The organism is Xanthobacter albus (assembly GCF_043194895.2).
Lineage (GTDB): Bacteria > Pseudomonadota > Alphaproteobacteria > Rhizobiales > Xanthobacteraceae > Xanthobacter.
The window spans coordinates 685,001-742,671 of record NZ_CM195532.1 but is presented as its reverse complement, the minus strand read 5'-3'; the positions used below and the strand labels follow the sequence as shown (position 1 = coordinate 742,671).

Annotated in this window: 42 protein-coding genes (2 of these 42 running past the window's edge); 17 read left to right on the top strand and 25 right to left on the bottom strand. The window is 70.4% G+C overall.

Features of this window, described 5'->3' with window-relative positions:
- A protein-coding gene (dnaA, locus tag V5F75_RS03300; RefSeq protein ID WP_394033072.1) for a chromosomal replication initiator protein DnaA crosses the window boundary here: on the bottom strand, positions 1 to 1,272 show its 5' portion. It extends 165 nt beyond the left edge of the window; the window shows 1,272 of its 1,437 coding nt (coding positions 1–1,272); its start codon is at positions 1,270 to 1,272; its stop codon lies off the left edge, out of view.
- Between the two features lie 1,108 nt (positions 1,273 to 2,380).
- Positions 2,381 to 2,647, bottom strand: a complete 267-nt coding sequence (gene rpsT, locus V5F75_RS03295) for a 30S ribosomal protein S20 (RefSeq protein ID WP_394033071.1) — start codon at positions 2,645 to 2,647, stop codon at positions 2,381 to 2,383.
- Between the two features lie 331 nt (positions 2,648 to 2,978).
- Here rpsT and V5F75_RS03290 point away from each other — a divergent pair, with 331 nt between their 5' ends.
- The 14 genes from V5F75_RS03290 (at position 2,979) to trxA (ending at position 22,178) form a co-directional block, all read left to right on the top strand.
- The gene (locus V5F75_RS03290; protein WP_394033070.1) at positions 2,979 to 3,980 is read left to right on the top strand and encodes a complex I NDUFA9 subunit family protein; all 1,002 of its coding nucleotides are present in this window, start codon (positions 2,979 to 2,981) and stop codon (positions 3,978 to 3,980) included.
- 80 nt (positions 3,981 to 4,060) lie between these two features.
- Entirely contained in the window at positions 4,061 to 4,753 is a 693-nt protein-coding gene (locus tag V5F75_RS03285) for a phosphoribosylanthranilate isomerase (RefSeq protein WP_394033069.1), read from the top strand.
- Positions 4,750 to 5,961: a tryptophan synthase subunit beta gene (gene trpB / locus V5F75_RS03280; RefSeq protein ID WP_394033068.1), complete on the top strand. Its 1,212-nt coding sequence runs from the start codon at positions 4,750 to 4,752 to the stop codon at positions 5,959 to 5,961. Before V5F75_RS03285 ends, trpB begins: the two co-directional genes overlap by 4 nt.
- Positions 5,958 to 6,302 carry a hypothetical protein gene (locus tag V5F75_RS03275; protein WP_394033067.1) on the top strand — a complete coding sequence of 115 codons (345 nt, stop codon included), beginning with the start codon at positions 5,958 to 5,960 and terminating at the stop codon, positions 6,300 to 6,302. The genes trpB and V5F75_RS03275 overlap by 4 nt, the downstream gene beginning before the upstream one ends.
- Before the next feature lie 49 nt (positions 6,303 to 6,351).
- The gene (gene trpA / locus V5F75_RS03270) at positions 6,352 to 7,179 is read left to right on the top strand and encodes a tryptophan synthase subunit alpha (RefSeq protein ID WP_394033632.1); all 828 of its coding nucleotides are present in this window, start codon (positions 6,352 to 6,354) and stop codon (positions 7,177 to 7,179) included.
- 75 nt (positions 7,180 to 7,254) lie between these two features.
- Positions 7,255 to 7,728 carry an HXXEE domain-containing protein gene (locus tag V5F75_RS03265; RefSeq protein WP_394033066.1) on the top strand — a complete coding sequence of 158 codons (474 nt, stop codon included), beginning with the start codon at positions 7,255 to 7,257 and terminating at the stop codon, positions 7,726 to 7,728.
- Positions 7,729 to 7,851: 123 nt separating this feature from the next.
- On the top strand, positions 7,852 to 8,745 hold the full coding sequence (gene accD, locus V5F75_RS03260; protein ID WP_394033065.1) for an acetyl-CoA carboxylase, carboxyltransferase subunit beta: 894 nt from the start codon (positions 7,852 to 7,854) through the stop codon (positions 8,743 to 8,745).
- 24 nt (positions 8,746 to 8,769) lie between these two features.
- Positions 8,770 to 10,098 (top strand): bifunctional folylpolyglutamate synthase/dihydrofolate synthase, encoded by a 1,329-nt coding sequence (locus V5F75_RS03255; protein WP_394033064.1) that lies wholly within the window; start codon positions 8,770 to 8,772, stop codon positions 10,096 to 10,098.
- A gap of 340 nt (positions 10,099 to 10,438) precedes the next feature.
- The gene (locus V5F75_RS03250; protein ID WP_394033063.1) at positions 10,439 to 12,916 is read left to right on the top strand and encodes a sensor histidine kinase; all 2,478 of its coding nucleotides are present in this window, start codon (positions 10,439 to 10,441) and stop codon (positions 12,914 to 12,916) included.
- Complete coding sequence (tsaE, locus tag V5F75_RS03245; protein WP_394033062.1) at positions 12,916 to 14,469, top strand: tRNA (adenosine(37)-N6)-threonylcarbamoyltransferase complex ATPase subunit type 1 TsaE; 1,554 nt, start codon at positions 12,916 to 12,918, stop codon at positions 14,467 to 14,469. The genes V5F75_RS03250 and tsaE overlap by 1 nt, the downstream gene beginning before the upstream one ends.
- Before the next feature lie 17 nt (positions 14,470 to 14,486).
- Entirely contained in the window at positions 14,487 to 15,200 is a 714-nt protein-coding gene (locus tag V5F75_RS03240; protein ID WP_394033631.1) for a nucleotidyltransferase family protein, read from the top strand.
- A 47-nt stretch (positions 15,201 to 15,247) separates the two neighbouring features.
- Positions 15,248 to 18,280, top strand: coding sequence for a double-strand break repair protein AddB (gene addB, locus V5F75_RS03235; RefSeq protein WP_394033630.1), 3,033 nt, complete (start codon positions 15,248 to 15,250; stop codon positions 18,278 to 18,280).
- The gene (addA, locus tag V5F75_RS03230; protein WP_394033061.1) at positions 18,277 to 21,771 is read left to right on the top strand and encodes a double-strand break repair helicase AddA; all 3,495 of its coding nucleotides are present in this window, start codon (positions 18,277 to 18,279) and stop codon (positions 21,769 to 21,771) included. Before addB ends, addA begins: the two co-directional genes overlap by 4 nt.
- Before the next feature lie 86 nt (positions 21,772 to 21,857).
- Positions 21,858 to 22,178: a thioredoxin gene (gene trxA, locus V5F75_RS03225; protein ID WP_394033060.1), complete on the top strand. Its 321-nt coding sequence runs from the start codon at positions 21,858 to 21,860 to the stop codon at positions 22,176 to 22,178.
- A 57-nt stretch (positions 22,179 to 22,235) separates the two neighbouring features.
- On the opposite strand, the gene V5F75_RS03220 is transcribed toward trxA, so the two are convergent.
- The 10 genes from V5F75_RS03220 to V5F75_RS03175 all read right to left on the bottom strand — a co-directional run bounded on the left by V5F75_RS03220 (position 22,236) and on the right by V5F75_RS03175 (position 37,401).
- Positions 22,236 to 25,280, bottom strand: coding sequence for a helicase HerA domain-containing protein (locus V5F75_RS03220; protein WP_394033059.1), 3,045 nt, complete (start codon positions 25,278 to 25,280; stop codon positions 22,236 to 22,238).
- Between the two features lie 4 nt (positions 25,281 to 25,284).
- Positions 25,285 to 26,334: a hypothetical protein gene (locus V5F75_RS03215; RefSeq protein WP_394033058.1), complete on the bottom strand. Its 1,050-nt coding sequence runs from the start codon at positions 26,332 to 26,334 to the stop codon at positions 25,285 to 25,287.
- A 15-nt stretch (positions 26,335 to 26,349) separates the two neighbouring features.
- The gene (locus tag V5F75_RS03210; protein ID WP_394033057.1) at positions 26,350 to 27,162 is read right to left on the bottom strand and encodes an endonuclease domain-containing protein; all 813 of its coding nucleotides are present in this window, start codon (positions 27,160 to 27,162) and stop codon (positions 26,350 to 26,352) included.
- A 251-nt stretch (positions 27,163 to 27,413) separates the two neighbouring features.
- A complete protein-coding gene (gene rfbA / locus V5F75_RS03205) occupies positions 27,414 to 28,286 on the bottom strand; it encodes a glucose-1-phosphate thymidylyltransferase RfbA (RefSeq protein WP_394033056.1) in 873 nt (290 codons plus the stop codon).
- Positions 28,287 to 28,390: 104 nt separating this feature from the next.
- The gene (locus V5F75_RS03200) at positions 28,391 to 29,557 is read right to left on the bottom strand and encodes a nucleotide sugar dehydrogenase (protein WP_394033055.1); all 1,167 of its coding nucleotides are present in this window, start codon (positions 29,555 to 29,557) and stop codon (positions 28,391 to 28,393) included.
- Positions 29,558 to 29,697: 140 nt separating this feature from the next.
- Positions 29,698 to 30,576 (bottom strand): phosphotransferase, encoded by an 879-nt coding sequence (locus V5F75_RS03195; RefSeq protein ID WP_394033054.1) that lies wholly within the window; start codon positions 30,574 to 30,576, stop codon positions 29,698 to 29,700.
- A gap of 19 nt (positions 30,577 to 30,595) precedes the next feature.
- Positions 30,596 to 32,617, bottom strand: coding sequence for an ABC transporter permease (locus V5F75_RS03190; RefSeq protein WP_394033053.1), 2,022 nt, complete (start codon positions 32,615 to 32,617; stop codon positions 30,596 to 30,598).
- A complete protein-coding gene (locus V5F75_RS03185) occupies positions 32,614 to 33,648 on the bottom strand; it encodes a quaternary amine ABC transporter ATP-binding protein (RefSeq protein WP_394033052.1) in 1,035 nt (344 codons plus the stop codon). Before V5F75_RS03185 ends, V5F75_RS03190 begins: the two co-directional genes overlap by 4 nt.
- Positions 33,649 to 33,746: 98 nt before the next feature.
- Positions 33,747 to 34,694: an ABC transporter substrate-binding protein gene (locus tag V5F75_RS03180; RefSeq protein ID WP_394033051.1), complete on the bottom strand. Its 948-nt coding sequence runs from the start codon at positions 34,692 to 34,694 to the stop codon at positions 33,747 to 33,749.
- Positions 34,695 to 34,953: 259 nt separating this feature from the next.
- Positions 34,954 to 37,401, bottom strand: a complete 2,448-nt coding sequence (locus tag V5F75_RS03175; protein ID WP_394033050.1) for a GcvT family protein — start codon at positions 37,399 to 37,401, stop codon at positions 34,954 to 34,956.
- 338 nt (positions 37,402 to 37,739) lie between these two features.
- Between V5F75_RS03175 and hisN the strand changes: the two genes are divergently transcribed.
- The gene (hisN, locus tag V5F75_RS03170) at positions 37,740 to 38,513 is read left to right on the top strand and encodes a histidinol-phosphatase (RefSeq protein WP_394033049.1); all 774 of its coding nucleotides are present in this window, start codon (positions 37,740 to 37,742) and stop codon (positions 38,511 to 38,513) included.
- Positions 38,514 to 38,810: 297 nt separating this feature from the next.
- On the opposite strand, the gene V5F75_RS03165 is transcribed toward hisN, so the two are convergent.
- From V5F75_RS03165 to V5F75_RS03120, 10 genes are all read right to left on the bottom strand, one after another.
- Positions 38,811 to 39,893, bottom strand: a complete 1,083-nt coding sequence (locus V5F75_RS03165) for a methyl-accepting chemotaxis protein (protein ID WP_394033048.1) — start codon at positions 39,891 to 39,893, stop codon at positions 38,811 to 38,813.
- Between the two features lie 453 nt (positions 39,894 to 40,346).
- Positions 40,347 to 41,066 carry an alpha/beta hydrolase family protein gene (locus V5F75_RS03160; protein ID WP_394033047.1) on the bottom strand — a complete coding sequence of 240 codons (720 nt, stop codon included), beginning with the start codon at positions 41,064 to 41,066 and terminating at the stop codon, positions 40,347 to 40,349.
- A 143-nt stretch (positions 41,067 to 41,209) separates the two neighbouring features.
- Positions 41,210 to 41,893 (bottom strand): LutC/YkgG family protein, encoded by a 684-nt coding sequence (locus V5F75_RS03155; RefSeq protein ID WP_394033046.1) that lies wholly within the window; start codon positions 41,891 to 41,893, stop codon positions 41,210 to 41,212.
- Positions 41,890 to 43,332, bottom strand: a complete 1,443-nt coding sequence (locus tag V5F75_RS03150; protein ID WP_394033045.1) for a LutB/LldF family L-lactate oxidation iron-sulfur protein — start codon at positions 43,330 to 43,332, stop codon at positions 41,890 to 41,892. Before V5F75_RS03150 ends, V5F75_RS03155 begins: the two co-directional genes overlap by 4 nt.
- A 17-nt stretch (positions 43,333 to 43,349) precedes the next feature.
- Positions 43,350 to 44,156, bottom strand: a complete 807-nt coding sequence (locus V5F75_RS03145) for a (Fe-S)-binding protein (RefSeq protein WP_394033044.1) — start codon at positions 44,154 to 44,156, stop codon at positions 43,350 to 43,352.
- A gap of 176 nt (positions 44,157 to 44,332) precedes the next feature.
- Complete coding sequence (gene ligA, locus V5F75_RS03140; protein ID WP_394033043.1) at positions 44,333 to 46,486, bottom strand: NAD-dependent DNA ligase LigA; 2,154 nt, start codon at positions 46,484 to 46,486, stop codon at positions 44,333 to 44,335.
- Positions 46,487 to 46,615: 129 nt separating this feature from the next.
- The gene (gyrB, locus tag V5F75_RS03135) at positions 46,616 to 49,042 is read right to left on the bottom strand and encodes a DNA topoisomerase (ATP-hydrolyzing) subunit B (protein WP_394033042.1); all 2,427 of its coding nucleotides are present in this window, start codon (positions 49,040 to 49,042) and stop codon (positions 46,616 to 46,618) included.
- 65 nt (positions 49,043 to 49,107) lie between these two features.
- On the bottom strand, positions 49,108 to 49,689 hold the full coding sequence (locus V5F75_RS03130) for a LysE family transporter (protein ID WP_509212138.1): 582 nt from the start codon (positions 49,687 to 49,689) through the stop codon (positions 49,108 to 49,110).
- Positions 49,690 to 49,803: 114 nt separating this feature from the next.
- Entirely contained in the window at positions 49,804 to 50,340 is a 537-nt protein-coding gene (locus tag V5F75_RS03125; RefSeq protein WP_394033040.1) for an arsenate reductase ArsC, read from the bottom strand.
- 131 nt (positions 50,341 to 50,471) lie between these two features.
- Positions 50,472 to 51,278: an MOSC domain-containing protein gene (locus V5F75_RS03120; RefSeq protein ID WP_394033039.1), complete on the bottom strand. Its 807-nt coding sequence runs from the start codon at positions 51,276 to 51,278 to the stop codon at positions 50,472 to 50,474.
- A 261-nt stretch (positions 51,279 to 51,539) separates the two neighbouring features.
- On the opposite strand from V5F75_RS03120, the gene clpB reads away from it, so the two are divergent.
- Together clpB and V5F75_RS03110 are read left to right on the top strand one after the other, a co-directional pair.
- Positions 51,540 to 54,179, top strand: a complete 2,640-nt coding sequence (gene clpB / locus V5F75_RS03115) for an ATP-dependent chaperone ClpB (protein WP_394033038.1) — start codon at positions 51,540 to 51,542, stop codon at positions 54,177 to 54,179.
- Positions 54,180 to 54,283: 104 nt separating this feature from the next.
- Positions 54,284 to 54,703: a DUF2267 domain-containing protein gene (locus V5F75_RS03110; protein WP_394033037.1), complete on the top strand. Its 420-nt coding sequence runs from the start codon at positions 54,284 to 54,286 to the stop codon at positions 54,701 to 54,703.
- A 21-nt stretch (positions 54,704 to 54,724) separates the two neighbouring features.
- On the opposite strand, the gene V5F75_RS03105 is transcribed toward V5F75_RS03110, so the two are convergent.
- The 3 genes from V5F75_RS03105 to V5F75_RS03095 all read right to left on the bottom strand — a co-directional run.
- Entirely contained in the window at positions 54,725 to 55,702 is a 978-nt protein-coding gene (locus V5F75_RS03105; RefSeq protein ID WP_394033036.1) for a hypothetical protein, read from the bottom strand.
- Positions 55,703 to 56,011: 309 nt separating this feature from the next.
- Positions 56,012 to 56,923, bottom strand: coding sequence for a hypothetical protein (locus V5F75_RS03100; protein ID WP_394033035.1), 912 nt, complete (start codon positions 56,921 to 56,923; stop codon positions 56,012 to 56,014).
- Between the two features lie 126 nt (positions 56,924 to 57,049).
- On the bottom strand, positions 57,050 to 57,671 hold the end of the coding sequence (locus tag V5F75_RS03095; RefSeq protein WP_394033034.1) for a M23 family metallopeptidase. The gene runs 1,373 nt beyond the window's last position; 622 of the gene's 1,995 nt are visible here — the last part of the coding sequence; its start codon lies beyond the right edge, outside the window; its stop codon occupies positions 57,050 to 57,052.

Sequence of the window (57,671 nt, the reverse complement as noted above, 5' to 3'; positions counted from 1 at the left end):
GGCGAGGTACATGGCCACCTGGCGCGGCTTCACCACGTTGGCGGTGCGGCGCTGGGACAGGAGATCGGCGCGCGAGACGTTGTAGTGCTTGGCCACGATGCGCAGGATGTCGTCCACCCGCACCCGCTTCGGGTCGCAGGGGCGGATGATGTCCTTGATGGCGTTCTCGGCCATCTCCAGGGTCACCGGCTCGCCGGTGAGCTGGTTGAAGGCGAGCAGCTTGTTGAGCGCGCCGTCGAGGTCGCGGCCGCTCTGGCCCAAGGAGCGGGCGAGGAATTCCAGCACCGGCGCCGGCACGGTGAAGCCCTTGTGCTGCTCGGCCAGGGTCTGGTAGCGCGCCTTCAGGATCTCGAGGCGCAGGTCCTCCTCCAGCGGCGCCAGCTCCACCACGAGCCCGCCGGCGAGGCGCGAGCGGACCCGCTCGTCGAGATGCTCCAGCTCGGCCGGCACGCAGTCCGCCGCCACCACCACCTGCCGCCCGCCGTCGAGCAGGGCGTTGAGGGTGTGGCAGAATTCCTGCTGCAAATTGTTGCCCTTGAGGAACTGCAGGTCGTCGATCACCAGGGTGTCGATGGTGCGCAGCGCATCCTTGAAGGCGATGGCCGAATGGGTCTTCAGCGCGGCGACGAAGCCGTACATGAAGCGTTCGGCGGTGAGGTAGATGGCGCGCCGGCCCTTCTTCTCGGCCGCCCACACCACCGCCTGCAGCAGGTGAGTCTTGCCGAGGCCCACGGCCGCGTGGAGGTAGAGCGGGTTGAACACCGGGTTGGCGCCGCTCGCGGCCTCGGCCACCTGGCGGGCGGCCGCATGGGCGAGGGAGTTGGACTTGCCCACCACGAAGGTGTCGAAGGTCAGGCGCGCGTCGAGCGGCGAGCCCGAGGACATGTCGGAGGCGATGGAATTGACGGTGGCGCTGGCCTGGACCGGGGCAGGCGCTGCCAAGGGCGTCGCGGGGGCGGTGGGGCGCGCCTCGGGGCTGCGCTCGCTCACCACTTCGCGCCGGCCGGTGGCCTTCAGCGGCATGGGACGGGCCACGGCGCTGCGCACGGCCACATCCACGCGCCGGCGCGCGCCGCTCTCCTCCGCGAACAGCTCGCAGATTCGCGGCAGGTAGTTCTCCTGGATCCAGGACTTCAGGAATCGCGTGGGCACCGAGAGGTGCACGGCGTCGCCGGTGAGGCCGTCGAGCTCCATGCGGGCGAACCAGCTGGAGAACTTCTCTTCACCGATCTCTTCGTGCAGGCGCTGGCGGACGCGCTCCCAGGGGGTCATTTCGGCATCGGTCCCAACATTGGCGGCAAGGCCGGCCGCGATGGCGGCTCTGCCGGGTTGTGAGTCATCGGTCGTGTGCGGTTTGAGCATAGAAAGCCTTCCGCGCCGCGAGGCGCGGTCCCGATTGAAGCGCAGATCTCCCTCGCGCCCCGGTGGGCGGCGCGGTCCTCATGCGCGGGTTGGATCAGACGATGTGGCCTTTACCCGTCGGACGTCACGCTAACGCGGCATCATGTGCTCGCCGTCGCGGGGGCCACGGGGCGGGGCGCGGCGGCGCGCCCCGGAATCGAAGATGCGATGGGAACGGGCCGCATGGCGCTCCGGAGGACCGGGGAGGAAGCAAGAGCTGCCGCATTCGATGCGCCATGTGTGCGTGAAGTCATAGCCGCTCCCTCTACCGTCGGCGGGTACGCCCCGGCTGCCGCTTCAATGAACCAGATTTCTTGCTGCTTTTAAATCACCCGAGAGTGGAACTGATGCCCACTCCCGGCATGGCTGCCGCAGTCCGAAGTGCATCTGCGTGGCAGGTGCGGTGGAACCGCAGGGTGTCATGTATAGTTAAAGTCACGACCTCCCCCTCCTCTGCCACGAAGAGTCTTTAAATCTTCAATCTGTCGGTGAAAACTCGGCGTCGCCCCCGAGGTGAATTTGACCATACACAGCCCCTCCCGGGGGTGCAACGCCTTTCCCCGCCACTGTGGGATAGCGGGTAAAAAGGTCGCTCCGGGGCCTTTTCACAGGCGCGCGGAGCAGTCGGCAAACCTCTGGCGAAGCTGCGAGAATCCAAGGGTTCCGTAAGATCGTGCCGACTCTGCGGAAGGCCCCTCCTTAGGTGTCGAAGTACCCGGGGTGGGAAGGGGGCAGAGCGGGCTTCCGCCTTTGCCCTGTAAGTCGCTAAGCCGCATATCGATTTTCTGCGCGATCGGGGAGGAGAGGAAAAACGGCCGCGTGACCGCCGAACCGGGGCTGGCTTGACGCGCCGGAGAGATTGCGCAAGCCCGGCGATTCTCTGCCGCGAGACGGTACGCAGGCACAAAAAAGGCCCGGCTCAGCCGGGCCTTCGGGAACCTGCGGGCAGGTGAAGCGCGCGGGGCGCGCGGCGCCGCGATCAGGCGCTGAGCTTGCGCACCCGGGCCGCGAGGCGGGACACCTTGCGGGAGGCGGTGTTCTTGTGCAGCACGCCCTTGGTGACGGCCCGCATGATCTCGGGCTCGGCAACCTTGAAGGCGGCGGAGGCGGCAGCGGCGTCGCCGGTGCTGATGGCATCCTCGAGCTTGCGCAGATAGGTGCGCACGCGCGAGCGACGCGAACGGTTCACTTCGGTCCGGCGCTCGATCTTGCGCGCCGCTTTCTTGGCGGAAGGCGTATTGGCCATCGGCCGTCCTTGCTGGTTAGCGCAATGCGGATCAAAGCCTCGCGGCCAACCCGTCCTGCGTTGGAATGGCTGAAAACGCTTGCGGCTCGCGCCGCCTGCGAAGTGCCGGGCTTATAGTGGGGACCGGCGCCGCCGTCAAGACGGACTCGGAGCCGCCGAACGATGCCGTTCCGTGCCCGCGCGGGGCGCCGCGGCCGTCTGGCCGCTGGACGGAAACCGTCTCCATCGCGTATGTCGTGCCGGCGTTCTAATATAGTGTGTGCGGCGGCGGCGCGGGGCAAGGCTCCGCGAACGGGCCCGCCGGACAGGCAGACAGCAGCGGGGGTCAGGCATGAGCGACGTGGCCGTGAGCGATTTCGCGGTGACCGATCGTCCGGTGAGCGACAGCCTCGTGACGGTGTTCGGAGGCTCCGGCTTCCTGGGCCGGCACGTGGTGCGCGCGCTGGCGCTCAGGGGCTATCGCGTGCGGGTGGCGGTGCGGCGGCCCGAGCTCGCGGGCTTCCTCCAGCCGCTCGGCTATGTCGGCCAGATCCAGGTGGTGCAGGCCAACGTGCGTTACCCCGAGTCGGTGGAGCGCGCCGTGGCGGGCGCCGACGTGGTGGTGAACCTCGTGGGCGTGCTGGTGGAGAGCGGCCGGCAGCGCTACGACGCGCTGCACGTGGCCGGCGCGCGGGCGGTGGCGAGCGCCGCCGCCAGGGCGTCCGTTCCGCTGGTTCACACCTCCGCCATCGGCGCCGACAAGGCATCCCCCTCGGGCTACGGCCGCAGCAAGGCCGACGGCGAGGAGGCGGTGAAGGCCGCCCACGGCGCCGCCGTGATCCTGCGTCCCTCGCTGCTATTCGGGCCGGAGGACACCTTCTTCAATCGTTTCGCCGCCATGGCGCAGCTTTCTCCGGCGCTGCCGCTGATCGGTGGCGGCGCCACCCGCTTCCAGCCCGTGTTCGTGGGCGATGTGGCCCTCGCCGTCGCCCGCGCGGTGGACGGCAAGGCCAAGGCCGGCGCCACCTATGAGCTGGGCGGGCCCGAGGTGCGCACCTTCAAGGAACTGATGGAACTGATGCTGCGCGAGATCGGCGCCCGCAAGGCGCTCATTTCGCTGCCGTTCGGTCTCGCCGGCCTGATCGCCGCTCTCACCCAGTGGATTCCCGGCGCGCCGCTGACCACCGACCAGGTGGCCATGCTGAAGGCTGACAACGTGGTCTCCGAGGCGGCCAAGAGCGAGGGGCGCACCCTCGACGGCCTCGGCGTCACCTCCACCGCGCTGCGGGTGGAGCTGCCCACTTACCTCTGGCGCTTCCGCAAGGCAGGCCAGTTCACGCAGCTGGAGTTCTGAGGGGCCGCGCCCGTCGGTTCCGCCGGCGGGCGCGCGGGCATGCGCCCGGGGCGGGGCGGATCCATCGGGGGATCTGATCCATGGGTTTCGACATCAAGATCTGCGGCCTCACCACCATGGAGGCCCTCGACGCGGCGCTGGAGGCCGGGGCCGACCTTGTCGGCTTCGTGCATTTTCCGAAGAGCCCGCGCCACCTGCCGCTGGCCGCTGCGCGGGCCCTCGCCGCCCATGTGCGCGGGCGGGCGCTGAAGGTGGCGCTCATGGTGAATGCCGACGACGCGCTCATCGCCGAGGTGATCGCCGCCCTCGATCCCGACATCCTGCAGCTCCACGGCGCCGAGACGCCGGAGCGGACACGCGAGATCCGCGCCCGCTTCGGCCGCCCGGTGATGAAGGCGCTGCCGGTGGCGACGCGGGACGACCTTTCCCGCGTGGGCGCCTACGCCGCCGTTTCCGACCGCCTGCTGTTCGACGCCAAGCCCGCGCCCGGCGCCCTGCTGCCCGGCGGCAACGGGCGGGTGTTCGACTGGGACCTGATCCGCGGCCTTGACGCCGGTCGCCCGCTCATGCTTTCCGGAGGACTTGATGCCGGCAACGTCGTCGAGGCCATCGCGGCGACCGGCGTGGACGGGGTGGACGTCTCCTCGGGGGTCGAAACGGCGCCCGGGGTGAAATCGCCCGAGAAGATCCACGCCTTCGTCGCCGCCGCGCGCCGCGCCAGCGCCGCCGCCGGCCATAGTCCGAACCTCCCATCGAAAGCCCAGGCTTCGTGAACGCGCCCAATTCCTACCGCACCGGCCCCGATGATCGCGGCCACTTCGGCATCCACGGCGGCCGCTTCGTGGCCGAGACCCTGATGCCGCTCATCCTGGAATTGGAGGCGGCCTACAAGGCCGCCCGCGCCGACCCCGCCTTCCAGGCCGAGATGGATTCCTACCTCTCGCACTATGTGGGCCGCCCCTCGCCGCTCTATTTCGCCGAGCGCCTCTCCGAGCACCTCGGCGGCGCCCGGGTGTACCTGAAGCGCGAGGAGCTGAACCACACCGGCTCCCACAAGGTGAACAACGTGCTCGGGCAGATCCTGCTCGCCCGGCGCATGGGCCGCACGCGGATCATCGCCGAGACCGGCGCCGGCCAGCACGGCGTGGCCACCGCCACCCTGTGCGCGCGCTTCGGGCTGAAGTGCGTGGTCTACATGGGCGCGGTGGACGTGGAGCGCCAGGCGCCCAACGTGTTCCGCATGAAGCTGCTCGGCGCCGAGGTGGTGCCGGTGCAGTCCGGCTCGCGCACCCTGAAGGACGCCATGAACGAGGCGCTGCGCGACTGGGTCACCAACGTTTCCGACACCTTCTACTGCATCGGCACGGTCGCCGGCCCGCACCCCTATCCCGCCATGGTGCGTGACTTCCAGTCCATCATCGGCCGCGAGACCCGCGCCCAGATGCTGGAGATGGAGGGCCGCCTGCCGGACAGCCTGGTGGCCGCGGTGGGCGGCGGCTCCAACGCCATGGGCCTGTTCCACGAGTTCCTGGACGAGCCGTCCGTGGAGATCTTCGGGGTCGAGGCCGCCGGGCGCGGCATCTCCACCGGGGAGCATGCCGCGGCCATCGAGGGCGGGCGCCCCGGCGTGCTGCACGGCAACCGCACCTACCTGCTGATGGACGACGACGGCCAGATCCAGGAGGCGCATTCCATCTCCGCCGGGCTCGATTATCCTGGCATCGGCCCGGAGCATTCCTGGCTCAATGACGTGGGGCGGGTGAAGTACATCCCCTGCACCGACCAGGAGGCGCTGGACGCGTTCCAGATCCTGACCAAGCTCGAGGGCATCATCCCGGCGCTGGAAAGCGCCCATGCCGTCGCCAAGGTTCTGGAGCTCGCGCCGCAGCGGCCGAAGGATCATCTGATGGTGGTCAACCTCTCGGGCCGCGGCGACAAGGACGTGCCGCAGGTGGCCGAGATTCTGGGGGCAAGCCTATGATCTCGAAGGGTTTCAAGGTCGCCTGTGCCGTCGCTTTCCCGCTTCTCGCCGTCGGCGCCGCCGACGCGGCGGGCATCCCGGAAGGGCTGAAGCTCTCCTCCGGTCCCGTTCGCACCGATCCTGCCGGGGCGTTCGTCTCGGTGGCGGTGGCCAACGCGACCTCGGGCATATTCGGCCAGGTGGTCGTCACCTGCACCTTCACGGGCGGCGGGCAGACCCTCGGCACCTCGTCCACCACCCTGTTCTCGGTCGTCGGCGGCACCACCGGCAGCGACCAGGTGCGCCTGCTCGGCGCCACCTCCGCCAAGGCCGCCAATTGCGAGATCACCAGCGCCCAGTGAGCGCGACCTCTCCCGCATGGGGAGAGGCAACCATGGCATGTCCCATCCGATGACCACCCGCATCGCCGCCCGCTTCGCCGCGCTCAAGGAGGAGGGCCGTCCCGCCCTCGTCACCTTCATCACCGCCGGCGATCCCGACGCCGAGACCTCCCTCGGCCTCCTGAGGACGCTGCCGGGCGCCGGCGCGGACATCATCGAGCTGGGCATCCCCTTCACCGATCCCATGGCCGACGGCCCGGCCATCCAGGCCGCCGGCCTCCGGGCCCTCAAGGGCGGGCAGACCCTGGCGAAGACCCTCGCCATGGTGAAGGCGTTCCGCGCCGAGGACGACGCGACCCCGATCGTGCTGATGGGCTACTACAACCCCATCTACGTCTACGGCGTGGACCGCTTCCTCGCCGATGCGCGCGCCGCCGGCGTGGATGGCCTCATCATCGTGGATCTGCCGCCGGAGGAGGACGACGAGCTGTGCCTGCCGGCGCTGGCGGCGGGCATCGATTTCATCCGCCTCGCCACCCCCACCACCGACGACGCGCGCCTGCCCACGGTGCTGAAGCACACGGCGGGCTTCGTCTATTACGTCTCCATCACCGGCATCACCGGCTCCGCCACGCCGGATGCGGACGCGGTGGGCCGCGCGGTGGCGCGCATCAAGGGCCACACCGACCTGCCGGTGGCCGTCGGCTTCGGCGTGAAGACGCCCGAGCAGGCAAAGGCGATCGCCGCCGGCGCCGACGGCGTGGTGGTGGGTTCCGCTTTGGTGGAAGCGGTGCGCCGCACCCTCGACGGCGAGGGAAGGGCGACCGCCAACACCGTGCCCGCCGTAGAGGCGCTGGTGGAAAGCCTGGCCGAGGCGGTGCGCGCCGTACGCCGTTGAGCGGCGGGGGCGGCGAGGGTAAAATGCGCTCGGCGCCGGGCTGCGGTGCCTTCGGCATTTCGGCGGAGCCGGGCCATGACGCTGACCGATCTCGCCTGGCTGGCCCTCGCGGCCTATGCCATTCACATGATGGAAGAGTACCAGTTCAACTGGCGGGACTGGGCGCGCGCCGTCATCGGCCTGCCGGTGGAATGGGGCGACTTCTATGTCACCAACGCCATCGTGGTGGTGCTGGGCATCGTGCAGGCGGAGCTTGCGGCCAGCATCCCATTCGCTGCACTTGTTTTCGCCGCGCTGATGCTCATCAATGCCACCTTCTTCCACGTGCTGCCGTTCCTGCTGACCCGCGGGCGCTTCTCGCCGGGGCTCATGACGGCGGTGGTGCTGTTTTATCCTCTGGGCATCGCCATCTTTGTCGCGGCGGCGGACGCGGGCGTGCTGGGCACGGCTGTCGCGGTGGGCGCCTTCGCGGTGGGCGCGCTGCTCATGGCCTCGCCGGTCGTGTTCCTGCGCCTGCGCGGACGCCCCTATTTCCGGCAGGATCGCTGAGCCGAGGCCGGTGGTGCTCACCTTGCCGCACTTTCGCCGCGACCCGCTTGCCATTAAAAGAAGTTGAGCAAATGCTGCACCGCGACGCGCGGCGATGACCGCCCGTCCCCGGAGAAAAGCCCCGTGAACTGGATTTCCAACGTCGTCCGCCCGAAGATCCGCGATTTCCTGGCGCGCCGCGAGGTTCCGGAGAACCTGTGGGTGAAATGCCCCGAAACCGGGCAGATGGTGTTCCACAAGGACCTGGAGGCGAACCTCTATGTGATCCCCGGCTCGGGCTATCACATGCGCATGGACGCCGTGCAGCGCCTCAAGGCCACCTTCGACAACGGCGTGTACGAGGAGGTGCCGCTGCCGGAGGTCGCCATCGACCCCCTGAAGTTCCGCGACGAGCGCCGCTATATCGACCGCCTGAAGGACGCCCGCGCCAAGACCGGCTACCAGGACGCCGTGAAGGTGGCCACCGGCCTGCTGGAGGAGCTGCCGGTGACCATCGCCGTGCAGGATTTCGGCTTCATGGGCGGCTCGCTCGGCATGGCCGCCGGCGAGGCGGTGGTGAAGGGCCTGCAGACCGCGGCCGAGAAGGGCACGCCCTTCATCATGTTCGCCGCCTCGGGCGGGGCCCGCATGCAGGAGGGCATCCTCTCGCTCATGCAGATGCCGCGCACCACCGCCGCCATCCAGGAGCTGCGCGAGGCGAAGAAGCCCTACATCGTGGTGCTCACCAATCCCACCACGGGCGGCGTCACCGCTTCCTACGCCATGCTGGGCGACGTGCAGATCTCCGAGCCCGGCGCGCTGATCGGCTTCGCCGGCCCGCGCGTGATCGAGCAGACCATCCGCGAGAAGCTGCCCGATGGCTTCCAGCGCGCCGAATATCTCGTGGCCCACGGCATGATCGACATGGTGGTGCACCGGCACCAGATGCGCGAGACCCTGGGCCGGCTCTGCCGCCTGCTCGTGAAGGCGCCCGCGCTGCCGCCCCAGGGCCGGCTGCCCGGCCCGGTGGCGGCCTGAGGCATTCGAAGGCACCCGACGACCATGGCCCTGCCGCAGCTGAAGTCCGAGCCCGTGGAGATCCTCGCGCGCCTCTCCGCGCTGCATCCGAAGAAGATCGACCTCTCCCTCTCCCGCATGGAGCGGCTGATGGAGGCGCTCGGCCATCCGGAGCGGCGGCTGCCGCCGGTGATCCACGTGGCGGGCACCAACGGCAAGGGCTCCACCATCGCCTTCATGCGCGCCATGCTGGAGGCCTCGGGCCGGCTGGTGCATGTCTACACCTCGCCGCACCTGGTGCGCTTCAACGAGCGCATCCGCCTCGGCGCGCCGGGCCGGGGCGAGCTGGTGAGCGACACCCTGCTCGCCGATGCCCTCGACCGGGTGGAGGCAGCCAACGGCGGCGCGCCCATCACCTTCTTCGAGATCACCACCGCGGCCGCCTTCGTGCTGTTCTCCGAGCATCCGGCGGACGTGCTGCTGCTGGAGGTGGGCCTGGGCGGCCGGCTCGACGCCACCAATGTGGTGCCCTCGCCGCGCACCAGCGTCATCACTCCCGTCTCCATCGACCACGTGGACTTCCTGGGCGCGACGGTGGAGGCCATCGCCGGCGAGAAGGCGGGCATCATCAAGCCGCGCGTGCCGGTGGTGGCGGGCGCGCAGCAGCCCGGGGCGCTGGCCGTGATCGAGCGCGCGGCGCAGCGGCTCCATGCGCCCCTGTTCGTGCGCGGCGAGCATTGGCACGTGCATGAGGAGGCCGGGCGCCTCGTCTATTCGGACGAGGACGGGCTCGTGGACCTCCCGCGTCCGCGCCTCGTGGGGCCGCACCAGATCGACAATGCGGGGCTCGCGGTGGCGGCCCTGCGCAGCCTGCGCCTTTCCGCCGCGGCGCAGGAGGCGGGCATTCTTTCCGCCGAATGGCCGGCGCGCCTGCAGCGCCTCTCCACCGGCGCCCTGGTGGCGCGCGCCCCCGCCGGCGCCGAGGTGTGGCTCGACGGCGGCCACAATGCCGCCGGCGGCGCCGCCCTCGCCCACGCCTTGTGCGGGCTGGAGGAGCGCTATTCCCGCCCGCTGGTGATGGTCATCGGCATGCTCGGCACCAAGGACGTGACCGGCTTCCTCGCCCCGTTCGCGGGCCTCGTGCGGGAGGCGGTGGCGGTGCCGGTGCCGGACAATCCCGCCGGCCTGAAGCCGGAGGACGTGGCCGCGGCGGCCGCCAGCCTCGGCATCAGGGCGCGGGTGGCACCCGACGTGGCGAGCGCGCTCGACAGCCTCGCGACCGTGCCCACGGTGCCGCCGGCGCGGGTGCTCATCTGCGGCTCGCTCTACCTCGCCGGCGCCGTGCTCGACGCCAACGGCACACCGGTGACCTGAGCCGGGCGGGGCCTTCCTGCCCTGTGGATGGCGGGGGCATCGCGACCGGCGGGCGTGGTCCAGGCGGGCAGTCGTTCCTTCGTGGGCCCGGGCCGGTCCCGGCGCCCCTTCAATGCCCCCCGGCCCTCCGGTAAAGTCCGGTTGACGAAATCGTGCTTGATTCGGGACGCGCAGGTCACCGGCGTGTTGCGCGCGGTCGGTGGTCAGCGCAGGCGTTCGTGCGAGCCCCGTCCGTTCCGGATTTCAGGGGCGCGCTCCGTTCGGATCGGCCGGCGCCATGACCGGATTTCAAGCCGCCGGGTCTGGCCGGCGGGCGGCTTCAGCAAGAGGGCAGGGGCGAATGGTGAAGCGCGGCGCGAAGTGGGGAGCCGAAGGGCTCCTGGGCCGGATGCCCGCCGCCGGGCGTCCCGTCGGCCTGCGCGCTCGCGCCGCGCGCCCGCTCGCGGCCCTGCTGGCCTCCACCGCCCTCGTCGCCTGGAGCGGCCCCGCGGCGGCCGGCGTAGGCACGACGGCGGCGGGCGCCGCGCCCTGGCTCGCGGCATTCGTCTTCGGCGCGGCTGCGGTAGCAGCCTGGGTCCAGGGCCTGCGCCGCGCCGGGGCGGCGCAGGCCGCGTGCGCGGCGGCCGAGGCGCGGGCCGAGGAGGCCGCCACCAGCACCGCGCGGGCCCGGGCGGAAGCGCACAGCCTGCGCCATCTTCTGGGTTCCGGCGCCGATTGCGCGCTGATCTGGCTGCGCGCGGGCGCGCCGGCGGAGAGCTTCGGCGTGCCGGAGGAGGCGCGCGCGGGCTGGCTCGGCGCCGCCGCCGCGCGCGATGTGGAGGCCGCCCTTGCCGTCTTGCGCGGGGGCGAGGCCGAGTTGGAGCGCGCCGTTACGGCGGCGGACGGGCGCGCCTTCCGGCTCTCCGGCCGCAGTCTCAACGGCGCCGGGGTGCTGATGGTGCACCCCGCGGCCGCCGATACGGGTGGCGCCGATGCCGCAGGCCTCGCGGCGGTGCTCGACGCCACCCCCGCGCCGGCGTGGCTGAGGGCGCCGGACGGCACGCTGTCTTATGTGAACCCCGCCTTCGTGACGGCGGTGGGGGCCGCTTCCGCCGAGGAGGCGCGGGCCCAGGGCCTCGACCTGCTCGACAGCAAGGCGCGCGCTGCCGCCGCCAGCGCGGAGGAGGGTTCCGGCGCCTTCCAGGGCCGGGTGCGGGCGGTGACGCGCGGCCAGCGCCGCCAGCTCGATGTGGTGGAGGTGGCGGGCCCCTTTGGCATCGCCGGCCTCGCGGTGGACGTCACCGACCTGGAGGCGGCGCGGGCGGAGACGGCGCGCACGGTGGCCGCCCATCGCCGCACCCTGGACCAGCTCACCACGGCGGTCGCCATCTTCGGCGCCGACGAGCGGCTGGTGTTCCACAATGCCGCCTATGAGCGGCTGTTCGATTTCTCCCCCGCCTTCCTGGACCAGCGCCCTTCCGACGGGCAGATCCTCGACAACCTGCGCACCCGCCGCAAGGTGCCCGAGCAGGCGGACTTCCCGGCCTGGCGCGCGCAGCTGCGCGAGGCCTACCGCGCGCTGGAGCCGGTGAACGACTGGTGGCACCTGCCCGGCGGCGAGATGCTGCGGGTGGTCATCACCCCCAATGCGGAAGGCGGCGTCACCTATCTGTTCGACGACCTCTCCGAGCATGTGGCCCTGGAGAGCCGCTACAACACCCTCATCCGCATCCAGGGCGAGACGCTGGACGCACTGGCGGAGGCGGTGGCGGTGTTCGGCAGCGAAGGCCGGCTCCATCTCTACAACGAGGCGTTCCTCTCCCTCTGGGCGCTGGACGCGCAGGCGCTGGGCGACAAGCCCCACATCGACGCGGTGGCGGCGCTCTGCCGCTCGCGCCACGGGGAGAGCGCGGCCTTCTCGCGCATCCGCTCGGTGGTGACCGCCATGGAGCACCGCGAGAGCGTGACCCTGCGCCTGGAGCGGGCTGACGGGCGGGTGCTGGACGGCACCGCCCAGCCCCTGCCCGATGGCGGCACCCTCGTGACCTTCCGCGATGTCACCGACAGCGTGAAGGTGGAGCGCGCCCTCATCGAGCGCGCCGAGGCGCTGGAAGCTGCGGACAAGCTGAAGAACGCCTTCGTCAGCCATGTCTCCTACCACCTGCGCACGCCCCTCAATACGCTGATGGGCTATGCCGACATGCTGCGCGAGGGGCTCGCCGGGCCGCTCAACACGCGCCAGCGCGACTATCTCGACCACATGCGCCAGTCCTCCGACCAGCTGCGCGCCCTCATCGACGACATCCTGGACCTCGCCAGCATCGACGCCGGCGCCATGGAGCTGGACCTCGCCGAGGTGGACGTGCGCGAAATTCTGGAGAGCGCCGCCGTGGCGGTGCACGACCAGGCGGAGGCGGCGGGCGTGCGCATCGCCGTGGCGCTGCCGGCGGATGCGGGGCGCTTCACCGCTGATCCCAAGCGGGTGCGGCAGATCCTGTTCAACCTCATCGCCAACGCCATCGCCGCCTCGCCCGAGGGCGGCACCGTGACCCTGGGCGCCGAGCGCCGGCCGCAGGCGGTGCTGCTCGCCGTGCGCGACGAGGGCGCCGGGGTGCCGCCGGAGCTGGCGGAGACCCTGTTCGAGCGCTTCGAGAGCCGCAATGCCAGCCCGCGCCATCGCGGCGTGGGGCTCGGGCTCGCCATCGTGCGCTCCTTCATGACGCTCCACGGCGGCTCGGTGAGCGTGGTGCCGGCGGCGACGCGCATTCCCGGCGCCGTGGGCACCCTCGCCACCTGCGTCTTCCCCCTCACCGGAACCTCGCACCAAGAGGCGGCCTGATGAGTGCCTTCATCCAGCGCATGGCCGACGAAGCCGGCGCCTATCAGGTGATCCTGCCGGATCTCGCCGCCACCGAGCGGCTCGGCGTGGAGCTCGCCTCGTGGTTCGGCGCCAATGACGTGATCACCCTTTCGGGCGATCTCGGCGCCGGCAAGACCGAGCTGGCGCGCGCCATCATCCGCGCCGTCGCGGGCAGCGCCGACATCGAGGTGCCGAGCCCCACCTTCCCCATCGTCATCACCTACGATTTCAGCCGCGGGCGGGTGGTGCACGCCGACCTCTACCGCATCGTCGAGGACGAGGAGCTGGACGAGATCGGCTGGGACGAGATCGGCGACGAGGCGCTGGTGCTGGTGGAATGGGCGGACCGGGCCGGCGAGCGCCTCTCCGCGGACCGGGTGGACGTGCTGCTCGCCCTGGCGCCGGAGCTGGGGCCCCAGGCGCGGGTGTGCGTGCTCACCGGCCACGGCGCTCTGGCCGCCCGGCTCGAGCGGCTCTATGTGGCGGAAACCCTGGTGGAGACGGCGGGCTTCGGCACGGCCGAGCGCGTGTTCCTGCAGGGCGACGCCTCCAGCCGCTCCTACACCCGCCTCGTCCTGCCCGGCCGCAGCGCCATCCTCATGAACGCGCCGGCCCGGCCGGACGGGCCCCCCATCCGCGAGGGCAAGTCCTACAGCCGGCTGGTGCACCTGGCGGAGGACGTGAAGCCCTTCGTGGCCATGGACCGGGCGCTGCTGGGGCAGGGCTTCTCGGCCCCGCAGATCTATGCCGCCGACATCGACGCCGGCCTGCTGGTGCTGGAGGACTTGGGCCAGGAGGGGGTGGTGCGCGGCGATCCGCCCGCGCCCGTGCGCGAGCGCTACGAGGCGGCCATCGGCGTGCTGGCGGCGCTGCACGCGCGCCCGCTGCCGCAGACGCTCCACGTGGCGCCGCGGGTGGAGCGTCCGCTGCCGGCCTATGACGTCGGGGCCTACCTCACCGAGGTGGACCTGATGCTGGACTGGTACCTGCCGGCCCGTGGCATCCGCATCGACGGCGTGGTGCGGGAGGAGTTCCACCTGTTCTGGCGCGGCGCGCTGCATCCGGTGCTGGACGAGACGCCCACATGGGTGCTGCGCGACTACCACTCCCCCAACCTCATCTGGCTGCCCGGCCGCGAGGGCCTGCGCCGGGTGGGGCTCATCGACTTCCAGGACGCGGTGATGGGGTCGGCGGCCTATGACGTGGTGTCCCTCACCCAGGACGCGCGGGTGGACGTGCCCGAGGCGCTGGAGCTGCAGCTCGTGGGCCACTACGTGAAGGCGCGGCGCGAGGCGGACCCCGGCTTCGACGTACGCGGCTTCGCGCGCTCCTATGCGGTGCTCGGGGCCCAGCGCGCCACCAAGATCCTCGGCATATTCACCCGGCTGGAGCGACGGGACGGCAAACCGCAATATCTGCGTCACATCCCGCGCGTACGGCGCTATCTGGCCCGCTGCCTCGGCCACCAGGAGCTCGGCTCGCTGCGCGCATGGTACGAGGCGGTGCTGCCTTCGAAGGATCTGAACTCGTGACGCCCATCCACAAGGCGATGGTGCTGGCGGCGGGCCTCGGCACGCGCATGCGCCCGCTCACAGACCGCACGCCCAAGCCCCTCGTTCCCGTCTACGGCCGTCCGCTCCTCGACCATGTGCTCGACGCCCTCGCCGCCGCCGGCATCGCGGAGGCGGTGGTGAACGTCCACCACCTGGCCGACCAGATCGAGGCCCATCTCGCCGCCCGCCCCGCCCCGCCGCGCGTCACCGTCTCGGACGAGCGCGGCCTGCTGCTGGAAACCGGCGGCGGCGTGCGCAAGGCGCTGCCGCTGCTGGCGCCGGGCCCGTCCTTCGCGCCCTTCCTGGCGATCAATTCCGACACCATCTGGATCGAGGGCGCGCGGCCCAATCTGGTCCGGCTGATGGAGGCCTTCGACCCGTCCGAAATGGATGCGCTGCTGCTGCTGGCACCCGCTGCCCTCTCCACCGGCTACGAGGGCGTGGGCGACTTCGTGATGGACACCAACGGCCGCCTGACCCGCCGCGCGGAGCGGCTGGTGGCGCCGTTCGTCTATGCGGGCGCCTGCATCCTGAAGCCGGAGCTGTTCGAGGCGACGCCCGAGGGGCCTTTCTCCCTCAACCGCGTGTTCGACCGCGCCGCCGAGCGCGAGCGCCTGTTCGGCCTGCGCCTCGACGGCGTGTGGATGCATGTGGGCACGCCGGAGGCCATCGCCCTGGCGGAGGAGGCGATCCAGCTTTCCAGCGAGTAGGATCGGGCGCCGGCCCGATTCGCGCCCGGAGGCTGCCCTTGTCCCGCGTGCTCACCATTGCGCCCACCGCGCCCTTCCTCGCCACCCTGGCGCGGGCGCTCCTGGAGGGGCGGCTGATCGCGGGCTACGCGCCGCGCCGCGACCCCATGGCCCTCGCCGAGGCCACGGTATTCCTGCCCACCCGCCGCGCCTGCCGCCTGTTCGCCGAGGCGCTGCTGGAGGAAGCGGGCACCGGCGCCCTGCTGCTGCCCCGCATCGTGCCCCTGGGCGACGTGGACGAGGATGCGCTCGCCTTCTCCGAGGACGCGCCGCTGCTCGCCGCGCCCCATGCCATCGCCCCGGTGCACCGGCGGCTGGTGCTGGCTGCCCTGGTGGCGCGCTGGCGTACGGCGCTGAAGGCCGGGGAGGGGCGGGCCGCGGTGGCCGCCGGCCCGGCCGCGACCCTGGCGCTGGCGGACGAGCTGGCGCGCCTGTTCGACGATCTCTCCACCGCCGGCGTCCCGCTCTCGCGCCTCGCCGGCCTCACCCCGCGCGAGCTCGACCCCTATTTCGAGATCAGCCTCGATTTCGTGCGCATTGCCCGCGCCGGCTTCGACGGCTACCTGGCCGAGCAGGGGCTGGTGGAGCCAGCGGTGCGGCGCGACGTGCTGGTGGATGCCGAGGCGCGCCGGCTCGCGGAGCTGGGCATCGCGGCGGGGCCCGTGATCGCCGCCGGCTCCACCGGCTCCATGCCCGCCACGGCGCGGCTGCTGAAGGCCATCTCGCGCCTGCCCCAGGGCGCGGTGGTGCTGCCGGGGCTCGATCTCGCCATGGAGGACGAGGCGTTCGCGCTCCTCGCCGACCCCGTCCACGGCGCGCCGGACCATCCCCAATACGGCCTCGCCCGGCTGCTGCGTACGCTGGAAACCTCCCGCGCGGGGGTGGAGCCGCTGGCCGCCGCCGGCCCGCGCGAGCTGCTGCTGAGCGAGGCCATGCGGCAGGCGGAGAATTCCGACCTGTGGGCGCGGCTGCCCGAGCGCCTGCCGCCGCAGGCGCGGGCCGAGGCGACGGCGCGCCTCACCGTGGTGGAGGCGGACGACCCGCGCCAGGAGGCGCTCGCCGTCGCGCTGCTGCTGCGCGAGAGCCTGGAGCGGCCGGGTGAGACCGCCGCCCTCGTGACCCCCGACCGCGACCTCGCCCGCCGGGTGGTCTCGGAGATGGCGCGCTTCGGGGTGATGGTGGACGATTCCGCCGGCACGCCCCTGGCCGAGGCGCCCCTGGGCCGGCTGGCGCGGCTGGTGGCCGAGGTGGCGGCGCAGGCGTGGGCGCCGGTGCCGCTGTTCGCTCTCGTGAGCCACCCCCTGGCGCGCCTCGGGCTCGACGACGACCTGAAGGCCGAGGCGCTGGCGGCGCTGGAGCTCGCGGCCCTGCGCGGGCCGCGCCCGAGGGCCGGTGTGGCGGGGCTGCGGGCCGCGCTCGACGCCTGCGATCCCGACCGCTTCCGCAGCGCCGATCCGCGCCGCCGCCTCACCGCCGCCGCCCTCGACCGGGCACAGCTTCTGGTGGACCAGCTCGACGCCGCCATGGCGCCGCTCTCCGCCCTCGCGGAGCGGCGCGGCCCGCTGCCGCTGCCCGAGCTGGTGGCCGCCCACCGCGCCGCCGTGGAGGCCATCGCCGGCCCGCTCGTGGAGGATGACGACGACCCGGCCCTCGCGGCGCTGGCGCGGGCCTTCGCCGCGGTGGCGGCGGCGGCCGGCGACGGGCCTGAGCTCGCTCTTTCGGATTATGCGGATGCCGTCTCCTCCCTCATCGGCGACGCCATGGTGCGCCCGGTGGGCGAGCGCCATGCGCGCCTGCGCATCCTGGGGCCGCTGGAGGCGCGGCTGGTGCGGGTGGACCGGGTGGTGCTGGGCGGCCTGGTGGAGGGGGTGTGGCCCCGCCAGGGGGAGACCGACCCCTGGCTCAGCCGGCCCATGCGGCTCGATCTCGGGCTCGACCTGCCGGAGCGGCGGATCGGCCTTTCCGCCCATGATTTCGTGCAGGCCTTCGGCGCGCCCGAGGTGGTGCTGACCTATGCCGGCAAGGTGGGGGGCACCCAGAGCGTGCCTTCACGCTTCCTGAAGCGGCTGGAGACGGTGCTGGGCCCCGCGCTCTCCGCCGAGGCGCGCGCGCGGGGCGTGCGCTGGCGCGCGGCGGCGGTGGCGCTCGATGTAGCCCCGCCGGTGCCGCGCGCGGCCCGCCCGGCGCCCGCCCCGCCGCTGGCGCTGCGGCCGCGCCGGCTGACGGTGACGGAGATCGAGACCTTCCTGCGCGATCCCTATTCCATCTTCGCCCGCCACGTGCTCGGCCTCACGCCCCTCGATCCGCTGGACGCCGCCCCCGGCGCCGCCGAGCGCGGCTCGGCCCTGCATGAGGCACTGGGCACCTTCACCACCGCCTTCCCCAAGGCGCTGCCGGCGGATGCGCTGGCGCAGCTTCTGGAGCACGGGCGCCGCGCGTTCGCGCCGCTCGCCGTGTTTCCGGCGGAGCATGCGGTGTGGTGGGCGCGGTTCGAGCGTGTGGCGGCCTTCATGGTGGAGTTCGAGCGCCGCCGCCGGGCCGGTTGCGAGGCCATCGTCGCGGAAACGCCGGGCGGGCTCGACCTGCCGCTGGGCGAGCGGAGCTTCCGCCTCGCCGGCCGGGCCGACCGCATCGAGGTGAGGCGCGACGGCACCCTCGCCGTGCTGGACTACAAGACCGGCACGGCGCCGAGCGCCAGGCAGGTGGCCTCCCTCTCCCCCCAGCTCGCGCTGGAGGCGGCCATGGCGGCGAAGGGGGCCTTCCGCCACGTGCCGCCGCTGCCGGTGTCCGAGATCACCTATGTGGAGCTGAAGGGCGGCGCCACGGGCGGCGAGGAGAAGCCCATCCGCTACAAGGACCGCACCCCCACTGATGTGGCCGAGACCGCGTTCGCCGGCCTCCTCTCGCTGCTCGCGGCGTTCGAGGACGAGCGACAGGGCTACCGCTCCCTCGCCGCGCCCCAGTGGCAGGGCGGCTTCGGCGACTATGACCACCTGGCACGGGTGCGCGAATGGGCGCTCGGCGGGGAGGAGGAGCAATGAGCACCGCGTCCGAAGCCGCCGCGGCCACCGGCCCCAAGGCCGAGGCCACGCGCCGCCAGTCGCTGGCGTCCGATCCCGCCCATTCGGCCTGGGTCTCGGCCAATGCCGGCTCGGGCAAGACCCACGTGCTGGCGCGGCGCGTCATCCGCCTGCTGCTGGACGGGGTGGCGCCGGCGCGCATCCTCTGCCTCACCTACACCAAGGCGGCGGCGGCCAACATGTCGAACCGGGTGCTCGGCATCCTCGGCCGCTGGGTGGGGCTGGACGACGCGGGCCTCGACGCGGAGCTGGTGCAGGCCACCGGCGAGCGGGTGACGCCCGCCCTGCGCGCCCGCGCGCGCCGGCTGTTCGCCCTCGCCCTGGAGACGCCCGGCGGGCTCAAGATCCAGACCATCCACGCCTTCTGCGGCGGCCTCCTGCACCGCTTCCCGTTCGAGGCGGGTGTGGCGGCGGGTTTCCGCGAGCTGGACGAGGTGGCCCGTGCCGAGCTGATGGCGCGCATCCGCCAGTCGCTCATCATCGAGGCGGCGGCCACACCCTCCGGCGAGCTGGGCCGGGCGCTCGCCTTGCTGATGGCCGACCTCTCCGACGGCTCCATCACCGCCATGCTCGATGCCGCCATCGCCGAGCGCGAGCGCATCGCGGCCCTGGGGGAGGGCGCCGCCGCCCGCAGCGCCGCTCTGGCGCGGGCGCTGGGGGTGCCGGCCGGCGCCGGCGTCGCCGAGCTGGAGGCGCAGCTCCTGGACAGCCCGCACCTGCCCTGGAGCGAGTGGGAGGCGGCGGCCGCCGCCCTCGCCACCTCCGACAAGAAGACCGACCAGGACCGCGCCGCCGCGCTCCTTGCCGCCTACCATTCGGGTGATCCGGCCGAGGCGCGGGCGGAATATCTCAGCGTCTTCCTCACCGCCGAGCGGGCGCCCCGCGCCGACCGCTCCCTCGCCACCAAGTTCGTGGCGGACAATTATCCCGACCTCCTGGCCCGCATGAAGGCCGAGCGCGAGCGCCTCGCCGGGCTGGAGGACGCCTTGCGTGGCGCCCGCGTGCTGGAGCGCACCGAGGCGGCGCTGGTGCTGGGCGCCGAGGCGTGCCGGCGCTACGAGGCGGAGAAGGCCCAGCGCGGCCTGCTCGATTTCGACGACCTGGTGGCGCGCGCCTCCGGCCTGCTCAATCAGGTGCCCGCCTCCTTCGTGCACTACAAGCTGGACCAGGGCATCGACCACGTGCTGGTGGACGAGGCGCAGGATACGAGCCCGGCGCAATGGCGGGTGGTGCACGGCCTCACCTCGGATTTCTTCTCGGGCGAGGGCGCGCGGCCGGGGGTGAAGCGCACCATCTTCGTCGTGGGCGACGAGAAGCAGTCCATCTTCTCGTTCCAGGGCGCGGACCCGCGCGCGTTCGGCTCCATGCGCGCGGAATTCGCGCAGAAGGCCGGCGGCGCCGCGTTCCGGCAGGTGCAATTGCCCCATTCCTTCCGCTCGGCGCCGGGGGTGCTGGAGGCGGTGGACCGCATCTTTTCCGGTGCCGATGCCCATGCCGGGCTGACGCTGGATTCCTCCGCCCCCGTTCACGCCGCCATCCGCGCCGATGCGCCGGCCCTGGTGGAGCTGTGGCCCACCACGGTGCCGAGCCCGGCGCCCGAGGTGGACGACTGGCGCCGCCCGCTGGACGCGGTGCCGGGCGACGATCCGGTGAACCTCCTGGCGCGGCGCATCGCCGGCTTCGTGCAGGCGGGGGTGCGGGCCGGGCTCGCCATGCCCGCGCGCGGGGGGCGGGCCATGCGGGCCGGCGATGTGCTGGTGCTGGTGCGTCGGCGCGGCCGCGTGTTCGAGGCCGTCATCCGCGCCCTCAAGGAGCTGAACGACCCCGAGGTGGCGGTGGCCGGCGCCGACCGGCTGGTGGTGGCCGAGCACATCGCCGCCCTCGATCTGATGGCGCTGGGCGATGCGCTCCTGTGCCCGGACGACGACCTCGCCCTCGCCAGCGTGCTCAAGAGCCCCCTGTTCGGCCTCACCGACGACGACCTGATGACCCTGTGCCCCGGCCGCCCCGGCCGGCTCGTCGACGCCCTCGCCGCAGCCGGGGACGCGCACGTGCAGGCGGCGGCGCGCCGGCTCGCCGGCTGGCGCGACGAGGCGCTGGCGCTGCGGCCGTTCGATTTCTACGCCCGCGTGCTGGGGCGCGACGGCGGGCGGCGGGCCATGCTGGCGCGGCTCGGGCCCGAGGCGGCGGACGTGCTGGACGAATTCATGGCCCTGGCGCGCGCCTATGAGGGCAGCGAGCCCGCGAGCCTCCCCGGCTTCCTCGCCTTCCTGCGCCGCGGCGGCGCCGAGACCAAGCGCGACATGGAGAGCGGGCGCAACGAGGTGCGGGTGATGACCGTGCACGGCGCCAAGGGCCTGGAGGCGCCGCTGGTGATTCTCGCCGACACGGTGGATTTGCCACGTCCGCGCGCCGCCGGCGGCTTCCTGCGCCTGTCCTCCGGCGGGGTGGAGGTGCCGGTGCTGGCCGCGCGCAAGGCGGAGGATTCGCCCGCCCTCGCCGAGGCCCGCGCGGCCGCCGCCGCCCGCGAGCTCGACGAGTATCGCCGCCTGCTCTACGTGGCCCTCACCCGCGCCGAGGACGCCCTTGTCGTCTGCGGCGCCGAGACCAGCCTGCCGGCCAAGGACAAGGCCCATGCCCGGCCCGAGGGCTGCTGGTATGAGCTGGTGCGCGCCGCCCTCTCGCCGGAGGCGGAGGAGGTGCCGGCCTTCGGCTTCGAGGGCAGCGTGCTGCGCTGGGGCAAGGGGGCGGCCTCCGGCGTGCTCGGCCTCGCGCCGCGGGCCTTGGCTGCCGTCGCCGAGGCGGTGGCGCCCCTCGCCTTCGCCGGGCCTCCGCCCCATGAGGCGCCGCCGCGGGTGCTGCGCCCGTCGCGGGCGGCGCCGCGCGCGACGCTCGAAAACGGGGTGGCTTCCGGCCTCTCGCCGCTGGTGCGGGGCGATCTGGTGCACCGGCTGCTCGCCGGCCTGCCGCCGATCGCGCCGCAGGAGCGGGCGGCGGCGGGGCTGCGCCTGCTGCGCCACGCCGGGGCCACGCTCGACCCCACGGCCCATGACGAGATCCTGGCCGAGGCGCTCGGGGTGCTCGGCCATGCGCCGCTCGCGGATCTGTTCGGCCCGGAAAGCCGGCCGGAGCTGCCGGTGGCGGGGCATCTCGACCTGCCGGGTGGCGGGCGGGTGGCGGTGAACGGGCGCATCGACCGGCTCGCCATCTTGCCCGACCGGCTGCTCCTGGCCGACTTCAAGACCGACCGCGCACCCCCGGAAAGCCTTGAAGGCATCCGGGAGACCCATGTGGCGCAGCTCGCCCTCTATGGGGCGGTGCTGTCGCGCGTATTCGGGGGGCGGGCGGTGGAGGCGCGGCTCGTCTACACCGCCGCGCCGCGTGTGTTCGTGCTCGATGGCGCGCGGCTGGAAGCGGCGCTCTCGCGGCTCTCGGCGCTCACCTCGGCGTGACGCGGCTTGACGGGACGGGGAGGGCATCCCTACGTTCCGGAGCAAGATTCAGTGGGTTCTTCCCTTCTGCCCCTACGAGGTATGCCATGGCCGTCGAAAAGGTGACCGATCAGAATTTCGAAACCGACGTGCTCAAGTCCGGTGCGCCGGTGATCGTCGATTTCTGGGCGGAGTGGTGCGGTCCGTGCCGCATGGTGGCGCCGATCCTCGAGGAAGTTTCCGGCGAGCTCGGCGAAAAGGTCCGCATCGTGAAGCTGAACGTGGACGAGAATCCGCAGACCGCTTCCAAGTACGGCATCATGTCCATTCCCACCCTGCTGATGTTCAAGGACGGCAAGATCGCCTCCCGCCAGGTGGGCGCCGCCCCGAAGGCCAAGCTGGTGCAGTGGATCAACACCGCCGTCTGAAGCGTGTCTCATGCCTTTTGGGTTTCGGGCGGGGCAGCCGGGCTGCCCCGCCCTTTTTCATGACGCAGCCGGCTCCGTCGTCCTCTGGTAATGGGGAACGACATCCACGAACACTGCGCCGTAATGCGGGTTCGAGAACAGGCCCTGCAACGGTCGCATCCGCCCGAGTCGGTCGAGAAGCGCCTTCGCCTTGGGGCTGGAGACGGTGCCGCAGACCTGAAGCGCGATCGCGCGCCGGTGCTGGGCCTGATTGTTCATGAGGAACAATTGAGTCGCGAGGTTGCCCGCCATGTCGGACGGCATGTCGCCGGGGAATTGGGTGCCGATGACGATGCCGACGCCGAATGCCCGGCCTTCCCGCGCCAATTGCTCCAGCCGGCGCGAATCCTTCACCCGGTGAGCTTCGTCGAATACCAAGAGGCGGGTGAGCCGGCGCGGCTGCGCGCCCCTGAGCAGGTGGCCATGCAACTGCACGATGAGGATTTCAGCAATGGCGGTCTTGATGTCGTCGCCGGGGAGGGTGGACAGCTTGAGGCACACCCGGCCCTGAAAGAACTCCGCGGCGCGATTGGGTGAGGGGCCGCCGGTTCCGAACAGGCGGAAATCCTTGAGCGCACCGAGGCGGCTCACCAGTGCGGCGTTGTCGCCGGCCTCGGCCAGGAGATCCACCACGCGATTGAAGCTCGGCCACGCGATGGTGTCCGGCTGGACCCATTCCTGAGGATCTACCCCGCACTCGCGATAGGCCGCGCAGATGGCATCCCGAAGGCGCGCCTCCTGCACCGCGCCGAGGCGGAACACGCGGGCGAGGATGCCTGCGATCTCATAGGCGTGCTCGATGGGCTGGGCCCCCGACGCGCCCCGCGGCGGTGGTTCCAGCGGGTTGAAGGGCAGTCCCTGGGCGCGTACGTCCACCACCTTGAGGCCGAGTGGCCCGGCGAAATCCGGTTCGCAATAGTCGGCTTTGAAATCAAAGATGGTCACGGCAAGGTCGTTGCGGCAGGCGGCATCGATGAGCACGCGGATGGTTTGGGTCTTGCCGGAGCCGGCGTCACCCGTGACCAGGACGGAAAAATTGTTGAGATGCCCCGGCGGCGGCGCATAGGGCGCCCAATAGACCGGCTCCTTGGCCTCGGTGGCGCCGATGAGGACGGGGAAGGATGCGCCGGTGGTCCCGGTCGCCGGGGGTGGCTCGTTCTTGTCCGCCGGGCTCGTTCCCTCGCCTTTCTCCGGCGGCAGGGTCTGCTCATGGTCGCCTTCGCGGGCGATCACGTCGGGCAGCGCAATGAGCGGCAGGAGTGGCGCGACGAGGCGGCGCAGCCACTGGGCATCGCGCCGCCAGGTTATGAGGCCCGTCTCGTGCTGCCAGCGGGCGAGGAAATCGTGGGCCCGCGCCAGCGTGTCCCATTCGGTGTCATTGAGGTAGAGCACATCGCCGCCAATGGCGCGCAGCTTGCGCAGCGCGGGTGCCACCTGGGACGTGGGACTCTTGGCGAAGCCGTTGGTGCGCAAGGCGAACGGAACCGCGCCGTCGCTTGCCTCCAGGAACCGGATGATCTGGTCCGCGAGCTTCTGGTTGCGGTTCGGCGCCTCGCACAGCGCGAGCTCACGGCGCTCGATCACCTGTCCGCCCTGCTTAAGCTGGATGTCGATGACGGGGGTCCGCAGATCGTCGCTGAGGTGGGTAACGCGCACCTCGGCGGGGTCCGCCGTCACATGCTCGCGGCTCGCCTCGTGGGCCCACCATGCCAGAAGCTCGGCCTTCTTGGTGTCGAGCAGGCGGCGGGTGGTGGTGGCACCCTGGTCCTTGAAGTCCTCCCACAGCTTGGCGAAGTCGATCTCCTGCGCGGCTGGCTTGGGCGGGACGATGGTGCCGAAAAATTCCTGCTCCGAGGGCAGGCGCCCGCGCTTCATGGCGTCGGTGCGGAATTCCGACACCCGGCGCAGGGCGGCGCGGATGCTCTGCTTCGCCTCGATGGCTGGCATCAGCCAGGAGGGCAGCGGCTCCAGGGAGCCGGGCGCGGCCGGCAGATGGGCGCGGGTGCGCAGCAGGGACAGTCGCCGGGCCACCACCTCGCGGCGAAAATCCGGGGCTCCGGCGCTCAGCACAGCGGGAAACGGCGCCTCGCGCTCAATGCGATCACGATCGGAATTGGTGAGCGCCCGACCGCCACGTCTGCCGTCGGCGATCTCGTCATATTCATCGGAGACGACGGCAACCACGACCGCGCAATTGGGGATGCTCTCCACCAGACGGACCGCCTGGGTGAGGGCATGGACGAACAGGCCTTCGTCACCCAGCCTCGTGGTGTTTTCCACCTGATCGAAGCCGAGCACGAGGCTGCCGTGGACGAGCTGCGCCAGCCGGCTGAGGCTGCGGATGGCGTCGATGCGCTGATTGGCAGTGGCGATGGGCGGCAGGCGCAGCGGGGTGAGTCGGCTGTCCGCATGGCCATGGCGCAGGTAGTTGAGGGCGGAGGGGTCGTTGAAGCCCGCCAGCAGGATGGCGCCCACGAGGCTGGGGTCGAGTCCTTCGGCGCTCCAGGCGCGGGCTTCGCGCGCGATGTTCTGGCCGATCTTGAGGGCGATCTCGATCTCGCCGTCGCTTTCGAGATCCTCGATTTCCTCCTGGAACGCGGCCTGCGCCGGTTCTTCCACATAGGCCTGCAGCAGCTTGTCCGCGAGCCGCCGCAGGGGGCTGAGGCCCGCCTCATCGCCGAAATGGCGGGCCGACAGTTCGCGGATGAGGGCATCGAGCAGCCACACATCATAAGTGGAGATGGTGACCGGTGCCGTCAGCTGAAGGATGGCGGGATAGACGGAATAGGCGCGATGCTCGGTGATCGATGCGAAATCGCGCAGGGTGGTGGTCAGCACATGGCTCTTGCCCGAACCGGCATCGCCCTTGATGAGGGCGATGCGCGCGCCGGGGCTGGGGTTGAGCTTCAGCGCGTGGACGACAGCATCGAAGATGGCGCTGCGCGCGTCCCCCTGGTGTTCGTTCACATTCAGCTCGCTCAATTCCCGCGCATTGGTGAAATTGGCGATGGTGGTGAACAGGTCGTCGTTGCGGGCATCGAGAAAGGCGGATGTAAGGGGCATTGGCCTATCTCCGACCGGTGATGATGAAATGGACGCGATCGTTGCCCCAGGCCGCTTCGCTCCGTCGCAGCATCTCGCGATCCATGCGTTCGGGCACATCGACCCGCCCCAGCTCCAGCCGGTTGGCATGTGCGGCGGCGATGAGGCGCTCCTTGAAGCTCTGCAGGGAGCCGGCGTCCGGGTGTTCGCGGCCGTAGGCGTCATAAACCTGGGCGATGGCTACGCGGCCCTGGAATGGGGGGGTCGTCAAGGTCTGCGCCACCTGCCGCACCCGGTCCGCGAAGCCGGTCTCCTCGCTTGCTGCTGGCGAAACCGTGGACGGCGGGGTGGGAACGGGCGCTGCGCCCGCACCCGCGGCACGGCCGAGCGACAGGGTGATGGCTCGGGTGACGGCGGTCTTGTCGTCCGCTTCTGGCAGGCCCACGGCGGCTCCGGTCAGGGCCTTGAGCCCTCTGGGCTTGGCCGAGGTGGAGGTCGGGCAGTGTCCGGTGAGGCCGCCGAGGCCGGCAAGGATGATCCACTCGGTGATGCCGGGCTTTTTGATCGGGGGCAGCCGGCCCGAGCCCAGAACAGAACCGATCCCGGCCTTCAGGGTCTGCCAGACCAGCTCTTCGCACACGGCCGCGATGCCTCGGGTTTCCTGGGGCAGGCCGAAGGCGACGGCGATGATGGCACTGCGCCGCCCATCCGGCTTGGCCAGGAGGTTGCGCACCTCTTCCGCGTTTGGATCGAGACCGAGGCACAGAGGCAGGATGCGGCGGGCGCGGACCTGATCCCAGGTGGCCCCGGTATCGCGCCCGAGCAGCATCGATGCGGCTTCGCGCCCGGCTTCAGTGAGCACGACCTTGGCCTCGACATTAGCAAGACCGCGCCCGGCGAGGGCGGATGCCGCCGTCTCGACCTTGTCCACGGCGAGCAGCGTCTTGAGCTTGGTCGCCAGCGCCTTCCGCGTGGGCGGGGTCTTCAGGCCGCCGAGACAGGCGAGCAGTAGGTCGGGAGCAGCGAGGGGCGCGAACCGCGAGAGGTCGGCATGGGGGACGGCAACAGGCGGCATTGGGCACCAGCTCCCTTAATTTCCACGCGAAAGTGTGTCGGCGATGTCCCGCCACACCCCGACCGGATTTTCGATGACGGTGGCATTGCTGAAGCGGGCCACACGGTAGCCCCCGGATTCGAGGTCGTGCTGCTTGTCCGCGTCCATGCGGCGGCGGCGCGGGGCGTCATGCTCGCGGCCGTCGATCTCCACCACGAGGCGGGCCTCGACGCAGGCGAGGTCCACTTCGTGATTGCGCTTGGACCGGCCGTCGATACGGGCATTGGGTGTGAAGCGGCCACGGGTTTCGGGTCGTGCCTCAAGCATGTAGAACAGGATGCCTTCGCAGGGGCCGCGCAGCAGGGGCACCCGCCGCCCCGCGGCGATCTGCGCCATCACCCGGCGCTCGGCGTCGTCCAGTGGCACGAGTCCTTGCAGGGCCAAGCCCACGAACGGCTGCGCCAGTGCCGGGTCCAGCAGGCTTTCCACCATGTCCGCGATGCCACAGGTGAGGGCGAGCGCGAGGTTCGGTTGCCGCTCTAGGAGGCGCGCGGCCACTGGCAGCGCCTCGCGCACGGAACCGGGTAGCCGCAACAGCGGCGGTCCGCTCGCGACGCCACCGGATGGCAGGCGTGCGCGATAGGCCGCGAGGGCGACGTCGACGTCGGCTCGCGGCGCGGTGATGACAACCCGCCGGTGCGCGTCCGCCCAGGTGCCGAGCCAGACGCGGGCATCCAGCGCGGAGCGGGCGTTGACGACGGTGATGATGGGAAAACCACTAGCCCGCAAGCGATCGTGGGCGGCGAAAAGCTGTTCGGGTGCGTCAAGAAGGGTACGAAGAAGAGCCATCCGCCCGAGCCGAACCTGCAACCATTGCGGGCTCTGTGTAGCAACCTCGGCGCGCACGACGCAAGGTGGCGTTGGCCGCGGCGCCCGTGACACGTTGGTCGTCCCACAGGTTCGGCAGTCCCGGCATCACTTGCGGCGGGGCTGGGCTCGCCGCATGGGGCCGCGCTTCGGCGCGGGGCGCCATGCACGGGCGCTGGAGGGGCCCCGCGCCCGTGGCGGACTTGAGGCGCCCTGGCTCAGGGAGCTGTCGCTCAGGCGTTCTCTTCGGCGATGCGCATGAGGTAGCGGCCGTACTCGCTCTTGCCGAGCTTCTCGCCGAGCTTGTGGAGCTGGTCGCGGCCGATGAGGCCGCTGACGAAGGCGATCTCCTCCGGGCAGGCGATGCGCAGGCCCTGCCGGCGCTCCAGGGTGCGCACGAAGGTGGCGGCGTCCACCAGGCTGTCGTGGGTGCCGGTGTCGAGCCAGGCGTAGCCCCGGCCCATCTTTTCCACCTGGAGCTGGCCGCGTTCCAGATAGGCGCGGTTGACGTCGGTGATCTCCAGCTCGCCGCGGGCGGAGGGCTTCAGGTTGGCGGCGATGTCCACCACCTGCGCATCATAGAAGTAGAGGCCGGTGACCGCCCAGTTGGAGCGCGGCTGCTTCGGCTTCTCCTCGATGGTCAGCGCCCGGCCCTCGGCATCGAACTCGACGATGCCGTAGCGCTCGGGATCATTGACGTAATAGGCGAAGACGGTCGCCCCCTCGGCGCGCTGGGCGGCGGGCGCCAGCAGCTCCGGCAGGCCGTGGCCGTAGAAGATGTTGTCGCCGAGGATGAGGGCGGAGCTTTCGCCGGCCACGAAGTCCGCGCCGATCACATAGGCCTGGGCGAGCCCGTCCGGGGAAGGCTGCACCGCATAGGAGAAGGAGATGCCCCACTGGCTGCCGTCGCCCAGCAGGCGCTGGAACTGGGGCACGTCCTGAGGGGTGGAGATGATGAGGATCTCGGTGATGCCCGCGCGCATGAGGACACACAGCGGGTAGTAGATCATCGGCTTGTCGTAGACCGGCATCAGCTGCTTGGAGGTGACGAGGGTCAGGGGATGCAGGCGCGTGCCGCTCCCGCCGGCGAGGATGATGCCCTTCATGCGTTCTCTCTGCTCTCGGTCATGGGGCGGCGCGGGCCGCCGGTCGCTGTGTGCGCCGAAACCGCCGGTGGGGCAAGGGTGGCGGCCTTCGGCGGGTGCCCCGCTCAGTCGGAGCCGAACAGGTCGCGGGTGAAGACCTTGTGCGCCACGTCGGCGAGCTCGTCGGTGCAGCGGTTGGCGACGATCACGTCGGCCTGGGCCTTGAAGGCCGCAAGATCGCGCTCCACCGGCGAGTTGAAGAAGTGCGGTTCCCTGATCTGCGGCTCGTAGACCGTGACGGGGACGCCCTTGGCCTTGATCCGCTTCATGATGCCCTGGATGGAACTGTCGCGGAAATTGTCGGAGCCCGCCTTCATGGTGAGCCGGTAGATGCCCACGTGCCGGGGCGCGAGCGCCAGGATGCGCTCGGCGATGAAGTCCTTGCGGGTGGAGTTGGTTTCCACGATGGCGCGGATGAGGTTCTGCGGCACGGTGGAATAGTTGGCGAGCAGTTGCCGCGTGTCCTTTGGCAGGCAGTAGCCGCCGTAGCCGAAGGAGGGGTTATTGTAGTGCCCGCCGATGCGGGGATCGAGGCTCACCCCGCCGATGATCTCCCGCGTGTCGAGGCCGAAGGCGAGGGCGTAGCTGTCCAGCTCGTTGAAGAAGGCCACCCGCATGGCGAGGTAGGTGTTGGCGAACAGCTTGATGGCCTCCGCCTCTCCGGGGCCGGTGAACAGCACTGGCACGTCCTGGCGGATGGCGCAGTCCTTCAGCAGGCCGGCGAACGTGCGCGCCGCCTCGGTGTGGTCGCCGACGATGATGCGGGAGGGGTAGAGGTTGTCGTGGAGCGCCTTGCCCTCGCGCAGGAATTCCGGGGAGAAGATGATGTTGTCGCGCCCGAGCCGCGCGCGCACCTGCTGCACGAAGCCCACCGGGATGGTGGACTTGATGATGAGGGTGGCGTCCGGATTGATGGCGAGCGCCTGGTCGATCACCGTCTCCACCGAGCGAGTATCGAAGTGGCTGGTGCGGACGTCGTAATTGGTGGGCGTCGAGACGATGACGAACTCGGCCCCCGCGAACGCCTCGCGCGGATCGAGCGTGGCCTTGAGGTCGAGCTGCCGCTCCGCGAGATAGCGCTCGATGTCGGGATCGACGATGGGGGAGCGGCGGGCATTGATGGCAGCCACCCGCTCCTCGTCCACGTCGAGAGCCGTCACGGCGTGCTTCTGGGCCAGAAGCACGGCATTGGAGAGGCCCACATATCCCAGTCCCGCGATCGCGATCCGCATCTCAAGCCCGTCCCATCGGTTCTGCGCGCGTGAACGCTCTAGACCCTCGCCCCGGCCGCGCCAAGGGGGATGCCGGAAGGAGGGACGTGGCCATCGGGCGGGTGCGGGGCCGGCGCCCGCGGGCGCCCGGCTCTCGGGGATCAGGCGCGCATCGTGTCGAAATCGGCGAAGGCGCGCTCGAAGCGATGGAGGTTGGTGGCGGTATAGGTGCGGTAGTCGAACTCGATCTGGGATTCGAGCTCCGAGATCATGCTCCACAGGCTCTCGCGCAGCAGCGAGGCCACGAACATGGCCTGGAACCGCAGGCGCAGGGCGTCGTCCGGCTCGCGCTCGTAATAGAGGCGCAGCAGGTCGCGGCGCTGGGCGAGGTCGAACTCGTTGTTGGAGGCGAGGTTGCCGAGATCGAACAGCGGGGTGTTGAAGCCGCCGTAGTCCCAGTCGATCAGCCACAGCCGCTTGCCGTCGTCGATGAAATTGGCGGGCAGCAGGTCGTTGTGGCCGAACACGATCTCGGTGGGGCCGAGCGCGGCTTCGAGGCGGTCGGTCACGGCTGAGAAGCGGGGCAGGTCGCCGGCGAGGCGGTGGCGCCGGTCCGACAGCGCGGCGATGTAGTTGCGCAGGATGTGGAAGGTCCAGAAGCCGAGCGCCGGCCCGCGGATGTGGCGCGTCACCTCGCGGTGGGCGCGCTGCACCAGCTCCACCACGCGCGAGAGGTTCGCGCGCACGTCCGCCTCGTTGAAGGTGCGTCCCTCGATGAAGTCGATGACGATGAGACCGGGCTCGAAGTAGCGCAGGGCGGGGGAGACCCCGGCCGCTTCCGCCGCCAGCGCCGCCGCGCGCTCGTTGAAGCGCATGACGTTGTGCAGCGGGATGTCGGCGCCGAGGCGGACCACGTATTTGCGCGGCCCGTCCTCCACCAGGAAGTTCGAGTTGGTGATGCCGCCGCCGAGGGGCTTGGGATCGACGGGGCCGCCCCAGAAGGACAGGGCGCGGATGCGGTCCGCGGCTTTGCTGGTCATGGATGTTCCCTGCCGTTCCTCAATGGCCCGCGCGGGCCTTCAGCCGGGCGCTGCCCGCCGTGATCAGCCGGTCGGCGATCATGCCGATGAACGCCACCGACAGGCCCGCCACGAGGCCGAGGCCCACGTCCGCCTTGGCGAGGGCGGCATAGGTCACCTGGCCGAGGTCGCGGGTGCCGACCAGCGCGGTGATGACCAGCATGGACAAGGCCAGCAGGATGGTCTGGTTGAGGCCCAGCAGCATGTCCGGTACCGCCAGCGGCAGGCGGATGCGGGTGAGGATCTGCCGCCGCGTGCAGCCGCTCATCACGCCTGCCTCGACCAGATGGGGCGACACCTGCGCCACGCCGTGGGCCGTGTAGCGGATGGCCGGGGCGATGGCGTAGAGCACGATGGCGATGAGGGCGGTGAAGTCGCCCACCCGGAACAGCATGACGATGGGGATGAGGTAGACGAACGCCGGCAGGGTCTGCAGCGTGTCGATGATCCATTCCACCACCGTGCGTAGGGCCGGGCGCTGGGCGCAGGCGACCCCCACCGGCACGCCGATGAGCACCGAGATCATCACCGCCACGCCGCACAGGTAGACCGTGATCATGGTCGCGGGCCACAGCCCCACCACCGCCATGAAGGCGCACATGAGGCCGACCGTGAGCGCGAGCCGCAGTCCGCCGAGCCAGTAGCCCGCGAGCGCCGTCACCGCCACCACCCAGGGCCACGGCAGGGCCAGCATGAACTGCTTCACCGGCGCCAGGACATTGAGCAGGATGAAGGTCTTCACCGCGTCGAGCGGGCCGTTGAAGTTGATGTTGATCCAGGAGACGAGATCGCCCCAGAACGGCGCCGTGGAGAGGCGCAGCGCCTCCGGATAGGGGGCGATGTGGGGCCAGCGGGCGGCCGCGAGCCAGCCCGCAGCCGCCACCGCCAGCGCCGCATAGACGCCGAGGCGCACGCGCTTCTGGTTGCCGCCGCCGCCGGTGCGCCGGGCGCGGAAGGCCAGCGCCTGGGCGAAGCGGTCGAGCAGGATGGCGAGCACGGTGATGGCGAGGCCCGCCTCCAGGCCGCCGCCGATGTCGAGCCGCCGCAGGGCCGCCAGCACGTCCCAGCCGAGGCCGCCGGCGCCGATCATGGAGGCGATGATGACCACGTTGAGCGAGAGCATGATGACCTGGTTCACGCCCACCATCAGCGCGGGCATGGCCGAGGGCACCAGCATCTTCCAGGTGATCTGCCGGCGCGTGCAGCCGGTCATGCGGCCGAGCGCGTCGATCTCCTCCGGCACGGCGCGGATGGCCACGATGGTGATGCGCACCATGGGCGGCACGGCATAGATGATGGTGGCGATCATGGCCGAGACCGGCCCGAAGCCGAACAGGATCAGCATGGGCAGCAGATAGGCGAACACCGGCATGGTCTGTGCCACGTCCAGCAGGGGCGACATCAGCCGCTCCAGCGTTCGCGAGCGCACGCAGGCGAGGCCCAGCAGCAGGCCGCCGAAGGCGCCGATGATGGCCGACACCAGCACCGAGGCGAAAGTGACCATGGCGCTCGTCCACTGGCCGAACACCGCGAGATAGGCGAGGCCCAGCGCCATGCCCGCCGCGAGGCGCAGGCCGCCGACGGCGTAGGAGACGGCGGTGGCCGCGATCACCAGCGAGAACCACGGCACCGGCGGAAACAGTTGCACCGCCGCCGAGCCCTCGCCCTGCATGACGCCGCTCGCGAAGATGGACTTCGCCACCACGAGCGGCAGGTTGAGCACGGCCGAGATGGCGCGGGTGAGGTCGCGCACCGTGAACAGGCCGAACGAGGCGCTGTTCATCAGCCACTTCATGAAATCGGAAATCCACGCGGCGAGCGGCAGCTGCCAGGCGGCGGGATATTTCGTGGCCCAGCCGGGCAAGGCGCCCGCGGGCAGCATCACCGCGACGATGGTGAGCACCACCACCGCCGGCCACACCAGCCGGCGCCAGGGAAAGGGGGCGGCCGTGGCCTGCGGGTCGGTGTCCGGTGTCGTGTCCTGCGCGCTCGCCATGGTCATGCCGCCACGCTCCGGGGCTCGCGGCCCACCAGCACGTCGATCATGGCGAGCCGGTCGATGGCGCCGAGGATGCGGCCGTTGTCCACCACGCCGTAGACCGCGTCGGTGGATTCCACCTGGTGGGCGAAGGAGGCGATGCGGGCGCGGGCTTCGACGAGGCCGGCGAACTTCGCGTCGGCCGGGGCCGGGCGCATGATGGCGCGGGCGGTGAGGATCTTGGCGCGCGGCGCCTCGCGGGTGAAGGCGCGCACGTAGTCGGTGGCGGGGGTGAGCACCAGCTCCTCGGCGGAACCGATCTGCTCCACGCGCCCGTCCTTCATGATGGCGATGCGGTCGGCGATGCGCACGGCCTCGTCGAAATCGTGGGTGATGAAGACGATGGTCTTCTTGAGCATGCCCTGCAGGCGCAGCACCTCGTCCTGCATCTCGCGGCGGATGAGGGGGTCGAGCGCGGAGAAGGGCTCGTCCAGGAACCACAGGTCCGGGTCGGCGGCGAGGGAGCGGGCGATGCCCACGCGCTGCTGCTGGCCGCCGGAAAGCTCGCTGGGGAAGCGGTGCTCGCGGCCCTTCAGGCCCACGAGCTCGATCATCTTCTGCGCCTTGTCCAGGCGCTCGGCCTTGGTGCGGCCCTGGACCTCCAGGGGGAAGGCGACGTTCTGCAGGATATTGAGATGGGGCAGCAGCGCGAAGTGCTGGAACACCATGCCCATCTGGTGGCGGCGGATCTGGATCAGCTCGCTCTCGGAATACTTGAACAGGTCGCGCCCCTCGAACAGCACCTCGCCGGCGGTGGGTGGCGTGAGGCCCGAGAGGCAGCGCACGAGCGTGGACTTGCCCGAGCCCGAAAGGCCCATGATGACGAAGGTCTGCCCGCGCTGGATCTCGAGATTGACGTCGCGCACGGCGGCGGTGACGCCGGCTTCGGCGAGGGTCGCGGCATCGGCGGTGAGGCGGCCGTCGACGACGAACTTCCGGGCTTTCGCCCCGTAGAGCTTGGCGACGTCGCGACAGGCGAGAACGGGATGGCTCATGGCTGTGTGGCCTTGGAAACGAAGGGGCCGGCGCGCGCCCGGATGGAGAGGCCTCCCTCCGGGCGCGGGTCTCGATGGGTGTGAACGCCCTCAGGCGGTCACTTCTTCACCCAGGCCTTCCAGGTGGGTTCGTTCTTGTTCACCCAGTCGGCGGCCACGTCCTCGACCTTCTGGCCGTCGATATCGACGCGGGCGGCCAGCTCGCCCATGGTCTGGTTGTCGAACTTGTAGTCCTTGATGATCTCGTAGGCGCCCGGCCACTTCTTCTGCATGCCGGCCCAGACCGCCTTCCAGATGGGACCGCGCGGCTTGGCGCAGTCATACTTCATTTCCTTGTTCACGCCCCACGCGGGATCTTCGTAGCAGGCGGCCTCATAAGCCGGGAACTCGACGAACTCGCCCTTGTACTTGATGGGCGCCCAGTGCGGCGTGTAGATCCAGAGAATGATGGGGGCCTTGCGCTCGTAGGCGCTCTTCAGCTCGGCGAACATGGCGGCGTCGGTGCCGGCATGGATGACCTCGAACGGCAGGCCGAGGGCTTCCACGCGCTCCTCGTCATAGCCGCCCCAGGTGGAGGGGCCGCCGAGATAGCGCCCCTTGGGGGCGGTGTCGGGGGTGGAGAAGGCGGCGCCGCAGTTCTTCAGGGCCTTCCAGTCGGGTAGGCCGGGGCACTTTTCCTTCATGTATTCGGGAAACCACCAGTCCTCGCGCGCTTCCATGCCGGAGGAGCCCACGTTCTCCACGCCGCCGGTCTTCACGGCCGCGTCGAGAGCTTCCTGCGCGGTGGTGGCCCACACTTCCGGCGCCACGGTGAGGTCGCCGGTGCCCATGCCCGAGAACTGGGCAAGATAATCCGCCGGGACATATTCGACGTTGTAACCCTGCTTCTTCAGGATCTCGCCCATGATGTGGGCGCTGAGGAGCTGGCCGGTCCAGTCGTTCAGGGTGATCTTGATGGGATCCTTGGATTCCGGCGCGGCCCATGCCGTGCCGACCGCCATGGAGACGACGCCCGCGAGGGCGATGCGAGACAGAGTGCGAAGCATGCGGAACCCCTTTGGAAGTTTATTTGCGCGATTTGTTGCGGCTCAAGGCGCCGTTCACTAGGCAGAAATTTCATATCGTCCCAGGAATGAAGCGGAGCATATTTTGTTTTTTCGCAACCCGCGTGCGCGAATTTGCGGCTTCCTGTGACTATTTTGGGGGCAGGACGAGGTCTCTCCTTTCGCTTCGGGTTGCGGCTGGGAATCGAGGGCCCGCGCCGCCGCACGAGGGGCGAACGGCGGCGCGGGCGTCACCCGCCGGTCAGGCGAGGATCTTCTTCATCTCGGGGTCGTAGAGCGGCGAGAGGTGCACCTTGGCCGGCACCCGGACCGTCGCCACATCGAGCTCGTAGCTGCCCGAGAGCACGAAGGCATCGTCGAGGCCGGTCTCGGGCCGACGCACGTAGCCGTAGCCGATGGGCTTGCCCACGGTGTGGCCGAAGCCGCCGGAGGACAGCCAGCCCACCCGCTCGCCATCGCGGTAGATGGTCTCGCGGCCCAGCAGCACCACCTCCGGGTCGTCCACCGTGAAGCAGGCGAGGCGCTTCTTCAGCGGCTCGACCCGCTTCCGCTCCAGCGCCTCGCGGCCGATGAAGGGCGTGCCGGTGTCACGCTTGATCGCCCAGCCGAGGCCACTTTCGAACGGGGTGTGGTCGGGGCCGATGTCGGAGCCCGAGGCCCAATAGCCCTTCTCCAGGCGCAGGGTCTCGATGGCGCGGTAGCCGGCGTTGCGGATGCCGAACTCCGCCCCCGCCTCCATGACCGCCTCATAGACGGTGGCGGCGAACTCCACGGGAATGTGCAGCTCCCAGCCCAGCTCGCCCACGAAGGTGAGGCGCAGCGCCATCACCGGCGCGCCGGCGACATTGATGTTGCGCACGGTGGCGAACGGGAAGGCGGCGTTGGAAACATCGTCGCGGGTGAGCTTTTCGAGCACCTTGCGGGCGTTCGGGCCCATGAGCGCCAGCACCGCATACATGGAGGAGACGTCCACGAGGTGCGCGTCGAGGCCCGCCGGCAGGCGGCGCTTCAGCCAGTCGAAATCCTTCGTGGCGGCGCCGGTTCCGGCGACGATGTAATAGGTGTCCGCCGCGAGCCGCCCCACCGTGAGGTCGCATTCGATGCCGCCGCGGGCATTCAGCATGGGGGCATAGGTGAGCGTGCCCGCGGGCCGCGTCATGTCACCGGCGCTGACATAAGAGAGCGCGGCTTCCGCGTCCTTGCCGATCAGCATGAATTTCGCGAACGAGGTCTGGTCGAACACGCTCACGCTTTCGCGGGTGGCCTTATGCTCGCGCGCCACGGCGTCGGTCCAGTTGGGGCGGCCGAAGGTGTAGTGGTCCCGCGCCTCCTCGCCCTCGGCGGCGAACCAGTTGGGCCGCTCCCAGCCCAGCTTCTCGCCGAACACGGCGCCCTGCGCCTTCAGCCGGTCGTAGAGCGGCGAGCGGCGCAGCGGGCGCCCGCTTTTGTGCTCCTCGTGCGGCCAGGCGATGGTGTAGTGCTTGGCATAGGCCTCCAGCGTGCGCTTGCGCACCCAGTTCACGTCCTGGTGGTTGCGGCCGAAGCGCAGGATGTCCACGGGTGAGAGGTCATAGGGCGGCTCGCCGCCGGCGATCCATTCCGCCAGCACCTTGCCCGCGCCGCCGCCGGAGGCGATGCCGAAGGCGTTGAAGCCCGCGCCCACGTAGAAGCCGGTCAACTCAGGCGCCTGGCCCAGGATGAAGTTGCCGTCGGGCGTGAAGCTCTCGGGCCCGTTGATGAGCTGCTTGATGCCGGCGGTCTGGAGCGCCGGCACGCGGCCCAGCGCCAGCTCCATGAGCTGCTCGAAATGGTCGAAGTTCGACTGAAGAAGCTGGAAGTTGAACTTCTCGGGGAAGCCGCCCACCGCCCAGGGAATGGGGTTCGGCTCGTAGCCGCCCATGACGAGGCCGCCCACCTCCTCCTTGTAATAGGTGAGGCGATCGGGATCGCGCAGGGTGGGCAGGGTCGAGGTGACGCCGGCGATGCGCTCGGTCACCATGTACTGGTGCTCCACCGAGACCAGGGGCACGTTCACCCCCACCATGGCGCCCACCTCGCGGGCCCACTGGCCGGCGCAGTTCACCACGATCTCGCAGCGGATGGGCCCGCGGCTCGTCTCCACCACGGTGACGCGGCCGTTCTCGACCTTGAAGCCGGTGACCTCGGTATCCTCGAAGATGCGGGCGCCGTTCATGCGCGCGCCCTTGGCGAGGGAGCCGGTGATGTCGGAGGGATTGGCCTGCCCGTCGGTGGGCAGGAAGGCGGCGCCCACCACGTCGGAGATGTCCATGAGCGGCCACAGTTCCTGCGCCTCCTTCGGGGTGAGCAGGTGCATCTCGAGCCCAAAGGAGCGGGCGGTGGTGGCCTGGCGCTTCACCTCGGTCCAGCGCTCCTCGGTGCAGGCGAGGCGCAGGCCGCCGTTCATCTTCCAGCCGGTGGCAAGGCCCGTCTCCTGCTCCAGCGTCTGGTAGATCTTCACCGATTCACCCAGCAGCTGGGTGATGTTGGCGTTGGAGCGCAATTGCCCGACGAGGCCGGCGGCGTGGAAGGTGGAGCCCGAGGTGAGCTTGTGGCGCTCGATGAGCACCGTGTCCTTGAAGCCCAGCTTGGCGAGGTGATAGGCGGTGGACGTGCCGATGATGCCGCCGCCGACGATGACGACCTGGGCCTGGGTCGGAAACTCAGCCATGAATATCCCCTGATACCATCGGCCCCGGTCCGCGACCGCGCCAAGTGGGTTTCGCTCAAACGCCGCGCGGGCTTGACCAGGAGCCCGTGAGAAAGCTCACGCGCCCTTGGCTCGGGTGGCTCTGCCGCGGGCATTGCGGCGGTTCGGTGCGTGCCCCGTGAAGCCCGCGAACCCACATATGATTCCTGCTGCGTCGCGGTGAAGTCAACGAAAATCCACAAAATCATATTGCTTTGTGTGGCAAAGAGAGGTTTTTGTGGGTTGTCGCAAGGGCCGCTGTGGGCCGGCCGCAGGCCGTGGGCGTATCGCGAGGCCGCCTGCGGAAAGAGGGGAATTCCATGACCGATATCGACGCGGATCTCGTCGCCGCCTTCGCCGCCACGCTCGCCGACACCGCGCGCACCCTGGCGCGGGCGCATTTCCGCAAGACCACCGCCTTCGAGCGCAAGGCGGACGAGAGCCCCGTGACCATCGCCGACAAGGCCATCGAGGCCGCCCTGCGCGAGGCCATCGCCGCCCGCTTCCCCGGCCACGCCATCCTCGGCGAGGAAGCGGGCATGACCGGCGGCGACGATCATCTGTGGGTCATCGACCCCATCGACGGCACCAAGAGCTTCATCACCGGCATGCCTCTGTTCGGCGCGCTCATCGCCTTCGCGGAGAAGGGCGTGCCGCAGGTGGGGGTGATCGAGGTGCCGCCCCTCGGCGAGCGCTGGGTGGGCCTGCTGGGCCGCGCCACGCTGAACGGCGCGCCGGCGCGGGTGAGCGGCTGCACGGCGCTGGCGGACGCGCGCGTCTACACCACCTCGCCGGATTTCTTCACGCCTGAGGACTGGGCGCGGTACGACGCGCTGAGCCGCCAGGGCGCCATGCGCCGCTTCGGCGGCGATTGCTACCAGTACGGCCTTCTCGCCTCCGGCCATTGCGACCTAGTGGTGGAGACCGCGCTTCAGCCCTACGATTTCATGGCGCTGGTGCCGGTGGTGGAGGGCGCGGGCGGGGTCATGACCGACTGGCAGGGCCGCCCGCTCGGTCTTGCCTCCGACGGCAAGGTGGTGGCCGCCGCCACGCCGGCCCTGCACGAAGCGGCGCTGAGGGCGCTCAATGGCTGAGACCAATGGCCCGTGAGGTTTTCTCATGGGTCTTTGGTGAAGCCATCATGGTGCTTGAGCGAAGCGCGCCCCGGCACCGGCCGAGGACTGGAGCCGACGGCTTGGGGCCGGGCCTCTCCGGTGCCGGAGCGGCCGTGTTCAGGCGTGTCCTCGCCGCTTGAAGAAGACGCGGGCCGGTCCTTGCCCTCTTTCGCCGATGTCGTGCATGCCGGGGCAGGGGCCGAATCGGATGCCCGGCGCGAAGCCACCGCGCCGCGTCCCGGCCGCGATGAGGGACCCGCTCGCGCGAGCCCCCGATCAGGCCTTGTCGAGGGCGGCGAGGAAGGTTTCGACCTCCCGGCGCAGGCTTTCGGCTTCCGTGGCGAGCTGGTTGGCGGCGTTCAGCACGGCGCTGGCGACCGTGCTGGTCTGGTCCACCGCCTCCGCCACGCCGGCGATGTTCCGCGAAATCTCGCCGGTGCCGAGGGCCGCCTGCTGCACGTTGTCGGAGATCTCGGCCGTCGCCGTCACCTGCTGCTGCGCGGCGGAGGCGACCGCCGAGGCGACATCGCTGATGTCGGCGATGGAATCGCTGATGCCCTTGATGGCATCCACCGTGGAGCTGGTCGCGGTCTGGATGTCGGTGATCTGCGTCGCGATCTCGCCGGTGGCCTTGGCGGTCTGCGCGGCGAGGGATTTCACCTCGTTCGCCACCACCGCGAAGCCGCGGCCCGCGTCTCCCGCCCGCGCTGCCTCTATGGTGGCGTTGAGGGCGAGCAGGTTGGTCTGCGCCGTGATCTCCTGAATGAGCTGGATCACCGAGCCGATCTTCTCGGCGTCGCGGGCGAGGCGGTCCACCACGGTGCCGGTGCGGTTGGCCTCCTGCACGGCGGCGGCGGCCATCTGCGAGGCGTTGGACACCTGCCGGCCGATCTCGCGGCTGGAGACGGTCATCTGCTCCGTGGCGCCGGCCACCGCCTGCACGTTCGAGGAGGCGTCCTGCGAGGCGGAAGCCACCACGTTGCTCTGCTGCTGGGTCTGCTGCGAGGCCGTCAGCATGGCGGCGGCACTCGCCTGCAGGTCGCCCGCGGCGCCGGTGAGGCTGCCTACCACCGCCTTGATGACCGCCTCGAAGTTCCGGGCGAGGCCGGCGATGCGGGTGCCGTGGGCGATCTTCGCCTCCGCCTCGGCGCGGTTGGCGGCTTCGAGCTTGGCCGCCTTGATGAGGCCCTCGCGCAGCACCTCGAACGAGCGGGCGAGGTCGCCGATCTCATCCTTGCGGGCCTGGTAGGGGATGGTGAAGTCGGTCCTGCCGTGCTGCAGCGCGGAGGTGATATCCACGATCCGCCGCAGCGGCGGGACGATGGAGAGAATGAGGACGCAGACAATAACACTGCCCACGGCAATGCCGAGCAGCCCCAGAACCAGCGTCTGCGTGAAGTATTCCGAATGAAACTGATACAGGTTTATCAGGTGAAGGATGAAAAATGTCCACGCGGCCACTATCGGTGGCATGAAACAGAGGACGATCTTAAGACCCAGCCCCCTCGTGAAGATGCCAAGTAGCGTTATTATGTAGTTGAACACGATGGCGTTCCCTCGCCTCGACACAACTCTACTTGATCCGGTTCAGGTGCCGTGCTGCCGCTCTGTGGCGGCATGATGGGTACCAGCACCCGAATGAAGCACGCGGAGCTTGCCGGAGGCTTTGGAAACGGGCGCTTCCTTGCCCTGGGGAACCCGCGAGGCCGCCAAATGCGCAAGGGCCGCGGCTCCCTGCGGAAGCCGCGGCCCTTGCGTTCAGCTCAGCCGGCGCTGCCGCGCTGGATCTGCTCCCGCGGCGCGCGTTTCGTGTCACATGGCCTTCTGGCTGGTGGCGCTGGCGGCGCGCTCGCCGGAGCCGGAAGCCGGCAGCGGGGCGGGCGGCCTGGTGCCGGCGGATTCCGAGGCGGGCGTCACCGCCGGGGCGGCGGGCGCGGGCTTCGGCTTCGGCCGCGACTTGAGGGCCTGGATGGAAGCCATCACTTCGGAATGCAGCTTCGGCATCTTCTCGATGTTGAAGTGGTCAATGGAGGCCACGCCGTCGAGGTCGCGGTTCACCAGCTTGCCGCGGAAGCCGGGGCCGGCGGTGAGGCGCTTTCCGTAGCCGTTGTTGGCCTGGTAGTAGTTCACGAACCGGCCGGAGGCCCTGCCCACGGTGCTGACACCCACGGGATCGAAGGTGACGACCAGCTTCGCGGGGGTGCCGAGGGCGGTGAGCCGCTCGCCCGCCTCAATGGCGGCGTCGGCGCCCAGCGAATGGCCGATGATGATGATGGGCGAGCCGCGCTCGGACTTGCTCACCGCGGAGGCCTGGGCCGCCACCTGCTCCCACTGGCCGTACTCATACACCTGGGCGGGGATGCCGCGCGCGTTGAGCTTGGCGGCCAGATCGTCCATGCCCAGGGAGAACACGTTGGCGAGGCCGCGCATGAGGTAGACGTGGGGGGTGCCCTGAGCGGCGGCGGGCCGGCCGGTGGCGGTCAGGAACAGCGCTGCGAACAGCGCCACGGCAAAGCGCAAGCTCAACGTCATTTGGGCACCATGGATCGTGACAGCCGAGTTCTGCCGTCAATCGTGCCGGGCGGCAAGCCAAGTTTGCTTCACCTTGGCAACAGTCGGCCGGTGGCCCGCATTTGCACCGGAAGCGTTGCGCAACGGCATCATTTTCCGGAACGTCAGGCGGCCTCGCCCACCAGCAGCACATGCAGGCTGCGCGGGCCGTGCGCGCCCAGGAGAAGGGTCTGCTCGATGTCCGCCGAGCGCGAGGGGCCGGTGACCATGTTCACCGTGCGCGGCAGCGTTCCGGGCGCGAAGCGGGCGCGGATGCGGGCCCACACCGCCTCATAGTCACCCGCGACATCACGCGCGTCGATGAGCACGAGGTGGTGGTCCGGCAGGAAGTTGAGGGTCGTGGGGTTCTCCTGCCCCGAGAGCAGCACCAGCGTGCCCGATTCCGCCACCCCGGCGAAGGCGTGGGACAGGCCCACGAGCTGGCGCCCGTCGGAAGGGCCGATCCACACGTCGAGCTGGGGCTCGTCGGCCCAGGGCAGGACGGAGAGGCGCTCGTCCGCGCCGCGCAGCAGGGTCGCCGGCAGGTTGCGCGCGCGCAGGTAGGCGGCGATGGCGCCGGGCACCTGGGCGTCGGTGGGCAGGTGGTCGAGGGTGGCGGCCGCCGCCAGCACCATCTCCTTGAACAGGGCGAGGCGCTCGCCCGCAGGCAGCTGGCCGCGGGCCGGCACCACGCCGGCCGGGTGCCCCGCGAGCCGATCGGCCACCTCCTGGCGGCGCGGCGCCTCCTTCGAGGTGACCCCCAGCGCCCGGCGGACGGAGGCGAGGACGGTATCGCGGGAGCTGGTCATCGCGCGGTGCTCCGGTTCGCGGCCCTGCGGGCGCGCCACTGGGCCTGGAAGGTGTCGCCCTCGGGGGCGGGAAAGTCGCGGTGCCTCGTCCACCCGCCGGCGAGCGGCAAGGCGGAGAAGCGGCCCCTGGCGCGGCCGAGCGCGCCCAGCGCCGCCATGGCGAGCCGGGTGGCGGGCCGGTAGAGCCAGCCGCGCGTGGCGAGGAAGCTCCACACCTTCAGCCCGTAGCGCTGCGGCGCCGGGGTGAGGTGGCGCTCGAACTCCTTCTCCCGCCAGTGCCGCATGAGCTTCGGCAGGGGAATGCGCACTGGGCACACCTCCTCGCACCGGCCGCAGAAGGTGGAGGCGTTGGGCAGGTTCGCCCCCTTCTCCACGCCGATGAGCGCCGGCGTGAGCACCGAGCCCATGGGGCCGGGATAGACCCAGCCGTAGGCATGGCCGCCGATGGCGTGGTAGACGGGGCAATGGTTGATGCAGGCGCCGCAGCGGATGCAGCGCAGCATCTCCCGCAGCTCGCCCTGGAGCATGGCCGAGCGGCCGTTGTCGAGCAGCACCACATGGTATTCGCCGGGCCCGTCCGGGTCGTCGGCGCGGCGTGGGCCGGTGGAGAAGCTGGTGTAGACGCTCATGTCCTGCCCGGTGGCCGAGCGGGCGAGCACGCGCAGCATCTGCATGGCGTCCTCCAGCGTCGGCACCAGCTTCTCCAGCGAGGCGAGCACGATGTGCGCCTTGGGCAGGGTCTGGGTGAGGTCGCCGTTGCCCTCGTTGGTCACGAGCACCGAGGTGCCGGTCTCCGCGACCAGGAAATTGGCGCCGGTGATGCCGACATCCGCGACCAGGAACTTCTGCCGCAGCTCGCCGCGCGCCTCCGCCAGGAGGGAGGTGGGCTCGGAGAGGTCGCGGTCCGCCGGCAGGTCGGTGTGCACGCGGCGGAAGTCCGCCTCCACCTGCCGCTTGTTGAGGTGAATGGCGGGGGCGATGATGTGGGACGGCGTCTCGCCCCGGATCTGGATGAGATATTCGCCGAGGTCGGTCTCGACCGGGACGATGCCCTGCGCCTCCAGGTGGTCGTTGAGGCCGATCTCCTCCGAGATCATGCTCTTGCCCTTGGTCACCGTCTTCGCGCCGAGGCGGCGGCAGATGTCGGTGACGATGGCGCGGGCGTCGGCCGCGTCCACCGCGAAGTGCACATGGCCGCCGGCGGCGCGCACCTTCTCCTCGAACCGCTCTAGGTAGAGGTCGAGATGGGCGAGGGTGTGGTTCTTGATGTCCCGCGCGCTGTCGCGCAGGTCCTCGAACTCGGGCATCTTCTCGGCCGCGGCGCGGCGCTTGCCGATGAAGCCGGGGCCCACCTTGGCGAGGGCCTCCTGGAGCTGGGCATCCTCAAGCGCCGCGGCGGCGTTCTCCTTGAGGCGGGGCGATGTGATGGCGACGCTCATGGCGGTGCTCCCTGTGCTCAGCCCTTGCTGCCGGCGGGTTTGGGGGCACCGATGGCGGGCGCGTCCCCCATGCCGGCGAGCACTTCCGCCACGTGGCGCACGGCGATCTCCCGGCCCTCGCGCTGGAGCTTGCCGGCCATGTTCATGAGGCAGCCGAGATCGCCCGCGAGCAGCGTGTCGGCGCCGGAGGCGAGGGCATTCTGCGCCTTCTTGCCGACGATGGCGTTGGAGATGTCCGGATATTTCACGCAGAAGGTGCCGCCGAAGCCGCAGCAGGTGTCGGCGTCGGCCATCTCCACCAGCTCCAGCCCCTCCACCGAGGCGAGCAGCGCGCGGGGCTGGTCCCTCACCTTCAGCTCGCGCAGGCCCGAGCAGCTGTCGTGATAGGTGACGGTGCCCTCGTAGCGCGCGTCCACATGGATCACACCCAGCACGTCCACGAGGAACGAGGTGAGCTCGAACACCTTGGCGCAGAAGCGCTCGGCGCGGATCATGCCGTCCGGCTCGCCGGCGAACAGCTCGGGATAGTGCGCCTTCATCATGCCGGCGCAGGAACCGGAGGGCGCCACCACGTAGTCGAAGCCCTCGAAGGCGGCGATGGTCTGGTCGGCCAGGGCGCGGGCGGTGGCGCGGTCGCCGGAGTTGAAGGCCGGCTGGCCGCAGCAGGTCTGGCGCGGCACGTCCACCTCGCAGCCGGCATCCTCCAGCAGCTTCGCCGCCGCGAAGCCCACCGAGGGGCGGATGGTGTCCACGAGGCAGGTGCAGAACAGGCCCACCCGGTGCGGGCGGCGGGGCGCGGGGGATGGCGCGGCGGAAGAGGTCATGGCAGCTCTGCGCTCTGGCGGTGCGGGCAAGCGGGCGGCAGGCGCCCGGAAGGGCTTGGGCGGGGCGGACCTTCGTCGCGGCCCCGGGGCAGGGGAAAGCGGCCGCCGCTCACATTGGAGCAATCCTATATCACCTCGCCGGCGGGGGTGGAATGCGCGCGCCGGCGAGGGGGACCTCAGCCCACCAGCTCGAACCACGCGTCCTCGGTGATGACCTTGACGCCCAGGGCCTGCGCCTTCTCCAGCTTGGAGCCGGCGCCGGGGCCCGCCACCACGAGGTCGGTCTTGGCCGAGACCGAGCCCGCCACCTTCGCGCCCAGGCGCTCGGCCATGGCCTTGGCCTCGTCGCGGGTCATCTTCTCCAGCGACCCGGTGAACACCACGGTCTTGCCCGAGACCGGGCTCGCCGCGGCCACCTGCTCCATGGGCTCGGGCGTCACATGGGCGAGCAGGGCGGCCACCACCTCGCGGTTGTTGGGCTCGGCGAAGAATTCCATCACCGCTTCCGCCACCACGTCGCCGATGCCGTCGATGGCGATCAGCTCCTGCCAGCCGGCATTGCCCTTGGGGTGCTCCTCGCCGGGCATCCGCGCGGCCAGCGCCACCTGTTCCAGCGCCTCCACGGTGCCGAAATGGCGCATCAGGCGCTTGGCGTTGGTCTCGCCCACATGGCGGATGCCGAGGGCGAACACGAAGCGGTCCACCGCCACCTTCCGCCGCCCCTCGATGGCCGCGAACAGATTGCTGGCTGAGGTCTTGCCCCAGCCCTCGCGATTCTCCAGCCGCTGGAGGTTGGCGGCGTTGCGCGTTTCCAGGGTGAAGATGTCGGCCGGGGACTTGATGAGGTCCCATTCATAGAGCGCGTGCACCTGCTTCTCGCCCAGGCCCTCGATGTCGAAGGCGTTGCGGGAGACGAAGTGGCGCAGGCGCTCCACCATCTGGGCCGGACAGACGAGACCGCCGGTGCAGCGGCGCACGACGTCCACCTTGCCGGTCTTCACATCCACCTCGCGCACCGCATGGGAGCCGCAGGCCGGGCACACGGTGGGGAAGACATAAGGCACGGCGCCCTCGGGCCGGCGCTCCTCCAGCACCCGCACCACCTGGGGGATCACGTCGCCGGCGCGCTGCACCACCACCGTGTCGCCGATGCGGATGTCCTTGCGCTGGATCTCGTCCTCGTTGTGCAGCGTGGCGGAGGACACCACCACCCCGCCCACCGTGATGGGCGCGAGCTTCGCCACCGGGGTGAGCGCGCCGGTGCGGCCCACCTGGATCTCGATGTCCTCCAGCAGGGTCATGGCCTGCTGGGCCGGGAACTTGTGGGCTATGGCCCAGCGCGGTGAGCGGGAGACGAAGCCGAGCCGCCGCTGCAGGTCCAGCGCGTTCACCTTGTAGACCACGCCGTCGATGTCGTAGCCGAGCGTCGCCCGCCGTTCCTCGATGCCATGGTAATGGGCGACCAGCTCGCGCGCGGAGCGCACCACCACGGTGAGCGGATTGGTGGGGAAGCCCCAGCGCGCGAAGGCTTCCACCATGCCCATCTGCGTCTCCGCCGGCAGGGTGGCCGCCTCGCCCCAGGCATAGGCGAAGAACTTCAGCGGCCGGGCGGCGGTGACGGCGGGGTCGAGCTGGCGCAGGGAGCCGGCAGCGGCGTTGCGCGGGTTCGCGAATACCTTTTCGCCCGCGGCCTCCTGGCGGGCGTTGAGCGCCTCGAAGTCGGCCACCGCCATGTAGACCTCGCCGCGCACGTCGATGATGTCGGGCACGCCGTCGCCCTCCAGCACCTGCGGGATTTCGGCGATGGTGCGCACGTTGGCGGTCACGTCCTCGCCCTCGGTGCCGTCGCCGCGGGTGGCGGCCACCTCCAGCCGGCGGTTCACGTAGCGCAGCGAGCAGGAGAGGCCGTCGATCTTGGGCTCGGCGGTGAAGGCGACCTCCTCCCCCTCGCCGAGGCCCAGGAAGCGCTTCACCCGGCCCACGAACTCCTCCACCTCGATGTCGGTGAAGGCGTTGGCCAGGGAGAGCATGGGCACCTGGTGGGTGACCTTGCCGAACTTCTCCACCGGCGCGGCGCCCACCTTCGCGGAAAGGCTGTCCGCCCCGGCGAGGGTGGGGAAGCGCTGCTCGATCTCCTCGTAGCGGCGGCGCAGGGCGTCGTAGTCCGCGTCCGAGACGACGGGGGCGTCCTCACGGTAATAGGCGGCGTCGTGGCCCGCGATCTCGGTGGCGAGGGCCTTGTGCTCGCGGGCGGCCTGATCGGCGGACAGGTCCTCGACCGCGAAGGCGCGGAGCGAAGGAACGGTGCTGGCGGAAGGGGTCCGGGTCATGCGGCGGCTCTCGGCGTCCGGCCGCACCATCGGCCGGCCTCATCGCGGCAAGAGATAGCCGCCGCCGGCCGCCGTCGGCAAGGCGGCGCGCTCCCCCTTTTCCCGCGCCGTGGGGCGCGGGGTGGCGCCTCACACGTCCACGCTGGCGCGCAGGGCGTTCTCCTGGATGAACTCGCGCCGCGGCTCCACCACGTCGCCCATCAGGCGGTTGAAGAGGTCGTCGGCGGCGTCCACTTCCTTCACCCTCACCTGCAGCAGGGAGCGGGCGTTCCGGTCGAGGGTGGTTTCCCAGAGCTGCTCCGGGTTCATCTCGCCCAGGCCTTTGTAGCGCTGGAGAGACAGGCCCTTGCGGCCGGCGTCGGTGACGGCGTCGAACAGGTCCACCGGGCCGTGGAGCGCCTCCTCGTCGCCCTTGCGCTTCAGGCTGGCGCCGTCGGTGAAGACGCCCTCCATGTCGCGGGCCAGGGTATCGAGCCGGCGGGCTTCCGGTGAGGTGACGAAAGCGGCGTCGAGCCGCGCCACCTCCTGCACGCCGCGCACCGTGCGCGAGAAGGTGAAGCCGGTTTCGTCGGCCGCGCCGGTCCAGCCGCGCTCGGTCTCCTCTGCCAGGGTGTCGAGCCGCTGCGCCACCTGGGCGGCCGCGCGGCCGGCGTGCTCCATATCGGCCGCGACCGATGCGGAGAGGGCGCCGGCCAGGGCCGCCTGCTCCGCCACCGCGCGATTGTAGCGCGGGTGCAGGGCGTGGAGCGCGCCGCGGAAATGCCGGGCCACCTCCACCAGATGGGCGAGGTCGGCGCCGGTGCGCACCTCGCCGGAGGCGAGCCGCAGTGAGGCCTCGTCCAGCCCGGCGGTGATGAGGTAGTCCTCAAGCGCCTTCTCGTCCTTCAGGTAGGTCTCGGACTTGCCGCGCGTGACCTTGTAGAGCGGGGGCTGGGCGATGAAGAGATTCCCGGCTTCCACGATCTGCGGCATCTGCCGGAAGAAGAAGGTGAGCAGCAGGGTGCGGATGTGGGCGCCGTCCACGTCCGCGTCGGTCATGATGATGATCTTGTGGTAGCGCAGCTTCGAGAGGTCGAAGTCGTCGCGGCCGATGCCGGTGCCGAGCGCGGTGATGAGCGTGCCGATCTGCTCGGAGGAGAGCATCTTGTCGAAGCGGGCGCGCTCCACGTTGAGGATCTTGCCGCGCAGGGGCAGCACCGCCTGGAAGGCCCGGTCGCGGCCCTGCTTGGCGGAGCCGCCGGCCGAGTCACCCTCGACCAGGAACAGCTCGGACTTGGCCGGGTCGCGCTCCTGGCAGTCGGCGAGCTTGCCGGGCAGGGAGGCGATGTCGAGGGGGCTCTTGCGGCGGGTCAGGTCGCGGGCGCGGCGGGCGGCCTCGCGCGCGGCGGCGGCCTCCACCACCTTGCCGATCACCGCCTTGGCCTCGCCGGGGTTCTCCTCGAACCAGTTGGTCAGCGCCTCGCTCACCAGGCTCTCCACCACCGGGCGGACCTCGGAGGAGACCAGCTTGTCCTTGGTCTGGGAGGAGAATTTCGGGTCCGGCACCTTCACCGAGAGCACGCAGGTGAGGCCTTCGCGGCAGTCCTCGCCGGTGGGGTCCACCTTCTCCTTCTTGGCGATGCCGGAGCCGTTGGCATAGCCGATCACCTGCCGCGTGAGGGCGGCGGCGAAGCCGGTGAAGTGCGTGCCGCGGTCACGCTGCGGGATGTTGTTTGTGAAGCACAGCACGTTTTCGTGGTATCCGTCGTTCCACGAAAGCGCGGCCTCCACGGTGATGCCGTCGCGCTCGGCGCGGATCACGATGGGCTTGGGGATGAGCGCGGCCTTCGAGCGGTCGAGATACTTCACGAACGCCTCGACGCCGCCTTCATAGTGCAGCTCCTCGCGCTTCGGCTCGGGGCCGCGCGCGTCGGTAAGCACAATCAGCACGCCGGAATTGAGGAAGGCCAGCTCGCGCAGGCGGTGTTCCAGAGTGGCGTAATCGAATGCGATGTGGGTGAAGGTCTCGGGGCTGGGCACGAAGGTGACCTTGGTCCCGCGCTTGCCGGCCGGCACCTCGCCCACCACCTTCAGCGGCGCTTCCGCGTCGCCATGGCGGAAGCGCATGAAGTGCTCCTTGCCATCGCGCCAGATGGTGAGTTCGAGCGTGGTGGAAAGCGCGTTCACGACCGAGACGCCCACGCCGTGCAGGCCGCCGGAGACCTTGTAGGAATTCTGGTTGAACTTACCGCCCGCATGCAGCTGGGTCATGATGACCTCGGCCGCCGACACGCCCTCTTCCGGGTGGAGGTCGGTGGGGATGCCGCGGCCGTCGTCGGTCACGGTCACCGAGCCATCGGCATTGAGGGTGACGGTGACCTCGTGGGCCCAGCCGGCCAGCGCCTCGTCGATGGCGTTGTCCACCACCTCGTAGACCATGTGGTGGAGGCCCGAGCCGTCGTCGGTGTCGCCGATATACATGCCCGGACGCTTGCGCACCGCGTCCAGGCCCTTCAGCACCTGGATGGACTGGGCGCCGTAATCGTCGGGGGATTCAGCGGGCACGGGTTCGGCCATGGGGATCTCGATCTCGGGTCTCGAATCGGGTTTCAGCGTGTTGCGAATCTAGCGCAAACACGCGGTTATTTGGTGGCGACGCTCACCGCCGCCCCCGCCAGGGCGACGCCACAGGCGCGGTTGAGGGCGCGCATGGCCCGGCGCGAGGCGATGAAGCGCCGCGCGCGATCCGTCAGGTGCACGTAGGCGGCGAAGACGGCCGGCAGCACCACCAGGATGACGGCGCTCATCTCGCCGAAGCCGAGCATGGACAGCGTGCCGAGATCCACCAGCGTGGGCAGCAGGGCGAGGTAGAAGGCCATGGTCTTCGGATTGCCCAGCGTCAGCGCCACCCCGGCGCCATAGAGGCCGAGCGCGGAGCGCGGCTCGGGCAGGGCGGCATCGCCGGGCGCGGCGGCCGGCGCCGTCCAGAGCCGCCAGGCCATGTGGAGCAGGTAGGCGGCGCCCGCGAGGCGGACGAAGAAGAAGAGGCTGCCGAGCGCGGCCGCGAGGGCGGCAAGGCCCAAAGCGGCCGCCGCGAGCCAGATGATGTCGCCGGTGGCGAGGCCCAGGATGAAGGCGAGGGATCCGGCCCGGCCGCGCGCGAGCGTGCGCGCCACCAGGGCCACCACCGCCGGGCCGGGGCTGGCGGCGCCCAAGGTCAGCACGGCCGCGAATAAGACGAGGCTTGCCGGTTCCATGCCCTCTAGTGCGCCGCACGGGCCGGAACGTCAAGCCTCGGGCCCCGTCGGTCCCTGTCCTGCGCGGCGCCGGGGCCGGGTTCAGGCGGCGGGGGTGCCGCTCGCGCCGTCCATCTGCCCGATCTCCTTGAGCCGGCTCTGGAGGGCCAGCTTGTCCAGGGTGGCGACGGGCAGGGCGTCGAACACGGAGATGCGGGACTTGAGGTAATGGAAGGCGCGGTTGAAGGCCGCCTCCTTGTCCACGCTCGTGCCCTCCGTGAGGGCCGGGTTCTCGATGCCCCAGTGCGCGGTGATGGGGTGGCCGGGCCACACCGGGCATTCCTCGCCGGCGGCGTCGTCGCAGACGGTGATGACGAAGTCCATCTGCGGGGCGCCGGGCTTGGCGAATTCGTCCCAGCTCTTCGGCCCCACGCCTTGGGTGGGGTAGCCGAAGCGGTGCAGGGTCAGCACGGCGAGGGGGTGCACGCCGTTGCCGGGATGGGTGCCCGCCGAATAGGCCCGGAAGCGGCCGCCGCCGTCCTTGTTCAGGATGGCCTCGGCCATGATGGAGCGCGCGGCGTTCTTCGTGCACAGGAAAAGAACGTTGTAGACGTGCCCAGCGGCCGCCGTGTCCGACATTGGTTCCCCCATGTTCTCTCTGCCCGGCCGCAGCCGTGCACGAATTCCGCGTGCGCGGAGCATCCGGCGCAAACCGCCTGATCGCACCGTATAGCGGCGGGATTCAACGTATTTGTGTCACTCGCCGGCGTTCATGACACCAGCGTCACGGCATCGCCGATCCGCACCTCGCCGGAGCCCACGACCTTGGCATAGACGCCGCAGTCGGCGTGGCCGTAGGCCTGCACCAGGGCCTTCACCACGTTCAGGTCGCGCCGGGCGGTCGCGGGATCGACATTCACCGCCGCGCAGCGCTCGGTGCGCTTCACGATGGCGAGGCGGGCGCCGCCGATGTCGATCTCCCGGCCCTTCAGCTCCAGCTCGGCGCCGGGAGGCCAGCCCTCCAGGTGGAGGTTCATGCGGAAGCGCCTGGGGTCCAGCTCCGCCCCCATCCGCCGCGAAAGGTCCCGCACGCTCGCGAGGCCGAGCAGGGACACGAAGCCGGAGCGCAGGGAATCGGTGAAGCGGAAGCCCTCCGGCGCGGTCAGCACCTTGAGCGGCCCGCGCGCCTCCTCCCCCATGAAGAAGGTAAGGAAGGCGGCGATCTGCGCGCGCCCCTCCCCGGTGGCGAGGTTTCCGCGCGCGGCCTCCACCCCTTCGAGGAACAGGGTGAGCACCCGGCTTTCGTCGTCATAGCGGCTTTCGAGCGCGGCGAGGCGCGCGTCGCGCATCAGCATCAGGAAGGCGGTCTTCTGGCGATAGGCGGGGGCGTCCGGGTCGAAGCCCGATGGGCCGTTCTCCACCGCATAGAGCCGGTCGGCGGGAAAGAAGGCGCCGGCTTCGAGCCGCACACGCTCCAGCGGCTCCGGGGACAGGCCCTTCACCGGATGGCGGTAGAGCGCGGTGACGGTGGCGGGCGGCAGAGCCGGAGGGGTGGAAGGGGAGGGCAGCGCGGTCATGACGGGCCTCGGGGCGCAAGCTGTCCCCGCGGGTTCCCACTCCGCCGCGCTGCCGTCAACCCGCGCCGCGACGGCCTGGAGCGGGGGCGTTCCGTCTTTTCGTGGCTCATCCCCTCTTCCGTTGCCGCCAAGCCGCACCCACATGAGCTTCGGCGCGAGGGTGACCTCGCGCGGCGGTTGCCGGGGATGCCGGGACCGTGCCCCAGCGCGCCCCGCATGCTTCGACAGGAGGTGCCGGGCGCGAAAAGGAGGAGATGCAACATGAATTTCGACACCTACACCGAGCGCGCGCGCGGCTTCGTCCAGTCTGCCCAGTCGCTGGCGGTGCGGGAGGGCCATCAGCAGTTCGTGCCCGAGCACCTGCTCAAGGTGCTGATGGACGATCCCGAGGGCCTGTGCTCCGGCCTCATCCAGCGCGCGGGCGGCAATCCCACGCTGGTGCGCGCCGATGTGGAAGCCGCGCTCGCCAAGCTGCCGAAGGTTTCGGGCGGCTCCGGGCAGGTCTACCTGTCCCAGCCCATCGCCCGCGTGTTCGACGCGGCGGAGCAGGCGGCCAAGAAGGCCGGCGACGGCTATGTGACCGTCGAGCGGATGCTGCTCGCCCTCGCCATCGAGAAGGATACCGAGGCCGGCAAGATCCTGGCCACGGCGGGCGTGAACCCGCAGAGCCTGAACGCGGCCATCGAGGCCCTGCGCAAGGGCCGCACCGCGGACACCGCCACCGCCGAGAATGCTTATGACGCGCTCAAGAAATATGCCCGCGACCTGACCCAGGCCGTGCGGGACGGCAAGCTCGACCCGGTCATCGGCCGCGACGAGGAGATCCGCCGCACCATCCAGGTGCTGGCCCGCCGCACCAAGAACAATCCCGTGCTCATCGGCGAGCCCGGCGTCGGCAAGACCGCGATCGTGGAGGGCCTCGCCCGCCGCATCGTGGACGGCGACGTGCCGGAGAGCCTGAAGGACAAGAGCCTGCTTTCCCTCGACATGGGCTCCCTCATCGCCGGCGCGAAATATCGCGGCGAGTTCGAGGAGCGCCTGAAGAGCGTGCTGTCCGAGGTGGAGAGCGCGGAAGGCGGCATCATCCTGTTCATCGACGAGATGCACACACTGGTGGGCGCCGGCAAGACCGACGGCGCCATGGACGCCTCCAACCTGCTGAAGCCCGCGCTCGCGCGCGGTGAGCTGCACTGCGTCGGCGCGACCACGCTCGATGAGTACAGGAAGCATGTGGAGAAGGACGCGGCGCTGGCGCGGCGCTTCCAGCCCGTGTTCGTCTCCGAGCCCACGGTGGAGGATACCGTCTCCATCCTGCGCGGCCTGAAGGAGAAGTACGAGCTGCATCACGGCGTGCGCATCACCGATTCGTCGCTGGTGTCGGCAGCCGTGCTCTCCAACCGCTACATCACGGATCGCTTCCTGCCCGACAAGGCCATCGACCTCGTGGACGAGGCCGCCTCGCGCCTGCGCATGCAGGTCGACAGCAAGCCCGAGGAGCTGGACAGTCTCGACCGCGAGATCGTGCGCCTGCGCATCGAGCAGGAGGCGCTGAAGAAGGAAACCGACACCGCCTCCAAGGACCGGCTCAAGAAGCTCGAGAAGGAGCTGGCGGAGCTGGAGGAGAAGGCGTCCGTCCTCACCTCCAAGTGGAAGTCCGACAAGGAGAAGCTGGGCGAGGCCACCACCGTGAAGGCCAAGCTCGACCAGGCCCGCGCCGATCTCCAGACCGCGCAGCGCCAGGGCGAGTACCAGAAGGCCGGCGAGCTCACCTATTCGGTGATCCCGGAGCTGGAGAAGAAGCTCGCCGAGATCGAGAAGGCGGGCGCCAGCGGCGGCATGGTGGAGGAGGCGGTGACGCCCGACCACATCGCCGGCGTCGTCTCCCGCTGGACCGGCGTGCCAGTGGACAAGATGCTGGAAGGCGAGCGCGAGAAGCTGCTGCGCATGGAGCTGGAGCTGGCCAAGCGCGTGGTGGGCCAGTCGGAGGCGGTCGCCGCCGTCTCGACCGCCGTGCGCCGCGCCCGCGCCGGCCTGCAGGACCCGAACCGGCCCATCGGCTCGTTCCTGTTCCTCGGCCCCACCGGCGTCGGCAAGACCGAGCTCACCAAGGCCCTGGCCGAGTTCCTGTTCGACGACGAGACCGCCATGGTGCGCATCGACATGTCGGAATACATGGAGAAGCACTCCGTGAGCCGCCTCATCGGCGCTCCTCCCGGCTATGTGGGCTATGACGAGGGCGGCGCCCTCACCGAGGCGGTGCGGCGCCGGCCCTATCAGGTGGTGCTGTTCGACGAGGTGGAGAAGGCCCATCCGGACGTCTTCAACGTCCTGCTCCAGGTGCTCGACGACGGGCGCCTGACGGACGGACAGGGGCGCACGGTGGACTTCCGCAACGTGCTCATCGTCATGACCTCCAACCTCGGCGCCGAGTATCTGGCGGACCCACGCCAGCCCATCGGCTTCAAGGTGCCCGGCCACGACGGGGACAAGGTGGTTTCCGATGAGGAGGCCTACGACATGGTGATGACTGCGGTGCGGCACCACTTCCGCCCGGAGTTCATCAACCGCATCGACGAGATCGTCATGTTCCACCGCCTGAAGCGGGAGCAGATGGACGCCATCGTCGACATCCAGATGGGCCGCCTGCGGAAGCTCCTGGAGGATCGCAAGATCACCCTGGACCTCTCGCCCGAGGCACGGCACTTCCTGGCCGAGAAGGGCTACGACCCGGCCTATGGCGCGCGCCCGCTGAAGCGGACCATCCAGAAGCTGGTGCAGGACCCGCTGGCCGAGAAGATCCTCGCCGGCGACATCCTGGACGGCGCGACGGTGAAGATCGGACTGGAGAACGGCCACCTCACCTTCCAGGGCGAGGCCGGTGCCGTGGAGCAGGCCGCCTGACCGTGCGGCGCTAGCGTGTGAAAACGAAAGGCCATCCCCGCCGGGATGGCCTTTTTCTTGTTGTCTGCCGGGATCACTGCGGGCGGCCCAAACGCGGAGGCACGATGCCCATCCCCATGGACCTTCAGCACGCCTCCGAGGATTTCGAGCGCTTCCTCGCCGATGCGCGGGACACGGCGGGCCTCGCCACCCGCAACCAGACCTTCACCATGGTGGAGGGGGTGCTGCGGGCATTTCGCTGTCGCCTGTCGCTGGAGGATGCCATCCGCTTCGCTGGCGTGCTGCCGCCGGTGGTGCGGGCGATCTTCGTCTCCGATTGGGACCCGGCGGAGCCGCTGCGCCCGTTCGCCGATGTGGCGGCCATGACCGGCGAAGTGCAGGACCTGCGCCGGCACCACAATTTCGCGCCGCCTTCCGCCATCCGCGATGTGGCGGCCTCCTTGCGCCGGCACGTGGATGAAGAGGCGTTCGACCGCGTCCTCGGCATGCTGCCGGAGGGCGCGGCCGGCTTTTGGGCCGTGTGAGGGGAGATGCGGCGGTGCGGCCTACTGCCCGCGCGCGGTCGCGAGCAGGCTTTCCGCCTGCTTGGTGGCGGTGGCGAAGAAGGGCATGGTGGGCGCCGCGGCCACGAAGCAGGCGCGATAGGCAGCGGCGCCCTCTTCCTCCACCTTTTCCGATTCCCGCCAGCGCGGGTCCTCGTCGTTCTTGGATTTCTCGGCGGCCGCGATCAGGGCCTTGGACTTGGCCTCATAGCCGCGCCACGCCTTGTTGCAGGCGGGCAGGGCGGGGATGGAGACCTTCACGTCCGCCGCCCCCACCACCACGCGCCCGCCGGCGATGCGGGTGAAGACGATGGTGTTCGGTGCATCGTTGCGCGCCCCGCTCTGGGTGAAGAGGCCGAGGGCGGCGTTCACGGTCTCGTCGGGACCGGCGTTCACGGGCACGTCCATGTATTTGTAGAAGGCGGCATCGGCGCCCAGCACCGCGCTGTAGAGCGGGCCCGAGCCCACGGCCCCCTTCAGCCCCTCCCGCAGCACCGCCGGCGCATCCGCGTCCTTGGCGCGGGCGGCCAGCCAATCGGTGAACACCGGCTCGGGCGTGACGAAGAAGCGGGTGACGTAGTCGTCGCTCGAGAACAGCAGGCCGTCGGGCTCGTGGGATTCCAGGTATTCCGGAACGAGGGTGGAGGGCATGAAGATGGGAGTCTTCTGCGTGCCCTTGAACGCCACGGGGCCGAGGAGGGCGGTCATGCGGCCCTGGAGATCCTTTACGGCGGCCGCGCTGCGTTTGTCGACGGCGTCCTCGTTCTCGCCGCTCTTCACGGCGGCGGCGACCTCGGCCGCCAGCCTGTTCCGCGCGGCGATGTAATCCTCCACCGGCCCCGCGTGCACGAGGGTGGGCGCGATGGCGAGCCCGGCCGCCAGCGCCAGCGGGCGCAGGAGCGCGCGCGGCCCGGCAAGGCGCGCGGCGAGGCGGCGGATTACGGAAACCGGTTCGGCCGGGGCGTTCGGCTGGGCGTCCATGTCGATGTCCTTCGGGTGTGTTCAAGCGATGGAGTGGCCGGCGTGCCCCCGGAGGCCTGCCGTCTTCGGCGTGGAAGGCCCATGGGCGGGACGCGGCTCCGGCGGCTGGCCGATGGGGTGAGGGGCTAGAGCATTTTCAAGCGAAGTGGATGCCGGTCCGCGTGAAGAAAATGCGCGATATCAAAAGTCTAGAGCAATGCCAGAAAAAGTGCGGAGCGGTTTTGTGTCCGAAATTGCATCCGACCAATAAGTTAGAGCATTTCGGGCGGACCGGTTTTCTCCGGAAATGCTCCATGGCGGGCTGCGTGCTCAGTTGCCGCGCAGGGTCTGCAGGAACGTGTCCGCCTTTCGGGCGGCGGCGGCGAGGGCGGCCTGGCTCTCCGGCGCCTTGGCGAGGCAGGCGCGGAAGGCGCCGGCGCCTTCTTCCTCCACTTTCGCCAACTCCGCCCAGCGCGGGTCTTCGAGGTCGCTCACATTCTCCGTGGCCTTCAGCAGCGCCTGGACCTTGATGTCATAAGGCTTCCAGACCTGTGTGCAGGCCGGCACCGCCTTCATGCCCGTCTCCGCCCGCGCCATGCCCAGAACGGCGCGCCCATCCGCCACCCGCACCACCACGATGCTGTTCGGCAGGCTGTCGGCCGGGGCCTCGTCGGTGAAGAGGCCGAGGGTGGCATAAGCGGTCTCGCCGGGCGCGGAGGTTACGGGCAGCGTGGCGTAGGGCACATAGCCGCCACCGCCGGTGACCAGCGCATTGTTGACGAGATAAGCGGTGTCGGCGACCGCCTTCGCGCCGCCGCGGACCGAGGCTGGCGCCTCCTTGTCCCTGGCGCGGGCGGCGAGCCACGCCTGGAACACCGGTTCCGGCGTCACCAGCACCCGGACGCTCTCGTCCTTGTTGGCGAAGGCCATGCCGTCGAGCTGGGTGGTGGGCAGGTCGTCCCCATAGACGAATACTTCGAGGGTGAAGGCGGGCGCGCCGAGCCCCTTGAATTTCTGCGGGCCGACAAGCGCCGCCATGCGGGCGGCGAGATCCTTGCGGGCGGCCTTCTCGGCGTTGACGGCGGCGTCGCTGTCGCTCCTGCCGGCCTTGGCGGTTGCCACGGCGGCCGAGACCGCCTTCTCGCGCGCCGCGAGATAATCATCGACCGGCGCCGCGGTGGCCGCGAGTGGCTGGGCGAGGAAGGCGGCGGCGCAGAGGATGCGTCGGGCGAGGCGGGTCATGGTCGGCTCATGTCCGGTGGCGAGACGCGCATTCTGGCCGTGGGGTGCGGAAGAGAAAACCACCTTTCCGCCCGGGCCCCCCGCACCGCGGGGCGTGACGCGCCGCCGCGCCCCGGGGACATGCGCTTAGTTGCTGGCCGAGCGGGCGGGCTTGCCGCCGGCGGGGGCGACGCCCGCCACCTTCGGCGTCGCCTGCCCATGGTTCATCAGCGTGTCGATGCGCTCGCGTTCCTTGTTGAACTCCGCGAGGAACTTGCCGGAAAGGGCGCGCCCGCGCGGCAGCTTGATGCGCATGGGGTCCACGAAGTTGCCGTTGATCTTCACTTCGTAGTGCAGGTGCGGGCCGGTGGAGAGGCCGGTGGAGCCTATGTAGCCGATGAGCTGGCCCTGGCGCACCGTCATGCCCTCGCGGATGCCGCGGGCGAAGCCGGACTGGTGGGAATAGGTGGTCACGTAGCCGTTGGCATGCTGGATTTCCGTGTGCTTGCCGTAGCCGGATTTCCAGTTGGCGTAGATGATCGTACCATTGCCCGCCGCATAGATGGGCGTGCCGATGGCATCCGACCAGTCCACGCCGGTATGCAGCTTCGAATAGCCGAGGATGGGATGGCGGCGATAACCGAAGGGTGAGCGCATGACACCGCCAGAAAGCGGCTTTCTCACCAGGAACTTTTTCGCGCTCTTTCCATCCTCGTCGTAATAATCCACCACGCCGTCGTCGGAGGTCTGGAAGCGGTAATAGCGCTTG

Bases quoted from the DNA above. Each gene is read 5' to 3' on its own strand.
- rpsT (WP_394033071.1), bottom strand. From the start codon at position 2,647: ATGGCCAATACGCCTTCCGCCAAGAAAGCGGCGCGCAAGATCGAGCGC.
- V5F75_RS03290 (WP_394033070.1), top strand. From the start codon at position 2,979: ATGAGCGACGTGGCCGTGAGCGATTTCGCGGTGACCGATCGTCCGGTG.
- V5F75_RS03285 (WP_394033069.1), top strand. From the start codon at position 4,061: ATGGGTTTCGACATCAAGATCTGCGGCCTCACCACCATGGAGGCCCTC.
- V5F75_RS03275 (WP_394033067.1), top strand. From the start codon at position 5,958: ATGATCTCGAAGGGTTTCAAGGTCGCCTGTGCCGTCGCTTTCCCGCTT.
- trpA (WP_394033632.1), top strand. From the start codon at position 6,352: ATGACCACCCGCATCGCCGCCCGCTTCGCCGCGCTCAAGGAGGAGGGC.
- V5F75_RS03265 (WP_394033066.1), top strand. From the start codon at position 7,255: ATGACGCTGACCGATCTCGCCTGGCTGGCCCTCGCGGCCTATGCCATT.
- V5F75_RS03255 (WP_394033064.1), top strand. From the start codon at position 8,770: ATGGCCCTGCCGCAGCTGAAGTCCGAGCCCGTGGAGATCCTCGCGCGC.
- V5F75_RS03250 (WP_394033063.1), top strand. From the start codon at position 10,439: ATGGTGAAGCGCGGCGCGAAGTGGGGAGCCGAAGGGCTCCTGGGCCGG.
- tsaE (WP_394033062.1), top strand. From the start codon at position 12,916: ATGAGTGCCTTCATCCAGCGCATGGCCGACGAAGCCGGCGCCTATCAG.
- V5F75_RS03240 (WP_394033631.1), top strand. From the start codon at position 14,487: ATGGTGCTGGCGGCGGGCCTCGGCACGCGCATGCGCCCGCTCACAGAC.
- addA (WP_394033061.1), top strand. From the start codon at position 18,277: ATGAGCACCGCGTCCGAAGCCGCCGCGGCCACCGGCCCCAAGGCCGAG.
- trxA (WP_394033060.1), top strand. From the start codon at position 21,858: ATGGCCGTCGAAAAGGTGACCGATCAGAATTTCGAAACCGACGTGCTC.
- V5F75_RS03220 (WP_394033059.1), bottom strand. From the start codon at position 25,280: ATGCCCCTTACATCCGCCTTTCTCGATGCCCGCAACGACGACCTGTTC.
- V5F75_RS03215 (WP_394033058.1), bottom strand. From the start codon at position 26,334: ATGCCGCCTGTTGCCGTCCCCCATGCCGACCTCTCGCGGTTCGCGCCC.
- V5F75_RS03210 (WP_394033057.1), bottom strand. From the start codon at position 27,162: ATGGCTCTTCTTCGTACCCTTCTTGACGCACCCGAACAGCTTTTCGCC.
- rfbA (WP_394033056.1), bottom strand. From the start codon at position 28,286: ATGAAGGGCATCATCCTCGCCGGCGGGAGCGGCACGCGCCTGCATCCC.
- V5F75_RS03200 (WP_394033055.1), bottom strand. From the start codon at position 29,557: ATGCGGATCGCGATCGCGGGACTGGGATATGTGGGCCTCTCCAATGCC.
- V5F75_RS03195 (WP_394033054.1), bottom strand. From the start codon at position 30,576: ATGACCAGCAAAGCCGCGGACCGCATCCGCGCCCTGTCCTTCTGGGGC.
- V5F75_RS03190 (WP_394033053.1), bottom strand. From the start codon at position 32,617: ATGACCATGGCGAGCGCGCAGGACACGACACCGGACACCGACCCGCAG.
- V5F75_RS03185 (WP_394033052.1), bottom strand. From the start codon at position 33,648: ATGAGCCATCCCGTTCTCGCCTGTCGCGACGTCGCCAAGCTCTACGGG.
- V5F75_RS03180 (WP_394033051.1), bottom strand. From the start codon at position 34,694: ATGCTTCGCACTCTGTCTCGCATCGCCCTCGCGGGCGTCGTCTCCATG.
- V5F75_RS03175 (WP_394033050.1), bottom strand. From the start codon at position 37,401: ATGGCTGAGTTTCCGACCCAGGCCCAGGTCGTCATCGTCGGCGGCGGC.
- hisN (WP_394033049.1), top strand. From the start codon at position 37,740: ATGACCGATATCGACGCGGATCTCGTCGCCGCCTTCGCCGCCACGCTC.
- V5F75_RS03160 (WP_394033047.1), bottom strand. From the start codon at position 41,066: ATGACGTTGAGCTTGCGCTTTGCCGTGGCGCTGTTCGCAGCGCTGTTC.
- V5F75_RS03155 (WP_394033046.1), bottom strand. From the start codon at position 41,893: ATGACCAGCTCCCGCGATACCGTCCTCGCCTCCGTCCGCCGGGCGCTG.
- V5F75_RS03150 (WP_394033045.1), bottom strand. From the start codon at position 43,332: ATGAGCGTCGCCATCACATCGCCCCGCCTCAAGGAGAACGCCGCCGCG.
- V5F75_RS03145 (WP_394033044.1), bottom strand. From the start codon at position 44,156: ATGACCTCTTCCGCCGCGCCATCCCCCGCGCCCCGCCGCCCGCACCGG.
- ligA (WP_394033043.1), bottom strand. From the start codon at position 46,486: ATGACCCGGACCCCTTCCGCCAGCACCGTTCCTTCGCTCCGCGCCTTC.
- gyrB (WP_394033042.1), bottom strand. From the start codon at position 49,042: ATGGCCGAACCCGTGCCCGCTGAATCCCCCGACGATTACGGCGCCCAG.
- V5F75_RS03125 (WP_394033040.1), bottom strand. From the start codon at position 50,340: ATGTCGGACACGGCGGCCGCTGGGCACGTCTACAACGTTCTTTTCCTG.
- V5F75_RS03120 (WP_394033039.1), bottom strand. From the start codon at position 51,278: ATGACCGCGCTGCCCTCCCCTTCCACCCCTCCGGCTCTGCCGCCCGCC.
- clpB (WP_394033038.1), top strand. From the start codon at position 51,540: ATGAATTTCGACACCTACACCGAGCGCGCGCGCGGCTTCGTCCAGTCT.
- V5F75_RS03110 (WP_394033037.1), top strand. From the start codon at position 54,284: ATGCCCATCCCCATGGACCTTCAGCACGCCTCCGAGGATTTCGAGCGC.
- V5F75_RS03105 (WP_394033036.1), bottom strand. From the start codon at position 55,702: ATGGACGCCCAGCCGAACGCCCCGGCCGAACCGGTTTCCGTAATCCGC.
- V5F75_RS03100 (WP_394033035.1), bottom strand. From the start codon at position 56,923: ATGACCCGCCTCGCCCGACGCATCCTCTGCGCCGCCGCCTTCCTCGCC.